The following is a 47,668-nucleotide window of genomic DNA, read 5'->3' as shown; positions in this document are numbered from 1 at the left end:
CGACCTCGTCGGGGTATGGGTGCACTCGGACAGCAAGAACGGCAAGGACGCCGGCGAGCTCGCGGGCATCGACCCGCTCGGCGTCGCCGCCACCCAGGACGAGTCGGCGATCCTCGGCGGCGACGCGGACTGCGTCGTCTACGCGGCTCCGGCGCCGCCACGAATGAAGGAAGCGATCGGCGACCTGTGCCGAATCCTGTCCGCCGGAAAGAATGTCGTCACGACCGCGATACCGGGACTGGTCTACCCGCGCGGGTCGATGCCCGCGAGCTCGCCGGCGTCCTTGCCGTTCTTGCTGTCCGAGTGCACCCATACCCCGACGAGGTCGAGGTTGGGCCGGTCGGCGATGGTCCGGATCGCGTACTTGCCCACCCCGCCGGTGGCCCACACCGCGACCTTGTACGTGTCGTTCACGATTTCGGCTTCCTTCTCCAGTGCGGGCTCTTGATGGCCTCGACGGCGTCGGTGACGTAGCGGTCGAGCGGGCGCGGTTTCTTGTTGGACTGGCGGACCCACTGTTGGAACGCGAAATCGCCCGCGGCGAAGCCGAGTTGGACCAGCAGGCCCGGCCGGATGTCGGCGTCGGGATTGGCCCCCATGCGCTCGCCGATCAGCTTCGTCGCCCGCTCCTTGTCCGCCGGTGTGTGCAGCGTGACCTTGTCGAGCAGATGAGGGGCCACCAGCAACGCCTCGCGCCACTGGTCGCAGTCGGCCGGATCGAACGACCGGGTGCGGAGGACGATCGCGTTGACCAACGCGACGTCGGGTGATTCGGAGGCGGGCCGCTCCTCGAGCATGCTGACGATCGCGGCGCCGCCATGGCGCAGCGGGGCGAGCAGCAGCTCCTCCTTGGTCGGCACGTGCCGGAAGAAGGTGCGCGGGGAAACGCCTGCGGCCGAGGCGATTTCCTCCGTCGTCACGGCGTCGTAGCCGCGCTCGATGAACAGCCGGAACGCAGCGCGCCGGATGTCGGCGCGGATCTGGGCGCGCTGTCGTTCCCGCAACGACTGGCTCACCGGAAGCTGCCGATCCCGCCGTCGACTTGGATCGTCTGGCCGGTGATGAACGTCGCGTCGGTGGAAAGCAGGAACGCCACCAGCGCGCCCACGTCGGTGCGGACGTCGCCGATGCGCTTCATCGGCACCCGCGCGACGGCCTTGGCATAGTCGTTGGGCGCGAACTGTTTCCACGCTTTGACGCCGTCGGACTCGGCGAACGGGCAGATGACGTTGACGCGAATGTTGTCGCGCCCCCACTCCAGGGCGGCAACCTTCGAGAGCCCGCGGATGCCTTCCTTGGCGGCGGCGTAACCGCCCCACTTGGGTTCGCCGCCGGTGCCGGTGCCCGAGCCGAGGTTGACGATCGAGCCGCCGCCCGCCTCGACCATCAGCGGGTAGACGGCCTGCATGAGCAGGAACGTGGCCCGGGGCCCGACGTCGTATCCGAGCGCCAGGTCCTCGGTGGTGATGTCGACGAATCGTTTGGGCTCGTTGGTGGCGATGGCGTTGTTGACCAGGCCGTGCACGGTGCCGAACGCTTCGACCGCGGCCGCCACGATCCGCGGCGCGCTGGCCGGGTCGCGCAGGTCGGCGACCAGTTGTTCGGCGCGCCCGATCTGCTTGAGCTCGGTGGTCGTCGCGTTCAGGACCTCGTCCTGGATGTCGACCAGCAGCACCGACGCGCCGCGTTCCAGCAGCGCCGCGGCGATGCCCTTGCCGACGCCCTGCGCGGCGCCGGTGACGATCGCGGCGTGGCCCCGCATCGAGTCGGGGTGCGAGTAGCTCATCGTTCCGGCCCCAGCTGCAGCGGTACGCCGCGGTGCATCTCGTAGGTGCTGCGCGCGCCGTCGGGCAGCTCGATGAACTCGACCGGTGTCCCGTCGGGGTCCTTGACGAAGAACATTCGTACCCCGCCGATTTCGAACGGCTCCTGGTCGGGCGGGTAGCCGGCGGCGGCGATGCGGCGGTGGGCGTCGTCGAGATCGGGCACCCGCAGCGACACGTTGTGGATGCCGGTGATGCCCCGGCGCTGCTTCTCGTCGGGTTTGGCGCCGAGCGAAAGCAGCTCGACCATCAGCCCGCCCAGCAGGCCGCCGACCACCCGACCCTCCTGCTTTCGCTTCGCGTGCAGTGCGGCATCGAAGGGCTCGCCCGAGATCAGCGTTTCGAAGACGACGTCCATGCCGAGCGTGTCGCGGTAGAACGCCAGCGCGCGGTCCATGTCGGTCACCCCGACGACCAGGTGACAGAACGACACGTCGTTCAGCGCGGTCACGGCTTTTCCGCGAGATCGGGTGCGGGACGCCCGGCGAACAGCGGCAGCTCGAGGTAGGTCTTGATGCCCGGCTCAGCGGCGCAGACGTCGGGGATGGCGTTGACGCAGTGGTTGGCCGTGGCCACCACGCCCGGATTCTTTACCAGCCCTTCGGCGATCGTCTCCGGTTGCAGCCCCTTGAAGGTGAGGCTGACGCTGGGGTCGCCGGTGATCTCGACCTCGAAGCGTTCGCCGCTCCCGCCGAAATTCCAGGCCGGTTCCAGGTTTTCCTCGCCCATCAGCCAGTTGACCGCGGCGGTGATGACAGGCTCGCCGTCGACGAGGGCCTGCCAGCGGAACCGGCGCGCTGCCACCTTTCCCGTGGTGATCGGGAAGGGGGCGTAGTCGATGTCGGAGGTCGCCACCGCGACGTCCTGGATGGTCCTGATGTTCGGCTCGATGCGAAATCCCATGTGGTCAGCCACCATTCGCACCGACTGTTTGAAGCCCGCCTCGAGCAGGCTGGCCATGGGTCCCTGCATCGCTTCCTCGGGCGTGCCGCCGAATCCCATGATGTGGCGCACGACGTCCGGGGCGTTGTAGGTGCGGATGTCGGAGAACTCCTCGGCGCGCACGTGGGTGACCGCCGAGGAGAGCGAGGACAGCATCAACGGGAATCGCTCGGTGATGCCGCCGGGGTGGATCCCCGAACCATGAAGCGTCACACCGTTTTCGAGCGCTGCGTCGGCGATCGCCTGGTGGCGCGGATTGCTCAGGTCGGGGTAGACCCAGCCGACCGGGGTGACCACGTTCTTGCCGGACCGCAGGATCGCCAGGACCTCGTCGTCGTTGGGGACCAGCGGGCTGTACACGACGCAATCCGCGTCGAGGCCGAGCACGTCGTCGACGTTGGTGCTCGCCGCGACACCCAGGGGCGAAGACCCGATGATCTCGCCCACGTCGACGCCGTCCTTGCCGGCGCTGTGCACCCAGCAGCCGACGAGTTCGAGCTGCGGATGATTCAGCACGCATGCGATGGCGGCCTTGCCGACGCCCCCGGTCGCCCATTGGATGACCCGAATGCTCACCTGTGACCTCCCGAGTGCTTTACACGCCGACGACTGAAATGGCACAGTATGACCCGCTGACAGTCACTGTCAATGAAGCAGGGAAGGCGGGCGATGGGCGTACTCGACGGCAAGGTCGCGATCGTCACCGGCACCAGCCGCGGCGTCGGTGTCGGCATCGCGCACGAATTGCTGCGCGCCGGCGCCACGGTCGTCGGCTGCTCGCGCTCGCCCCTGGACACCATCCCGGGCATCGAAGCCGAGTGGACGACTCGCGCATCCCAGAAGGTTTGCGACCAAGGCGATTACCGCTCGATCGACTCATTTGTCGCCGACGTCGTGGCCGCCCACGGGCGCATCGACCTCCTGGTGAACAACGCCGGCGGCACCGTGCCGGCACCGCATGCCGAAAGCATTCCCCCACTCGTCGCGCGCATTCAGGGCGCACCGGACAGCGACGACGACTACGAGCGCACGGCGCTGTTTCACTCCTTCGCGGTGCAGATGAACCTCATCAGCCCGCTGTGGTTCGCGATCCGCGCGTACCGGCAGATGCGCACCCAGGACGGCGTGGGCTGCATCATCAACATCTCCAGCGGTGCGGGACACCCGGCCGGATCGCCGACCCTGGTCTCCTACGGCGCCGCCAAGAGCGGGCTGAACCATCTCACCCGGTCGCTGGCCGAGGAGTGGGGGCCGAAGGTTCGGGTCAACTGCGTCGCCCTGGGCCCGACGATGACCGAGAACTTCCGGTCGTTCGTGTTGCCCAAGGACGACCCGACCGGGGAAAAGTACTTCGCCGCAGTGCCGTTGCGCCGCGCTGGGGCACCCGCCGAGGTGGGTCGCGTCTGCGTGTTCCTGGCCGGCGGCGACGCGGATTTTGTCAACGGAACCACCATCGAATGCGACGGCGGCATGCTGCCCGGCGTCCTCTACGACGCAGGCCTGAAGACAATCACCGATCTGCTGTAGGAATCGCCACTTCGACCGGCGTCGATCTGCTACTTTCCGGACACGCCGACGGTTCGGCGAAGCCTGGGGAGGCACCGTGCATCGGACATTCGCCGCCGCAATGGGGGCCGCACTGGGATTCGTCGTGGTCGGGTGCGTCGGGGCGCCCCGGGCCGCCGCCGACAATCCGGTCTGCAGCCAGACATGGTGTTCCTTTTTGTCCCCGTCACGCAACATCGGCTGCGAGATCGACTATCAGCGCGGCCGCGACATACCCGACGAAGCGTATTGCCAGACGACGTCGCCGCCACAGTCCGTACATCTGTCCCCCGACGGGACGTTCAAGAGCTGCACGGGAGAATCCTGTCTCGGCAACGCAGGGGAAGGCACGCCCACCCTGCCCTATGGCCAAACCGCGTGGCTCGGCCCGTTCGGCTGTCGGTCGGAGGCAAGCGGCATCACCTGCAAGGTGACGTCAGGTCGCGGCTTTTCCATCTCCAACGCGGGGATTACGCCCGTCGGGTGACGCTCGTCCCGGCTCACCGCCCTATTCGACGTCGCAGGAACGGGCTCGGATGCCGGCGAGCAGCATGTCGATCGCCCGGTCGAAGTCTGCCGCCATGGTTGAGCGCTGACTTGTCTCGGCCAGTGCGGCCATGTGGGGGTGGTCGGTACGGGCCAGATGCCCGATCCGTTGAGCCAGCTCGGTATTGACCTGGTCCCGGCCGCCCGCGAGCCCGGTCGTCGGCAGCGGGCCGGCCAATTCCACTTGGGTAGCGCCCATCACGAGGCTGAGCACGCCCCGGAAGGCCGCGAGTCGATCGAGGTCGCCCAGGCCCGCGCGGCTGAGTGCTTCGATAAGGCGTTCGGCGGGAAGGTAACCCGCGGCCGAGACCGTGCGACGGGTGAGGACCAGCGGCGCCGCGTTGGGGTGTTGGCGCACGGTCCGCCAGATAGCCAATGCAATGGATTTGACGTCGGCGAGCCAATCGGCCGACGGGCGGGGCAGGTCGACGTCGGCGAGCACCGCCTCCGCGACGAGCCCCTCCAACTCCTCGCGATCCTTCACATAGTTGTAGAGGGTCATCGGGCCGGTGCCCAGCGCGGCCGCGAGCGATCGCATGCTGAGGACGGCGAGCCCGTCGCGGTCGACGATCTCGATCGCCTTTGCCCTTACCTCGTCGATGGTGAATCGCGCCCGCATGCCGAGCCTCCTCCGCCAACAGTTGACACGTACGACGTACGTATTGTACAAAACGTACGTCGTACGTATTCCCGGAAGGATCGCACATGGCGGCTATCGCCGACACCGAACGGGTGTCCTTCGCCTCGGACGGCGCCCGCTGCGCGGGCTGGCTGACCTTGCCCGCGGGTTCCGGCCCCCATCCCGGCGTTGTGCTCGCCCATGGCCTGGGCGCCACCCACGGCATGCTGATGGCGCAATACGAACAGCACTTCGCCGCGTCCGGGATCGCCACCTTGGCCTTCGACTACCGGTACACCGGCGAATCCGACGGCGAACCCCGCCAGCAGTTCGGCATGCGTCGCCATCGCCGCGACGTCGAGGCGGCGCTGGCCCACCTGCGCAACCACGACGGCATCGACCCGGCGCGGGCGGGCCTGTGGGGCACCAGCCTGGGCGCGCTGCACGTGCTGCAGGTGGCCGCGGGGCGCGCCGACGTCGCCGCCGTGGTTGTGCAGTGTCCGATCGTGCACGGGCCGGCAACGTTGCGCCGGAACGGCTTTCGGCCCGTGGTGGCGCTGGCGCCGGCGATCGCAGGCGACGCCCTCCGCCGCGCATTCGGAAGCGGCCGGAAGTATGTCCCCATCGTCGGCAACCCCGGAAGCCGGGCCGCGGTCACCGTCGCAAGGGCGCGGGATGGGTGGTATTCGACCGTTCCGCCCGGCTGTACCTTCGATAACCGCATCGCCGCCGCGGACGTCATTGGCGTCGCGTTCGCGAGCGCGAAACGGCGGTCGGCGAAAATCGCAGCGCCGCTTCTGGTTTGCGTATCGCAGCGGGAGACCCTGATGGACCCACGCCATGCCGAGGACGTCGCGCGTACCGCGCCCCGCGGCGTGGTTCGGCACTACGACGGTGATCACTTCCAGATCTACCATTCGCCACTGCTGGGCGAACTGCTCGCCGATCAGACCGACTTCCTGCGGGAGCACTTGGGTGTCTCGGGCCGCTGATGCGTTGCGGGCCAACGACGCGAGGTTCGTGGAATTCGCCCGCGGCATCACCGACACGCAATGGGCGCAGCCGAGCCTGTGCAGCGAGTGGACGAATCACGACGTACTCGCCCATCTCGTCGTCGGCTACAGCGCGGCCACGACAGCCGTTGCCGCGAGCATACTGCGGCGCCGCGGATCGTTCGACGCGGCGAATACCGAACTGGCGCGCAACCTTGCGGCACAGCGGCAGCCCGCCGAGTTGATTGACGAGTTCGCTGCGCTGGCGCGCAGCCCTCGTGGCATCGGCCGCGTTTTCCCCAGGCGGCTACTGCTGGGTGACCACGTCATCCACGAGCTCGACATCACCTACGCGCTGGGCAAAGAATCAGCAGTACCGCCGGCCGTCGTCGCCGCTGTCCTCGATACCCAGGTGCGGGTGCCTAATCCCTTCGTCCCGGCGGCCGCACGAGCTCGCGGGCTGAACCTGCGCGCCACAGATATCGATTGGTCTCGTCGCGCCGCGGGACCAGCAGTCGAGGGACGGGCCGCCCACCTTGCAGCGGCGCTCGCGGGGCGGCGGTGGGCGCTTCAGCACCTGAGCGGCGAGGGCGTCATGGCACTGTCTGCCCGGGAATGAGCGTCTGGCATGGTGAGTCACAACCGAACTGATGCAAGGAGACTCACATGAGCAGCTCGCTGGAGCCCACACCGGAGCAGTTCGCCGCGCTGGCCGGGCGGCCGGCCGACGCTCCGGTTGTGATGGTCAACTTGTTGAAGTTCAAGACCGCGGGCGGACTCGAGTCCTACCTGCAATACGGGCAGGAGGTCGCGCCGCACCTGCAACGCGTCGGTGCGACCCTGCGCTACGCCGGCGCGGCGCCGACGGTCGTGATCGGCGACGGTGAGCGTCCTTGGTGGGACGCGATTCTCATCGTCGAATACCCGACCCCGCAGGCGTTCATCGACATGGTGACGACGCCCGAGTACGCCGAGGTGCACCAGCATCGCGCGGCGGCTCTCGAGCGTGGCGACCTGATCGCGACGTCGGCGTGGTCGGTCGCCTGACCGGGGATCGGTAAACCGCGCTCGCCACAAAGTCCTTGCTTACTGCGCAGTTGGGGGTCTAATGGGTGGATGGAACCGATGGCGCCCACCGACGGCGTATTTCTGCTTGCGGAAACGCGCGAACATCCCATGCACGTGGGGGGCCTGTCGTTGTTCAAGCCACCCGAGGGCGCCGGTCCCGAGTTCGTCCGTGAGTTCACCGACGCCCTGCTCGCCAACGACGAATTCCAGCCCACCTTCCGCAGGCATCCGGCGACGATCATGGGCGGCATCACCCCGATGGCGTGGGCCGTCGACGACGAGGTCGACGTCGACTACCACGTCCGGCGCGCGGCGCTGGCAACCCCCAGACGCGTGCGCGAACTGCTCGAGCTGGCCTCGAGGCTGCACACCAGCCTGCTCGATCGCCACCGCCCGCTGTGGGAGCTGTACATAGTCGAGGGGCTGGACGACGGCCGGTTCGCCCTGTACAGCAAGATGCATCACGCGCTGATCGACGGCATCTCCGCGATGAAGCTGATGCAGCGCACGCTCTCGGTCGACCCGGACGACCGCGAGGTCCGGGCGATGTGGAGCCTGCCGCGGCGACCGCGCCCCAAGTCGGGCGGCTCGTCCCCACTGAGCTCGCTGGTCAAGACGGCGGGATCCGTTGCGGCACTTGCCCCGTCGACGGTGAAGCTGGCCCGTGCGGCTCTCTTCGAGCAACAGTTGAGCCTGCCGATGGCGGCCCCGCACACAATGCTCAACGTCAAGATAGGGGGCGCGCGCCGCTGCGCTGCCCAGTCCTGGCCGGCCGATCGCGTCCTGGCCGTCAAGAGGGCCGCCGGGGTGAGCTTCAACGACGCCGTCTTGGCCATGTGTTCGGGCGCGCTGCGCTACTACCTGATCGAACAGAATGCGCTGCCGGACGCACCGCTGATCGCGATGGTTCCGGTGAGCCTGCGCTCGAAGGAGGAGGCCGACGCCGGCGGCAACATGGTCGGCAGCATCCTGTGCAACCTCGCCACCAACGTCGAGGACCCCGCAGAACGGATACAGGCGATCAGCGGGTCCATGCGCGGCAACAAGAAAGTCTTGGCCGAACTCCCACGAATGCAGGTGCTGGCGTTATCGGCCCTGTACATGGCACCGCTGACGCTGGCGCTTATCCCGGGCCTCATCTCGTCAACTCCACCACCGTTCAACCTCGTCATCTCGAATGTGCCGGGACTTGCCGAGCCGATGTACTACGGGGGCGCCCGACTGGACGGCAGCTACCCGTTATCGGCGCTGCCGGAGGGACAGGCGCTGAACATCACCCTGGTGAACAACGCCGGCAACCTCGATTTCGGCCTGGTCGGATGCCGTCGCAGCGTTCCGCACCTGCAGCACCTACTCGCGCACCTGGAGTCGTCGCTGAAGGACCTGGAACGCGCCGTCGGGGTCTGACCGTCCATGCCCACGCTCAGTGCGGGTCTGCTGCTGTACCGGGCGCGGGACGGCGTCGTCGAAGTCCTGATCGCGCATCCCGGCGGTCCGTTTTGGGCCCGCAAAGACGAGGGGGCCTGGTCGATACCCAAGGGGGAGTACGCCCACGGCGAGGACCCCTGGACCGTCGCGCAGCGCGAGTTTTCCGAGGAGCTCGGGCTGCCGGTGCCGCCCGGACCGCGGATCGACTTCGGCCCGTTGAAGCAGCCCAGCGGCAAGGTGGTCACCGCCTACGCCGTCGGGGCCGACATCGACGTCACCGACGCGCACAGCAACACCTTTCAGATCGAGTGGCCCAAGGGCTCGGGCAGGACGCGCGAGTTCCCCGAGGTCGACCGGGTCGGCTGGTTTGCGGTGGCGCAGGCGCGCACCAAGCTGCTCAAGGGGCAGCGCCCGTTTCTGGATCGATTGATGGCGCATCCGGCATTGGCGGGCCTAACCGAAGGGGGTTGACATGCAAATACTGCGCACACCTGATGACCGGTTCGACGGTCTGCCCGACTTCCCTTATGCCCCAAGCTATTGCGAGATCGCCGACGGGGAAGGCGGGACGCTGCGGGTCGCCTGGGTGGAGGACGGGCCGCAACGCGCCGACCCGGTTCTCATGCTGCACGGCGAGCCGTCGTGGTCGTACCTGTACCGCAAGATGATTCCGATTCTGGCTGCCGCCGGGCACCGGGTCGTCTGTCCCGACCTGGTCGGGTTCGGTCGCTCGGACAAGCCGACCCGCCCCGAGGACCACAGCTACGCGCGCCATGTCGAATGGATGCGGACCGTCGCGTTCGACGTCCTGGACCTTCGTAATGTGACCCTGGTCGGCCAGGACTGGGGCGGGCTGATCGGCTTGCGGCTGGCGGCCGAGCATCCCGAACGGTTCGCCCGCCTGGTCGTGGCCAACACCGGGCTGCCCAACGGTGAGCAACCGATGGCCGACGACTGGTGGCGCTTCCGCAGGGCCATCGCCACCGCTCCGGATCTGAACATCGGCTGGTTCGTACAGGGCGGTTGTGTCACGGAACTGAGCGCCAAGGTGCAGGCGGGTTACAACGCGCCTTTCCCGGACGACCGGTACTGCGCTGGGCCGCGCGCCATGCCCTCCTTGGTGCCGACCTCGCCGGACGATCCCGCGGCGGCGGCCAACAAGGCGGCGTGGGCCAAGCTGTCCGTGAGCCCGACGCCCATGCTGGTCGCGTTCAGCGACAGCGATCCGATCACCGGGCCCATGGCCGCGATCTTCCAGCGCGAGATGCGCGGCGCCCAGGGCATCGATCACCCGACGATCACCGGAGCCGGCCACTTTCTGCAGGAGGACGCCGGCGAGCAACTCGCCAACCACATCGTCGAGTTCTTGCGCCGCTGAGCGTCCCGGGCGGTGCGGGCAGAATGTGGGGATGACGACCGCCGCCCAAGCCGAATCGCAAGGTCTGCTGCTGCAACTGCTCGACCCGGCGAATCGCGCCGACCCGTACCGGCTCCTCGCGCAGTTTCGTGAGCGGGGACCGATCGTGCTGCCCGAGACGACCCTCGTCGTCTTTTCGGCCTACCGCGACTGCGACGAGGTGTTGCGGCATCCGGCGTCGAGCAGCAGCAACGCGAACTCGACGGTCGCAAAGCGTCAGCTCGAGGCGGGCGTGGTGCAGCCCCGGCTTTTCCCGCCGGGGTTTCTGTTTCTCGATCCGCCCGATCACACCCGGCTGCGCAAGCTGGTCGCCAAGGCGTTCTCGCCGAAAGTGGTGAACGCGCTGCAGCCCGAAATCACCGCACTGGTGGACGGACTGCTCGATCGAATTGCCGAGAAGGGCGAGTTCGACGTCGTCGAGGATTTCGCCCATCCGCTGCCCGTGGCGGTGATCTGCCGACTGCTCGGCGTGCCGCTCGACGACGAGCCGCACTTCAGCCGCGCTTCGGCGGTGCTGGCGCAGGCGCTGGACCCGTTCTCGACGATCACCGGCGTGGCGCCCGAGGTTATGAACGAGCGGATGCAGGCGGTGACGCGGCTGCGCGAATACCTGCACCAGTTGATCGAGTGGCGCCGGTCAGAGCCGGGCGACGACCTGCTCTCGGGCCTGATCGCGGTGGAGGAGTCCGGCGACCAGCTGACCGAGGAGGAAATCGTCTCTACGTGCAACCTGCTGCTGATCGCCGGGCACGAGACCACGGTGAACCTGATCGGGAACGCCATCCTGGCCATGTTGCGCAACCGCGTTCACTGGTCGGCGCTGGGCGCCGACGCGGGTCGGGCGCCGGCGATCGTGGAGGAGACGCTGCGCTACGACCCGCCGGTGCAACTGGCCGGGCGAGTCGCCCTGGCGGACATGACGATCGGAGACGTCGACGTGCCGGCGGGCGACATCATGATGGTCCTGCTGGCCGCGGCCCAGCGTGATCCCGCCGAGTTCGACCGGCCCGACACGTTCGACCCGGATCGAGGAACCGTGCGGCACTTGGGTTTCGGCCGCGGGATTCACTACTGCCTGGGTGCGCCTCTGGCACGGCTGGAGGCCGGCACGGCCCTGTCGGCGATAACCGCGCGCTTCCCGGACGCCCGGCTGGCCGGCGAGCCGCAATACAAGGCGAACGTCACCCTGCGCGGTTTGTCGGAACTGACCGTCGCCCTTTAGCGGGTCGCCCCGTCCGCGGCGCTCGGACGTTGAGTGTGAATCGTGGGCGTCGCGTAAACCGTCATCGCACACCGAAAGCCTGAATGCCCATTAGCGGCGAACGTTCACATGATGCGCTGGCGGTAGGTCTCGTCGTGAATCCCGCTGTGCGCGAAGGGCTGTGCGGGCAAGGCGGGGGATTCGCCTTGGCCCGTTGACGGGTGATTTCCCGCTCCGTGCGGTGTCAGGTGGCGTGCCGTGAGGCAGATGACCATGATTGCCTGGGTGGCCCAGCAGTACCACGTCATGGACTTGCTTCTTGTCCTAGCATGCCATCACAGTACGAAAGCGGCGTTGCGGCAACGCTGCCCGCGATGATCGACTTGCTACAACCTGCTCACTGGCAACCGTCGGGGCTGGTGAGATCAGCCGCGTTCCCATGGCGCGGTCTCGTCCATCTTCTTGTAGTACTTCGCCAGGTGGCTCTTGACGCGGTCGACGTCCGCCTTGGGCAGATCGATGCCGCCGCGCGCGCCATCCATGATCGCGCCGGCGATCATCACTCCCCGCGGGATCGCTTTGAATTCGCCGCCGATCACGTCGGTGAACAGCAACTTGTATGCGGTGAAGTTGTCCTTCTTGTCGCTGTCGTACCAGATGTGGGCGTCCCGGTATTTCTGGTTCGGCTTGTCCTCGGCACCGGCCCACTTGCGGACGCGCTTGTCGGCGGCGTCCCCGTCCCACTTGCGGTCGCGATCGGCCAACGGGAAGTCCTTAAACGCTGTTACTGACATTCTTTTCGCGTGCCCGCTTCCGGGCCGGGATAAACGCCGCTCAGGCCTCGGGTTCGGTGCCTTCTCCGCCATCGCCGGCCGGGCTCGCTGCGCGCACGGAAATCGAAACCGGGATTGGTGTGGCCAACTCGATTTTTCCGTGCGGGTCGTAATAGGCGCCGATTGTGTACTCGCCCTCCGACTCGACGGAGATGACGAGGTCTTGCGTAAAGCAGCGGTACTTGGATGGCTTTTCGCCGTCGTCCGGCCAGTGCCATTTTCCCTCGAGGCTGCCGCGCGGCGTCCCATCGGGATCCTTGCACACCACATGTAGTTCCGGGTCGTAGTCACCGCCACACCGAGCGTGCACCACCAGGACGACCGGAACCTTTGCCGTCAACGGGATTTGGGCGACCTGAAAGCCCGTCGTCGGTATGCGGGTGGCATAGATCGCGCCGGTCTCGTCGAGCGTGGCGGTACCGGCCACGAACAGCGCGGCGATATTAAGCATCACGACAGCTTAGTGGGTGTCCGGCAGCCGAATTGAGGGATTTCCATTCGACGCGGCAGTCGCAAGAATTTCACAAGTGGGCGGCGCTAGGTTACGGCCCAGAGCGGCGAAAGGAACCCCAATGGATAGCACCCGCATCCTGAAATCGATCCTTGCCGGCGCGCTGCTTTCCGGTGCGATGGCGGCGGGCGGACTTGCGCTGGGAGCGGGCGCCGCTCACGCCGACGGCCCACACCGCTGGTGCCCCGGCGATCCCAAGAACATGCCCTACGTGGTCAACAGCCTGATCGACTGGGATTGGAACGTCTGCCACACCTGGTACCCCACCAACTACGGGATGGGGAACGTGACCAGCCAGGGCCGGCCTATGTCGATCTGGGACGGAGACAACCCTCCGCCGGAGGCGATCGCGCCGCGCGTATGCCCGCCGATCGCATTCATGTGTCCGTAGCCGCGAAATTGGGACCGGTAGCGACGGCGGCGATGTCGACTTCATTCAGTACAGCGGCCCACCCGGGCCTCGATCGGAAAGGACAACGATGAACAACGTTCGTTCCATGACAGGGCGAATCGCGCGGCTGGCGACCACCGCGGTGGTGGCCGGCGGTCTCGGTGTTGCCGGTTTGGGCCTGACCGCCGCTACGGCGCACGCAGATGGCGGCCCACACCGCTGGTGCCCGGGGGAACCGCTGCCGCCGACCGGCAACCACGTCACCAACCCGGTGATCTGGGATAACAACATCTGCCACACCTACTACTACGTGTACTTCGGGCAGGGGAATGTCGCCCAGAACATCTGGGACGGTGACAATCCGCCGCCGCCGCCCCCGCCGGCGCCACCGGCCCTGATCAACAAGGACAACTGCCAGCAGATCCTCGGGATGTTCTGCCCGCACGCGTGACGGGCGGTGCCCCTAGTTGGGGCCCAGCCCGGGCACGATGTCGCCGAGGCTGAAGGTGACCGGCTGTTCGAGTTGCTCGTAGGTGCACGAGCGTGGATCGCGGTCGGGGCGCCACCGGCTGAACTGGGCGGTGTGACGGAACCGCGGGCCTTCCATGTGGTCGTAGCGGACCTCGACAACCCGCTCGGGTCGTAGCGGCACGAACGAGAGGTCCTTGCCGGCGTTCCAGCGCGAGAATTCGTTCTTGCGCGGGGTCCGTTCGCCGGCCTCGTGCGCGGCCCAGTTCCATGGGTGGCCCTCGAAAGTGGTTACCAGCGGCTGCAATTCGGTGAACAGCCGCCGCCGTTCGGCCATCGGGAAGGCGCCGATCACGCCGACCGATGCCAGCTGGCCGTCGTCGGTGTAGAGCCCGAGCAGCAGCGAGCCGATCGCGTCACCGCCCGACTTGTGCACCCGGTAGCCGGCGACCACGCAGTCGGCGGTCCGCTCGTGTTTGACCTTGAACATGACGCGCTTGTCCGGCTGATAGGTGACGGCCAGCGGCTTGGCGATGACGCCGTCGAGGCCGGCGCCCTCGAACTCCTCGAACCATCGCTGCGCGATCTCCATGTCCGTGGTCGCCGGCGTGACGTGGATCGACGGCCCGGACTCGCCCAGGGCGTCGACGAGGGCCGCGCGGCGCTCGCTGAACGGGCGCGCGGTGTAGTCGTCGTCGCCCAGGGCCAGCAGGTCGAACGCGATGAAGGAGGCGGGCGTCTTCTCGGCGAGCATCCGCACCCGCGAGTCGGCCGGGTGGATCCGCTGCTGCAGCGCCTCGAAGTCCAGGCCGTGGGCGGTGGCGACGACGATCTCGCCGTCGATCACGCAGCGCTCCGGTAGCTCGGCCCGCACGGCCGCGACGAGCTCGGGGAAATAGCGGGTCATTGGGCGCTCGTTGCGGCTGCCCAGCTCGACTTCGTCGCGGTCGCGGAAGCAGATGGACCGGAATCCGTCCCATTTGGGTTCATAGGACGCGTCCGGCGGCATCGACTTCACCGGCTTGGCGAGCATCGGCGACACCGGCGGCATGACGGGTAGGTCCATTGGCTCATTGTGCTGGAATCAGGATGTGGCGGCTGCAGCGGAAGAAATCGACGTCGACGGCATCGCGGTGCGGGTGACGAACCCCGACAAGGTGTATTTCCCAGCCCTGGGGTCGCAGGGCAGCAAGCGTCGGCTCGTCGAGTACTACCGGGCGGTGGCCGGCGGGCCGATGCTGACCGCGCTGCGCGACCGGCCCACCCATCTGCAGCGCTTCCCGGACGGCATCGACGGCGAGGAGATCTACCAGAAGCGGGTGCCGCAGCACCATCCCGACTACCTGGAGACCTGCCGGGTGACGTTCCCGTCGGGGCGCACCGCCGACGCGCTGAAGGTGACCCACCCGTCGGCGATCGTGTGGGCGGCGCAGATGGGTACGGTCACGCTGCACCCCTGGCAGGTGCGCTGCCCGGACACGGATCATCCCGACGAGTTGCGGATCGACCTGGATCCGCAGCCCGGCACCGGGTTTGGGGAAGCACGGGCGGTGGCCGTCGACGTGTTGCGCCCGCTGCTCGACGAACTCGGGCTGGTCGGATATGCGAAGACGTCCGGCGGCCGCGGGGTGCACGTTTTCTTGCGCATCGCCACCGACTGGGACTTCGTCGAGGTCCGCCGCGCGGGCATCGCGCTCGCCCGCGAGGTGGAACGCCGGGCGGCTGACCTGGTGACCACCTCGTGGTGGAAGGAGGAACGCGGCGAGCGGATCTTCATCGACTTCAACCAGAACGCCCGCGACCGCACCATGGCGTCGCCGTATTCGGTGCGGCGCACGCCGATCGCGACCGTGTCGACGCCGCTGAGCTGGGACGAGCTGGCCGGCGCCGACCCCGACGACTACACCATGGCGACGGTGCCCGACCTGGTGACAAGCCGGGACGACCCGTGGGCCGCCATGGACGACGTGGCCCAGTCGATCGCGCCGCTGTTGGAGATGGCCGCGGCCGACGAGGAGCGCGGGCTGGGCGACATGCCGTACCCGCCGAACTACCCCAAGATGCCGGGCGAGCCGAAACGCGTTCAGCCCAGCCGGGATACCGATCTGACTAGGAAAAACAAGCCGAAGTGAGTAGTCAGCCTGCTAGGGGCTTCTCCGTGCCTCTTGGTTGATTGCCGCTGCCGCAAATCACGTCGATGTCACCAAATGGGTGATCGCCGCCAGTAAGAAAGGCGCGTACTGCGCGCCCAGCATGGCGGGGTGCTTGCTGCGTTAGATGTGCCAATGCTGGGTAATGACGACGGTTTTGCGTGCTCGTGGTCAGGCTTGTACGAGCAGGCTGATCGCCAGCCGGTCCACGGCTTGGTCGATCCGGTCTTGGCTTTGTAGCTCTATGGCGACGAACGCGCGGGTCAGCTGGTAGTCGATCCGGTCGGGCGTGGCGTGGATGTTCATTTCAAAGCTCCGATCTTTCGCGTCCCTCGTTGAAATGAACGGTTTATGCTTTCGAATTGATCTCCGCCCAACCGGCATTCACTAGAGATCATGATCACAACGCTCCGTTGTGCCGTCGGTGAGCGCCCCGACGTGCTGGCGTGGTTGGGCCACGTCTGTTGGCGGCGAAGGTTCTTCGGCCGGGTTGCCAGCTGTCTTCAAGCTCGCGCGAAGCGGGCGAAAAATCCGGCCGACAACACCCTGCTCAACGCCACCAACCGAGGTACGTTTCTGCGTAGGCAACCCGAAAGATGCCGGGCGAGCCGAAACGCGTTCAGCCGAGCCGGGATACGGGTTGCAAGAGCGAGGGCTAGCCGCCCGCACCGCCGTTGCCGCCGGTGGCCTTGCCGAGGCCGGAACCCGCGACCGTGGCGCCGCCGCCACCACCACCGCCGCCGCTGCCGGCGGTGCCACCGCCGGTGCCGCCGGTGCCGATGTTGCCGCCGCCGCCGATGCCTCCGCTGCCGTTGCCGCCGGCGCTGCCGGGGTTGCCGCCGGCGCCGCCGGCCCCGTGGCCGAAGCCGGCGACGTCGCCGCCGGCGCCGCCATGGCCGCCGGTGCCACCGGTAAAGGCGAGGCCACCGCCTCCTCCGCCACCGCCGCCGGCGTCGACGGTACCCATGCCGCCGAAGTAGCTGGCGTTGCCGCCGCCACCCCCGTTGGCGCCGCCGCCGGCGTTGGCGCCTGTAGCCCCGGTGACGTCGACACCGCCACCGACCTGACTCGCGGCGCCACCGCCGCCTGCGCCGCCGAAACCGCCTATGCCGCCCGCGGTGCCGCCGCCCTGGCCACCGCCCCCGCCGAAGGCTTGCAGGCCACCGCCGCCGACGATCTGGGCGCCGCCACCGGATCCCCCGGTGCCGCCTACGCCGGAGGATGAGGTGAGGACCCCGCCGCCGGGGCCCCCGCTGCCACCGCCGCCGCCGATGGCGAAAGCATTAACGGCGCTGGTGAGGGTGGTGACGGCGCCGCCCCCGCTTCCACCGCTGCCGCCGTTGCCGCCGGTGGCGCCCGCGCCGCCGCCACCCCCGTTGCCGCCGTTGCCGCCGATGATGCCGCCGTCGACGCCGGTGGTAAGGGTGGCGTTGCCACCGTGGCCGCCGTCGCCGCCCGCGCCTCCGGTGCCCGCGGTGGCGCCGTTGCTACCCAGACCGGCGGCGCCGCCGTGACCGCCGTTGCCGCCGTTGCCGGCGATACCCGTGCTGGAAATGTCGGCGCCGACACCGCCCTGGCCGCCCTGGCCGCCGGTGCCGCCGACGCCACCGCTGCCGTTGGCGCCGGCATGGCCTAACGCCCCGGCCAGGCCGCCGGCCCCGCCAGCGCCGCCGGTGCCGCCCTGGCCGCCGTCGGTGCCGTTGCCGCCGTTGAGATTGCCGGCGGTGCCGTCGATACCGTGCCCACCGGTCCCGCCCGTCCCGCCGATGCCGCCGACACCGCCGGCGCCGCCGTTACCGAAGATCAGGCCGCCGGTGCCGCCGGCCCCGCCGGCTCCACCGTTGCCCCCGGTGCCGCCGGTGGTGCTGGTGGTCGCATTGCCCGGGGTGCCGGTGGTGCCCGCGCCACCCGCTCCGCCGTGGCCGCCGTTGCCGAAGAACCAGGCGTTGCCGCCGCGGCCGCCGGGCTGCCCCGCTGAGCCGGACCCGCCGTTGCCGCCGTCGCCCCACAGGAGTCCGCCCGGCCCACCGGGTAGCCCGCTCCCCGGCGCGCCGTCGGTGCCCTTGCCGATCAACGGCGTCCCCAACAACAGCTCGGTGGGCGTGTTGATCACGCCCCGCACGTCTTGCCAAAGGGTCTGCAGCGGTGAGGCGTTGGCGGCTTCGGCGGCCGCGTAGGCACCTCCGGCCGCGTCCAACGCCTGCACGAACTGGGCGTGAAACGCGGCCGCCTCAGCGCTCGCCTGTTGGAAGGCCTGTGCGTGCCCGGAAAACAGCGACGCCACCGCCGCCGAGACCTCGTCCGCGCCCGCGGCCAATAGCCCCGTCGTTTGGCTCGCCGCCGCCGCATTCGCCGCGGTCACCGCCGAACCCAAATTGGACAAACCGGAAGCCGCTGACGTTAAGAACTCGGGGGCCGCCACCAGATAGGACATCGCTGCTCCTGCCACGAGCCCCCGGCGAAAGGGATTCTATCGTCACTACGGCGCCGATAGGGGGTTTAACCAAACGTTCACGCCGTCGGTCGCTAGTTCGCCACCCGGTCGTTCTTCACCGCCTTCTCAGCCTCGGCGAAGTCGAACACCGCCTGCGCCATGTCGACGCCGTTGGCCGGCTTGTCGCTGCCCGCGACGCCGTGCGGCTTCGGCGCGAACATGCTGGTGACCATCTGATAGATCGGGCCCAGGGCGCCGACCACCTCCGCCAACCCCGCGCCGCCGTTGAGGATGTTCAGGTTCGCGTTCTGCAGACCGAGGCCCTGGGCCAACTCGCGGGCGATGGCCGGCATGACCTCGACCCGCTTGGCCTCGATCTGGGCGTTGTTGTTGGCGGCCAGCGCCTCGGCCTTCTTCAGGGCGCCGGCGGCCTCGGCCAGCTCGTAGGCCTCCTTGGCCGCGGCGTCGGCTTCACCTTCGGCGCGGCGGGCGGCGGCGTTCGCCTCACCCGCGGCGCGCGTGGCCTCGGCCTTGAAGGCGGCGGCATCACGCTGGGCCTCGGCGTCGAGTTTGACCTTGGACGCGGCGGCCTGGGCCTGCTTCACCTCGCGCGTGGCGGCGGCGTCGGCCTCGAACCCGGCGCGCTTGGCGGCGGCCTCCGCCGCGCTGGTCTGGGCGTCGGCCTCGATGCGCACCCGTCGGGCCTGGGCCTCGGCGGGCTTGATCTGCTCGGCGATCAGCTCGCGCTCACGCAGCGCGGCGTTGGTGTCCGCCACCGCCTGCCGGCGCTCCAGCACCTGGCGCTCCACGTCGGCCTCGGCCAACTGGCCCGCCGCGTTGGCCTCGGCGTTGGCCTTGTCGACCTCGGCCTTGATCGCGGCCTGCTTGAGCTGGGTCTCGCGGATCTGGTCGTTCTTCTTGCGCTCCGCCTCCTGGCGCGCCTGGGCCGATTCCTGATCGGCGCGCGCGGCGGCGATGGCCGCCTCCTTGGCGGCCTCGGCGAGGTGCGGCGCGGCGAGGTTGTCCAGATAGCCGGAGCCGGCGTCGTCGAAGTGCTCGATCTGCAGCGAGTCCACCGTCAGCCCGAGCTTGCTCATCTCGAACTGCGACTGCTTGAGGATCTCCTCGGCCAACGCGTCACGGTTGCGGTGGATGTCGACAACCTTCATGGCCCCGACGATGGAGCGCAGGTGCCCGGCGAAGATGTTGCGGGTCATGTCCTCCATCTCGCCCTTGCGCTGCTCACCCAGGAAGCGCTGAGCCGCGGCGTTGACGGAGGGAATGTCGCCCTGGACCTTGAAAGCCACGACGGCCTTCAGGTTGAGCAGGATTCCCTCGGTGCTGCGGCAGGTCTCCTCGATCTCCACCTTGTGCAAGTCGAGACCCAGAAATCGCACCTTGCGGAAGCCGGGCATCACCCAGGCGCCGTGGCCGATGACCACCTTGAACTGCGCGCCTTCGGTCTTTTGCTTGCCACCCGAAATCAGCATGGCCTGATCGGGACTCGGCACTCGGTAACCGAGCATTTCGTGTTCTCCTTTTTCGCGGTTTCGTTGTCTGCCTTCGCCTTTGGCGAAGTGGTCTAGGCCCAGGCCGGTCGCGACGGCCGAGTGCCCCGATTCTGCGGCGCGGCCCTTGCGAAATCCTTGCGAATCCGCCAGCTCAAACGTGTTTTTCGGCGCAACCTAGCGGTTATTCCGATTTCAACAATCCATCGACCGCAGAACGCACGATCAACTGGAGGTCGCAAATGGGCATCGGAATATCGGTTCAGGGGTTGACCAAGTCATTCGGCCCGGCCCGCGTCTGGGAAGACGTCACGATGGACATCCCGCCGGGTGAGGTCAGCGGGCTGATCGGCCCGTCGGGCACCGGCAAGTCGGTGTTTTTGAAGTCGCTGATCGGGTTGCTGCGCCCGGAGCGCGGCTCGATCGTCGTCGACGGTGTCGACATCATGCAGGCCACGGCCAAGGAGCTGTACGAGATCCGCAGGCTGTTCGGCGTCATGTTCCAGGACGGCGCGCTGTTCGGATCGATGAACCTGTACGACAACACCGCGTTCCCGCTGCGCGAGCACACGAACAAGACCGAACGCGAGATCCGGGACATCGTCATGGAGAAGCTCGAGCTGGTGGGTCTGCAAGGCGACGAGAAGAAGTACCCCGGCGAGATCTCGGGCGGGATGAAAAAACGTGCCGGCCTGGCCCGCTCGCTGGTCCTCGACCCGGAGATCATTCTCTGCGACGAGCCCGACTCCGGACTTGACCCGGTCCGCACCGCCTACCTGTGCCAGCTGCTCATCGACATCAACGCGCAGACCGACGCCACGATCCTGATCGTCACCCACAACATCAACGTCGCGCGCACCGTGCCCGACAACATCGGCATGCTGTTCCGCCACAAGCTGGTGATGTTCGGCCCGCGGGAGGTCCTGCTGACCAGCGACGAGCCGGTGGTGGGGCAGTTCCTCAACGGCCGGCGTATCGGCCCGATCGGCATGTCCGAGGAAAAGGACGAGGCGACGATGGCCGAAGAGCAGGCCATGGTCGACGCCGGTCAGCACGCGGGCGGTGTGGAGGACATCGAGGGCGTGCCGCCACAGGTGACCGCCACCCCTGGCATGCCGGTGCGCAAGGCCGTCGAGCGTCGCCGCGCGCGGGTGCGCGAGATCCTGCACACCCTTCCCCCGAAGGCGCAACGGGCCATACTCGACGACCTCGAGAGCGACGCCGCACCGGTTGGCGCACAGCGGCGCTGAGGATCCCGACGACTAGGCGGGCGAGGGCTGTGGCCGTGCTACCCGGCCGACCAGCACGCCGATGAGCGCCGCCGCCAATCCGGCGACCGTCGCCGGCGCCGACGACGCCGACAGCATGAAGTAGCCGAAAGCGGCGCCGCCGCACAGCAATACGATGCGCGGCGGCGTCCAGGCGGTCGCCGAGGGCAGCCGGTAGGACAGACCGATGCCGAGCAGCAGGGCCAGGACGTGGCCGACGGCGGTGAAGTCGGCTCCCATGGCCACCGTCACGGCGATGCCGAGCCACCACCCCATCCACGCCGGCTGCCAGCGCGACGGAATCGATGCTGTCAGCGCGCCGAGGACACAAACCGCACCGTAGCTGACTCCGACGTCGCTCGCCCGCGCGATGGAGAAGGGCAGCCAGCCGGCCTCCACGGCGACGACCAGGCCGGCGGCGACGAGGAGCGTGGCGCCGATATGACCGACCGCGAACGCGACGATCAAACCCCTGCTGCGCCAGATCAATTCGCCCAAAGCCAGCAGGCAGACGAGTCCGGGCAGGCATGCGCAGATGTCGCCGTCGCCGTCGTCGACGAAGGCGCTGCCGATGAGCGTGCTGAGGCGGCCGTGGGCCAGATTGTGCAGGTTGGTGCTCATGCGACTCACCGCGACCTCGCGGGCGTGCGGACCGAGGGCTGTCAACAGGAGCGACACGGCGACCAGGACGACTGCGTACGCCGCCGTGATGCGCACCGACGCCGCTCGGGACAGCGTCTCCGTCGTCCAACGCCGGGCGTTGTCGCGAACGGCGATGGCCGGCACGGTCATTCGTCCTCGTCCGAGTGGCCCGACCAGCCGCGGTCGCGGGCGAGCAGGTCCGCGGTCGTTTCGCGGCGGACGAGTTCACGCGCCCGGCCCCCGGCGACCGCGACCAGCGGCGGGCGCCCCACCACGCTGCAGCTCGACCCCATCGAGTAGTGGTAGGCGCCGGTGCAGGCCACCGCCAGCAGGTCGCCGGGATGGATGTCGGCGGGCAGCTCGACGTCGCGGGCGATCTCGTCCCCGGCCTCGCAGTGCCGGCCGACGACCGTGACGGGCGCGGGGGCCGTCGACGCGTGCCGATTGGCCAGTGCGACCGTGTATTTCGCCCCGGCGGGCGCCATCCGCGGGTTGTCGCTCATGCCGCCGTCCACCGCGACGAAGGTGTGCCCATCTGGCCGGCGCTTGACGGCGACCACCCGATACAGCGTGATCCCGGCGCGCGCCGCGATCGCGCGGCCCGGCCCGATCAGAATCCGCGGCCGCGGGTAATCGTATTGGGCACAGGTGGATTGGAGCGCGGCGTCGATGACCGTACCGAATGCCCGCGGATTGAAGACGGGTTCGCCGGTCCGGTACGGAACTGCGTGTCCGCCGCCGAGGCTGAGTTCGGTCAGCACGACATGATGGCGATCGCGAACCTCGGCCATCAAGGCCAGAATCTGCCGGATCGCCGCGTCGTACAGCGCGGCGTCGGCCAGCTGTGAACCCAGTTGGCAGTGCAGCCCGACCAGGTCGAGCCACGGCTCGCCGAGGAGGCGCTCGACGGCGCCGGCCGCGTGGCCGCCCGCGAGGGCGAAGCCGAACTTCTGGTCGCCGGCGTCAACGTCGGGCATCACCCGGATCAGCACCCGTTGGCGACGGCGCACCCGCCCGGCCAGCAGCGAGATCTCGTTCGGGGTGTCGATCACGATTCGGCCCACACCGGCCGCCACGGCGTCGTCGAGTTCGCCCGCGCTCTTGGCGGTGCCGTTGAGGACGATGTTCGACGGCGGCACCTCCCCGGTCAGGGCGGTGGCCAGCTCGCCGCCCGAGCAGACCTCCACGCCCGCGCCCTCCTCGGCGGCCCACCCCGCGACGGCCGCACTGAGCAGCGCCCTGCCCGCGTAGATCAGCTCGACGCCGGGCAGCGCCGCGCGGTAACCCCGGATACGGGCTCGAAAGTCCTCTTCGTCGACCACGTAGGCCGGCGTGCCGAACTCGGCGGCCAGGTCGGGGGCCGCCACCCCGCCGATGCACAACCGGCCCGTTTCGTCGACCGAGCTGCTCAGCGGCCAGATCGCCCGGTCGAGGTGCGGTCTCACCTCGCGCCGCTGCGACGAAAGCAGCTCGGACAGGGTCATGCTTCCACGGTGCAGGCGTAAAGCGGGGTCTGCCGCGTTCTTAACGAAGCTTTCACACGCGTGTGATTAATCTTCACGGATTCGGTACGGCCACCGCCTCAACCGGCTTACTCAGGCGAAGTAGTCCGACGGAACGAACGGAACGTCGTCCGGCGCATCATGACGGGCGGCCAACAGCGCCCGCGCGGCGTCCCCGATCGGAATACGCAGCGGTAGCTGCGGTTTCTCGGCGGCGGCGACCACCTCGGCGGCGACCTGCTCCGGTGTGATGATCCCGGCGCGCGCGCCGCCGCCCGCCAGGATCACCGCATACGGGTCGTCCGGCAGCCTGTAGGTGGTCACGTCGTCGAGCGCGCCGGAGCTCACGGCGCCGGGTTCGAGCAGGGCGGTCTGTACCCCGAACGGTGCGACCTCGATGGCAAGCGCCTCGACCAAGGCCTCCAGTGCCCACTTCGTCGACGCGTAGGCGGCGCCGGGTGGCAGCACGAGACGGCCCATGATGCTGGACATGAACAGCAGTTTCCCGTCGCCACGGGCCCGCATCTGTGGCAAGACCGCCTGGGCGACGCGGATGGCGCCCACGGTGTTGAGGTTGAGCAGTCGCTGCAGTTCGGCCAGCGGTGTGGCCTCCACGGACGCGTAGATGATGTCGGCGGCGTTCGAGACCAGGATGTCGACCTCGCCGGCGGCCGCGACCGCCGCCGTCACGCTGGCATCGTCGGTGACGTCGAGCGCCAGCCGCTCGCTGACGTCGAGGTCCGCGAGCGCGCGGGGGTCGCGGGCCGTGGCCAGGACGCGATGCCCGCGACGGGCGAACTCGACGGCCAAGGCGCGGCCGATGCCGCGGCTGGCTCCGGTGATCAAAACGGACGACATGGCATGTGCTCCTAATCAGTTGGGATGCGTTGCGGCGAAGCGGGGAAGGTTCTGGCGGACGAAGTCGGCGAAGGGCTTGGGCGGACGACGGAGCATCGTTGTCAGGGCGTGCGGGTCGGGTCCGATGGGAGGCTCGGTTCGTTGCGACACGGCCGCGCCGACGGATGAAATATGTTGTGCCATAGCACTATTGATGGGCGATCCGGGTTCGTACTCGGCGGCGCTCTCCAATTGGCTTCGCCACTCGGCCGCGGAGATGTGCTCATAGCGCACGGAACGGCCGGTTTCGGCGGCGATGATGCGTGCTATCTCCGCGTGGGTGATGACCTCGGCCGGCGGCGGATAACTGATCTGCGGCGCCGACGGTCGCGGTGCCAGGAGATGAGCAACAGTGATTTCGGCAGCGTCCTCGCCGCTGATCCACGGCGCCGGGGCCGCGCCGAAGCTGTTGGCGATCAGGCCTTCCCGGCTGAGGGTGTCCCCATGCAGGAGCAGGACGTTTTCGTGAAACAGGGCGGCGAACCGCAGCACCGTGGGGTTCAGACCGGCCCAACCGAACAGCTCCTCGGCGACGGCTTGGGCCTGACCCAGTCGGCTCGGGCTGTCGACCGACGACACGACCATCGACATCACCACCAGGTGCGCTGCGGACCCGGCGTCGACCAGAGCCGACGAAAGGTTGGCTGCGGCCGAAATAACGCCTGCGGCAATGGGATAGGTGAAGTAGACGGCGCGCACGCCTTGTACGGCGCCGACCAGTGACGCCCGGTCGTGTAGGTCACCGACGACGGTCATGGCGCCACGACGCCGCAGTTCGGCCGCTCGGTCGTCATCCGTGCGGACCAAAGCGCGCACCGGGTGGCCGCGGCGCAGCAGGCAGTCCAGCACGGTCGAGCCGGTGCCGGCGTGCCGGCCGGTCGCGCCTACGACCAGAATCGGGGGCGCCTCTGACGGGGGTTGCGGCATCGGGGCCTCCTCAGGCGGCGGGTAGTCCGTTGGTGCTGAGAGTCTTTGTGTCAGTGGGTAAATCGAAGATCAAGAGCGTGCTGGTCGCGGTCGCCACCAGCTTTCCCGACGCGTCGGTCACTTCCGCCTCGGCGAATCCGATCCGCGACCCCGCCTTCACCACGGTGCCGACCGCGCGCAGCGTCCCGCCGGCCACGGTGACCGCCCTGAGGTAATTGACCTTGATTTCGACCGAGGTGTAGCCGACGCCTTCGGGCAGGGTGGTGTGCATCGCGCACGCGGCCGCGGTGTCCAACAGGGTGCATACGGCGCCGCCGTGCACCACACCCAGCGGGTTGTACATGGACGCATCCGGTGTGCAGGAAAACTCGATGCGACCGCTTCGCACATCCTCGAGGCGCGTCCGCAGCAGCTCGGCCATGGGCGGGGGCGGCAGCTGCCCGTCGGCGATCGCCTGCCAGTACGCGAGGCCGGACATCGACGCGGCGGCGGCCTGCGTGGCGACGGGGTCACGCCAGGTGACCACCCGCGACTGCTCCACTCCCCAGCCCACAGTGGTTGTCATGCACCCGGCCTTTCGAAAACTGATCGGTTTACTTACTCGACCTAACTTAGCTCCGCTTTTAGTGCTTGTAAACCGATCGGTGTAAGATGAAAGTGTGAACGATGCCACACCTCAGACGCGTTCGGCGGGCGGCCGTGGGGCCCGCGAGCGCATCGAACGCGCCGCGGCGCGGCTCTTCTATCGCAATGGCATCCATGCGACCGGCGTCGAACTCATCGCCCAAGAGGCGAACGTCTCGAAGCGCACGCTCTACCAGCATTTCGCCAGCAAGAACGACCTCGTGGACAACTACCTGCGCGGCTTCGAGGACCGCGGCGGCTCGCCCAACGAGCTGCGGCTGGAGGACGCCAGCTTGTCACCGCGGGAGCGCCTGTTGGCGATCTTCGAGATGTCGCCCCGGGAAGTATTGCGAGGCTGTCCCTTTCACAATGCGGCCGTGGAATCCGCCGGGTCGCTGCCGAGCACGGACGAGATCGTGCGGGCGCACAAGCAGGCGTTCACCCGCCGCCTCATCGCCGTTGCGCAGCAGGCGGGTGCCGCCGATCCTCACCTGCTCGGACAGCAGCTGGCCGTCCTGTTCGAGGGCGCCACCGCGCTGGCCACCTCGCTGAACGACACCGCGCCCGTCGTCCACGCCCGGGGCGCCGCGGCCATGCTGATCGACGCGGCCCTGCGCCCTTGACGGGCCCGTCTCGCTGCTGCTAGACATGGCGTGCGCCCAATTTTGGGCGATCGCCCAAATACCGGGAGCGAGGTGGCAATGGGCCGGATGGAGGGCAAGGTCGCGTTCGTGACCGGCGCCGCGCGCGGGCAGGGACGCAGTCACGCGGTGCGGCTCGCGCGGGAGGGCGCCGACATCATCGCCGTCGACATCTGCCGCAAGTTCGAGGCGTCGCCGGCCGACGGCGCGACGCCCGAAGACCTCGACGAGACCGCGGGGTTGGTGAAGGACGCCGGCGGCCGCGTCGTCACCGCCGTGGTCGACGTGCGCGACTTCGACGCGCTGCGGGCCGGCGTCGACGGCGGGGTCGAACAGCTGGGGCGCCTGGACGTCATCGTCGCGAACGCCGGCATCGGCACCACGGCGGGCAAGCTGCACAAGACCGACGAGGCGCTGTGGCAGGAGATGATCGACGTCAACCTCAGCGGGGTGTGGAAGACGGTGAAGGCCGGCGTCCCTCACATTCTCGATGGCGGCCGAGGCGGCTCGATCGTCCTGACGTCGTCGGTGGCGGGCAACAAGGCCTACCCGCACGTCGGCCACTACGTGGCGGCCAAGCACGGTGTGATCGGGCTGATGCGTTCCTTCGCAGTCGAATTGGGCCAGCGGATGATCAGGGTCAACGCCGTCCTCCCGACGCACGTGAATTCGCCGCTGCTGATGAACGAGGCCACCTATCGCGCCTTCCGGCCGGAGCTGGAGAACCCGGGACCCGACGACCTGGCGCCGGTGTGCCAGAGCTTCCACTACCTGCCGATCCCCTGGGTGACCCCCGAAGACATCAGCAACGCCGTGTTGTTTTTGGCCTCCGACGAAGCGCGCTACATCACCGGCGTCGCGCTGCCGGTGGATGCCGGCAGCTGCCTGAAGTGAGGAAGGACCGATGACCGTCGCCAACGACACCGATGTCTACTACGACCCCTACGACACCGGCATCATCGCCGACCCGTACCCGACCTACGCGCGGCTGCGCGAAGAGGCGCCGATCTACTACAACGAGCGGTACGACTTCTGGGCGATATCAAGGCATTCCGACGTCGAACGGGCGCTGGCCAACTGGGAAACCTTCTCCAACAGGAGAAGTGACATCCTCGAGCTGATCCAGTCGAAATTCGACATGCCCGGCGGCGTCATGATGTTCCAGGATCCGCCCGAACACACCAGGCTGCGCGGCCTGATGTCGCGGGTGTTCACCCCGCGCCGGATGGCCGAGCTCGAAGACCAGATCCGGCGGTACTGCGTGCGGTGCCTGGACCCGCTCGTCGGGTCCGGCGGATTCGACATCATCGCCGAACTCGCGTCGATGATGCCGATGCGGGTGATCGGCATGCTGCTGGGAATCCCCGAGTCCGAGCAGGTTTCGGTCCGCGACGCCAACGACGCCAACCTGCGCACCAAGCCTGGCACCCCGATGAAAGTGGCCGACGCCGACTCGATCGCCGACGGGCGGATCTACGCCGATTATGTCGAATGGCGGTCCAAGAACCCGTCGGACGACCTGATGACGGTGCTGCTCAACGTCGAGTTCGACGACGAGCACGGGGTGCACCGCAAGCTGACCCGCAAGGAGGTGCTGCATTACACCCAGGTGGTCGCCGGCGCCGGTAACGAGACCACCGGCCGGCTGATCGGCTGGCTGGCCAAGGTCCTCGCCGAGCACCCCGACCAGCGCCGGGAGGTCTACCACGATCGCTCGCTGCTGACCCGAACCGTCGACGAGACGCTGCGCTACGAGCCCACCGGGCCCCACGTCGCGCGTTGGATGGCAAAGGATTTCGAGTGCTACGGCCGGACCGTGCCGGCCGGCAGCGCCATGCTCCTGCTGTTCGGCGCGGCCAACCGCGATCACCGCCGCTATGAGGATCCGGACACGTTCAACATCCGCCGCGACAACATCTCGCACATTACCTTCGGCAAGGGCGTGCACTACTGCCTCGGGGCGAACCTGGCGCGCCTGGAGGGCCGCGTCGCGCTGGACGAGATCCTCAACCGGTGGCCCGAGTGGGGCATCGACTACGACACAGCACAATTGGCGTCGACATCGACAGTGCGCGGCTGGGAGCGCCTGCGGGTCGTGCTGCCCTAGCAGGGGTCAGTCGCGTCGCCGCTTCGTCGGCATCTCGAACCGGTCCAGAAACCGGTTGACGAGCGCGATGGCCTCGTCGTGACCAACTTTGGAACCGAGCCCCTGCTCGAATATGAGCATCCGGCCGATGGAGGCGATGACGACCGCCAGGGCCGCCGGCGGGAATTCATCCGAATCGATGTCGTGCTCGCGAACGATGAAGTTCAGTGCGGTGATTTGTGCCTCGCGCCACCGCTCCTGCCACGCCGAGATCTCCGCCATGATCTCCTTGCGGTGGTTGGCAAGCCCCATGAACTCCAGCAGCAGCCGGGTGTCCTTGGGTTCGATGAGGGTTTCCCAGAACGCGTGCAGTGGGCGGTCGGAGGCGAGCGCCTTCTGCTGGCGCTCGAGGTACACGGCCGCGCCCCGGCGAAACACGTCCAGGTACAGCTCGTCCATGGTCGGGAAGTAGTAGTGCACCAGCGCGGGTTTGACGCCGGCGACGGCGGCCACCCGCCGCGAGGTGGCCGCGGCGTAACCCTCCTCGACCATGATCCGACTGGTCGCGTCGATCAGCATGTCCCGCGTCGTCGAGTCCCTGGCCATTACCGACCCTAAATTGGGCGATCGCCAAAAATCAACCGGCCGCCGTGGGAAGAGTCGGGCCACTTGACCGACTTCGCGAAAGGGTGATAGGCAATGTCGAGCCCACGTGCTGGGCGATCGCTCAGGAAGGTGGGTGGCGCGGGTGAAGACGGCGGTGGTGACCGGCGGGGCCTCCGGGATTGGCCGCGCGATCGCGGAGCGGTTGCGCGGCGACGGGTTTCGGGTGGCGGTCATCGACCTGTCGCCCACCGACGACGGGTTCGGTTACGTCGCCGACGTCACCGACCGCGCGCAGGTCGACGCGGCGCTCGGGGCCATCCGCGAGGCGCTCGGCCCGATCCTGGTCCTGGTCAACGCCGCCGGCGTGGAAGGTTTCAAGAAATTCCTCGACCTGTCCTTCGAGGCGTGGTCGAAGGTCGTCGACGTCAACCTGAACGGGGTGTTCCACACCATTCAGGCCGTGCTTCCCGACATGGTCGAGGCGGGATGGGGGCGCATCGTCAACATCTCCTCGTCGAGCGCCCATTCCGGCCAGCCCTTCATGGCCCACTATGTGGCGGCCAAGTCCGCGGTCAACGGCCTGACCAAGTCGCTTGCGCTCGAATACGGTCCGAGCGGCATCACCGTCAACGCGGTGCCGCCGGGGTTCATCGACACCCCGATGTTGCGCAGCGCCGAGAGTCGCCACCTGCTCGGCGGCACCGTCGAGGACCACATCGCGCGCACCCCGGTGCGCCGGGTGGGCCGGCCCGAGGACATCGCCGCGGCGTGCGCGTTCTTCGTGTCCGAGGAGGCCAGCTACATCACCGGCCAGATATTAGGGGTCAACGGCGGACGAAACACCTGATAAGCATGAGGTGTGGCTCCCAGCTTTCAGGACGTGATCAAGTCCAAGTACCTGCTCCTGACCACCTTCACCAAGGATGGCCGCCCCAAGCCGACGGCGATCTGGGGCGTTCCCGAGGGCGGCAAGCTCCTCGTCATCACCGACGACGGGTCGTGGAAGGTCAGGCGGATCCGCAACACGCCCCGGGTGACGCTCGCGCGCAGCACGGCGTTGGGCAAGCCGAAGGGCGCGGCGGTCGAAGGCGTCGCCCGGGTCCTGCCGAAGTCGGAGACGCGGCACGTCTACAACGCCGTGCTCAAGCGGTACTGGTATCACGCCTGGTGGTTCTACGCGCACTCGATCGTGCGCGGCGGCATCGACAAGGTGCACGTCGGCCTGGAGATCACCCCGGCTGCGTAGCGTCGCTCTTGGGGTCGATGAGGATCTTCGCGTGCGCCTCCGGGTCGCCGAGCGCGTCGAACGCGGCCTCGACTCCGGGCAGCCCGACCGTCCCGGTGATCAGCGGGGCGACGTTGACCTTGCCGTCCGCGAGCATGTGCAGCGTGTCGCGGAACTCCAGCGGGGTGTAGCCGAGCACGAACCGAAGGTCGGTCTCCTTGTTGATCGCCATCGCCGGGCGGATGTGGTCCGAACCCATGCAGACGCCGACCACTACGATGCGCGAGAACAGCGGCGCGCCCGCGATGATGCCGTCGATAATGCCTGGAACGCCGACACATTCGAAGATGACGGGGTGTTTCGGCGTCGCGGCGCCGGCGGCTTCGGCGGCCCGCCAGAAGTGCCACCAGGGCAGCCGCAGCCGTTGCAGCTTTTCGATGGTGCCGACCGCCAGATCGAACGCCTCGAGGATGCCCTGCAGGTGCTTGCCGCTCGCGTCCGTCGTGTACGGCGAGTCCTGCGCGGGATCGACGACGGTGTCGGCCCCGCAGGCCGTCGCCAGCGCGCGGCGGCCCGCCGAGAAGTCGCTTGCGATCACGGTGCGCACGCCGTGCGCCTTGAGCATGCAGATCACCGCGAGACCGATTGGCCCGCAGCCGATTACGATCGCGACGTCACCCTTGCCGACCTCGCCGCGCCGCACGGCGTGCCAGCCGACGGCCATCGGCTCGGTCAGGGCGGCGACCTCGGATGCCAGGCCGCTGGGGACGGGCAACGTCAGCGACTGCTCGACGAGGAGTTGCTCGGCGTAGGCGCCCGGCGCCATCGTCGACAGCCCGATGCCGTGCACCTCCTTGCCGCGGCGCAGCAGCGGCAGGGCGACCACCCGGGTGCCGGTCCGCGGGGCCTTGCGGGTGCCGGGCCCGTAATCGAGTACCTCGCCGCAGAATTCGTGGCCGAACACGACGTGCTGATCCGACCGCATGAACGCGTCATAGCCGGATTCGGCCATCACGTCGGCGAGTTCGTCGCAGTGGTGGCGCGCATGCAGATCGGATCCGCAGATGCCGCACCGCAGCACCTCGATCAGCAACTGGCCCTTGCCCGGCACCGGGGTCGGCTGGTCGACGACTTCGAGCTTTCCGTTGGTGCACGTGACGCTCTTCATGCTTGGGATAGTCCTCGGCCGATCGCGAAAGTGCAATGGGCGACGCGTTTCCCGAGTGGACCCGTTGGTAGTTGCACTTTCGCGGGGCCCTAGGAGCCGGCGCTACGCAGGGCCTCGAACGTGTCGGCCACGGTGTCGCGCGGGTCCCGATAGGTGATGCCGAGCTCTTGCTCGCTGGGCGAGTCGTCCGACGCCGGCATCTGCGTGTAGTACTGCATCCCCGCCGACGTGAAGGGCGTCTCGAAGGGGAGGAACCGGCCCGCGCGGTCCAGCACCGCCCCGGCCACGCGCAGCGCGGAGTCCGGGATGGGAACGGCGACCATCGTGGTCCCGGCGACCTCGCCGAGCATGGACGCGAGCTCGGCCACCGGAACCCGATGCCCGCCAGCGGTGTAGCGGCGCGGCCCGCGTCCGGGCTCCAACAGGGCGGTGTGCAGCGCGGCCAGATCGCGGACGTCGACGATCAGCCACGCCGCGCTACGCCCGGGGATCGCGTGCATCTGCACCGCGGCCTTGACGCCCTCGCCGGCTTCCCCGAACTGATCGCCGGCCGGGGGGCCGAGGACCATCCCGGGATAGGTGATGTTGACCGGCGCGCCCGCGTCCTGCAGCCCGCGCGCATAGATTTCCACCTGAGCCTTGGACGTTCCATACCCGTCCGCCCCACCGACGACCGGCAGGTCCGCGGTGAGCGTCTCCAGGCCCGGATGAAAAAGCGCGGTGAAGCTCGACACGTGAATGATCGGGTCCAGTCCCAGCTCGACGGACTGGCCGAGGACGTTCTGCGCGCCCTGCATGTTCGTCGTCAGCATCTCGTGGGTTTGGCGCGGGTCGGTCGCCACCAGGGCGGCGCTGTGCACGACGGCGTCGCAGCCGCGCAGCGCCTCGCGCACCGAAACGCGATCGGTGATGTCGCCGACGGCGAAGTCCGACACGTCGACGCCCAACTTGGCGACGGATGTCTTCAGTCGATCGGGGTTTCGCACCAGGAACCGGATGGTGTGCCCGGCGTCTGCGATGGCCTTGGCGGTCCAACCGCCGACGAATCCCGTGCCGCCCGTGACCAGAACATGCATGCTGCGATTCTGCACGGGGCTACAGATGGCTCGCGGCGTAGGTGGCCGCTTGGCTCGTCATCCCGTTCACCGAATAGGACACGTGCGCGAAGGCGTCGTTGCCGTCGCCGCAGATCCCGTCCCCGGGCGCGCACAGCTCAAGGGTCTTGGGCTGATACAGCGGACCGATGGCGATCACCGGCGCGCCGTACTTTTGCAGCCACGGACCCGACGGTGTGCCGAACAGCGTGACCGCGGCGACATGGTTGGCGACGTCCGGCGGCATGGGCTTGGGTACCGCATTGGCCGGCACGCCCGGCGGCACGGAGGCCGACGTCACGAAACCGGCGACGGCCGCGCCCTGGGAATAGCCGCCCAGGACCTCGCGGGTCTTGGGGCAGTTCGCCGCCATCGACTCGATGTGCGAACCCGCGTCACGGATGCCGTCGATGACGGTCAGCGGGAAGTCGCTGTTGCCAAAGTCGGTGCTGGCGGGGTAATTCACCGGATAAACCCCGAGCGTCCGGCCGCCGATCTGACCGCGCAACGCGTCGACGAACGACCCGCCGACGCCGCCGACGCCGGGCGGTTCACCGGAACCGCGGGCGAACACCACCTCTACGTCAGGGCACGGATCGGCCGACACGCCCGGGGCGGGGGCGCCCAACAGTGCAAAGGCGGCCGACGCGGCCGCGACTCCCAGGGATGTCGTGAATCGGCGCATGTTCGTAGACCTTCGCATTGTCGGTGTGCTTTACGTGATATTCGACGCCAGGTCCGCTCTGGATTGCCGCCCTGGCGCGAATTAACCAGCGGGCCGCCCTTCCTGTCGGCGGACCCGCTGGGTCCAGACGATCAACTACCTCTTGAAGGCGTCTTTGACCTTCTCGCCGGCATCCTTCAGGCTCGACTTGGCCCGGTCGGCCCGGCCCTCGTCCCTGGTCCGGTCATCGCCGGTGGCCCGGCCGATGGCTTCCTTCGCCCGGCCGCCGAGATCATCGATCTTGTTCTTTGCCTTGTCTGTAGCGCTCATGGGTTTGTGGCTACCCAGCCGCGGGCCATATCGAAACCGCAGGTCGCCGGGCCTGTCATGATGGACCTCGCCTGTCATGATGGACCTCGCGTGTCATTCTGGACGTTGTGGGCACCGCAGTGGTGGTGGCGATCGTGGCAACCTTGATGTTGTTGGGCATCGGCATCGTGGTCAATCAGCTTTTCCGGCTCAGGAAGTGGTTGAACGCCCCGCCGCCCGACCAACCGCCCGGGGACCATCCCGTCCGCCCCCCGGAATGAGCTGTGTTCAGCGCATTTGCCGGCTGATAGCTTGATCCCGTGATGGCATCGCGCAGGGGATCGACCCTGCTGGTGACCGACGACGGCTTGCCCCGCGGTGTGTCCGGCGCCGCCGACCCCCATTTCGCCAACGTCATCGGCATCTTCGCCCGACTGTTCTTCGGCCGCCGCTTCGGCGGCGGGGCACTGGCCGTCTACATCGACGGCGTGCCCGTCGTCGACGTCTGGACGGGGTGGTCGGACCGGGCGGGCACCGAGCGCTGGACCCCCGACACGGGTGCAATGGTGTTCTCGGCGACCAAGGGCGTCGCGTCGACCGTGATCCACCGACTGGCCGACCGCGGCCTGCTGTCCTATGACGACCCGGTCGCCGAATACTGGCCCGAATTCGCGGCCAACGGGAAGGCCGACATCACCGTCCGCGACGTGTTGCGGCACCGCTCGGGGTTGTCGCACCTGCGGGGCGTCACCAAGACCGAGCTGATGGACCACGCGCTCATGGAGGAGCGCCTGGCCGCCGCGCCCGTCGACCACCTGCGCGGCGTGCAGGCCTACCACGCGCTGACCTACGGATGGCTGCTCTCCGGTCTGGCCCGGGCGGTGACGGGCAAGGGCATGCGGGAGCTGATCCGCCAGGAAATCGCGCGCCCGCTCAACACCGACGGCCTGCACCTCGGCCGCCCGCCCGAAGGAGCGCCGACCCGGGCGGCCCAGATCCTGATACCGCAGGGAAGGCTGCGCGCCCCGGTGTTCAACTTCATCGCGCCGAAGCTGGCGGGCCTGCCGTTCTCGGGCACGCTGGGGGCGATGTACTTTCCCGGCGTCATATCGCTGATCAAGGGCGACACCGAATTCCTGGACGGCGAGGTGCCGGCGGCCAACGGCGTGGTGACCGGCCGCGGGCTGGCCAAGATGTACGCCGCGCTGGCCAACGACGGCCGGATCGACGGCAAGAAGTATCTGTCCGAGGAGTTGGCGCGCGGGCTGGCGGGGCAGCCGCAACGCAAGTGGCCCGACGCAAACATGGTGGTGCCCATGCCATTTCACCTGGGCTACCACGAGTCGCCGGTGCCGGGCCTGCTGAAGGGTTTCGGTCACGTGGGTCTGGGTGGAACCCTCGGCTGGGCCGACCCCGAGTCCGGCAGCGCCTTCGGCTTCGTGCACAACCGGCTGCTGACGCCGTTGCTCTTCGACATGGGATCGTTTGCGGGCCTTGCCGGCCCGCTGCGCAACGCCATCGAGGCCGCCCGCCATCAGGGCCCGCTGGAGGTGCCGCGGTTCGGCGCGCCCTACAAGGCCGCCCGGCGCCGGGCGGCGGTGGCGTCCGGCGGGGGTTAGCCTTTCGCCGATTACACCTTGGCGAAGCCTTTGGGAAGCGTGAGCGGCAGATCGGTGTAGGTGACGATGCCGGGCGGCGCGGCGACGACCGCCGGAATCGCGTTGATGGCGGGCAGCGCCGTCATGATGTGGCCGAGCGTCATAAAGTCCGCGATCGTCTCGGCCTGAAAATACGGAGGCGGCAGGAAGCCGACCTTGGTTGTCACCGTTGGCTGCCCGTCGATCTGGATGACCCAGCCGTCCTGGTCGATCTTCCAGTCGGGCTCGAGCGTCTGCCCCTTGCGCCACCGGACATTGAGGTCGATCAACGTCTTGTCGCCGACGACGCCCTGCCAGCTGATGTAGACGCCCGCGACGCATCCCGCCGGGATGGTCCAGGACGCCATCTCTAGATCGGCTGTGGTCTGGGCGAATTCGGCCACGCAACGGACCGCGTCGAGTTCGACGCCGAGCGCGTCCGCCACCAGGCGCACCGCCTCGCCGAAGATGGCCGTCCCCTGTCGGGCCATGTCCGCCAACTCGGGGTGGTCGATCGGCTGGCCGAAGCCCACCGGCCTCTCGGTGTCCGGCGAGTCGTAGAACGTGGTGTCTGCCGCCTCGATGACCGACACTTTGTCGATCCGGTTGCACACCATCGCCGAGACGATGGCCAGCAGCTCGGCGAAGCCCGGGCTCACCCCGGAGCCGAACATCGTCGACCCGCCCTTCTGGCAGGCGTCGACGATCCGGTCGCGGCCCTCGCCCAGGTTCGCTCCGGTGATGAACGACGCCGTCGTCACCACGTTGACGCCCGCGGACAGGATGCGGACCAGCTCGTCGACGTTGATCCACATGGGGTTGTAGACGACGCAGTCGGGTTTCAGGGCGAGCAGCTCGTCGATGTCGTTGGTGGCGGCGACGCCCAGCGGCGCAATGCCGACGAGGTCGCCGGCGTCGCGGCCGACCTTGTCCGGTGACCAGGCGTAGCAGCCCACCAGTTCGAGCATGGGGTTGTCGGCGATCGACTGCAGCGAGCTCTTGCCCACGTTTCCGGTGTTCCACTGAACGACGCGATAGTTGTTTGGCACTCGCTCAGCATAGGGAGCCGGGTCGCCGCCGCAAAGGTCAGTAGTCGGATTCGCCGGCCAGGATCTCGGCCAGGAACGCGTCGTGCGGCGGCCGGTCCAGCCGCGCCCTGGCCCACCGGCGAACCCGCTCCCGGGTTTCGCGATCCTCCGACAACCCGGTGCCGACGATCACCGACGTCGCCGACCAATCGTGGTCCCAGGCCGCCGCTTCCGTCACCGGGAGCTGCTGGCCGTCGACCAGGGGGAGGATCGCGCCGCCGTGGGCGTCCAGGGCGCCGCTGCCGCTGACGGCACCCGATCGCAGTCGCACCGCGATGCCGGTGGCCGGGTCGGGTCCGATGACGGCCGCCCGCACGACCGCGACCACCGCCGCGTCGGCCATCTGCACGGTCCAGTCGACCGTGTCCTCGCCCGCGTCGAAGATTCCGGACGGAACCGCGGCCCAGCCGATGGACGCGACTCCCCGCGCGATCGGGACGGCGCCGCGGGGAGCCGCGTCCGCGCCCGCGGCCAGCGCATAGTCGTCGCGGTGCCCGCTCGGCGCGCTGAGCTCCACGCTCGGATCATCCAGCGCCTCATACAATTCCGCCCAGCCGTCGTCCACGCCGACCTCGTCGGCGAGCCCCGCGCCGGCCCGCACCAGATCGCGTATCCGCGGATCGCCGCCGCGCAGGTGCGCGATCAGGGCGGCGGCATGCGGTGCCAGCAGCCCCACCACGTCGGAATCGAGGGTGTCGTCGGTGAAGAAGCCCTGCGCCCCGGAGGTCAGCAGCGCGACCTCGACGTCGAGCAGCGCGCGATCGAGGCCCGCGATGCCCTCGACGCGGCTGGCCGGCCACCACCGCCGCAGCCAATGCCCGATCGCGAGCCGCCGCAGCGGGTCGACCGAGCCGGGCACGATGTCGACCCCGGCGAGTTCGATGCCGTGCGGCTCATCTTGCGCACCGTCGACCGCGGTGGCGAGTGCGACGTGTCCGGCTTCGCCCAGGACCCGCCAAAGCCAGTCGGCGCGGGACAAATCGGTGAAGGTGATGCGGGCCGACCCGTCGCCGGGTGGGTCATCGATCGTCCACGACAGCACGCCGCCGCTGACCTCCAGCACCGCAGCCAGCGGCGAATCCGCGGTGGCGGGACCGGTGCTCCACAGTCCGGCATCGGCGACCAGTCTCATCCGGCCACCTGCAATTCCAGCATCGCCTTGATGCGTTGGCGGTGGTCGAGGCTCACCGACCGCGCGACGCCCTCCAGCAGGGAGCGCACCTCGTCGACGTCGTCGCACGGCTCCTGCCAGACGTCGCGCCCGTGCAGCCGCGCCCACAGCCGGCTCAGGTAGGGCTGGGCGTACGCGGCGAGGTCGTCGACCACCTGCCGCTGGCGCGGATGGATGGGGCCGCCCTCGGCGAGGTAGCGCCGGGCGTGCAGCACGTAGGCCTCCTTGCGCAGCCGGGCCTGGATCTGGGCCGCCAGCGCGTAGCGGCTGGACACCGAGGGGTCCAGCGGCGCCAGCTCGACGGCGATCTCGATGCCGGCCACCAGGGTGGCCTGCTTGTCCTCGGACAGCAGCCCCCAGGGCGCCGCGGCGCGGTCGACCTCCTCCTCGCACAGCAGCGGGATGTCGGGCAGCGCGTCGCGGTCCAGCGCGCGGCGCAGCGTGGCGCGCACCCGGTCCACTACGGTTCGATCCAGCGGGCGATCGCTGTCCGAGCCGCCCGCGATCGGGGGTTGCCGTTGCGGCTGAACCGAACTCAAGCCCAGCCCGACGATCGACCACGGCAGCTCGGCCGCCTCGACCCGGGCCAGGGCGCCCAGGTTGTACGGCGTGGCGTCGGCGATCACGGTCGACCAGACCCGTTGCCGGGCGGCCGCGGCGCGGTGGCTGTTGGCCGGCCCCAGCACCGTGCCGAGCTCCGCCAGGAACGGACCGGTGACCGTGTCGCCCGCCCGCACGTCGCGCCAGCTGCGGTCGAGCTGCGCGGCCAGGGCGGCCACGACGTCGGGGTCGGCCACGTATTGGTGCAGCACCTCGATCGCGGTGCGGTCGCGGCCCTGGTGGATGTCGGTGAGCACCGCCGCCGCCGTTTCGCTATCTTGTGGCGCCGGTGGGCCTTTCGTCACCGCGAGCTCGAAGCACACCGGGAAGTACAACTCCTGGGCGTTGCCGGTGCGAATCCGCTGCCTGCGGCGCTCGAGCTTGAGGGTGTCGAACCACGCTGCGGCGGAACGCAGTTCGCGGGCGCTCCCGACGATCAGCTCGTGCATCGCCGCGGCGGTCTCCGGTGCGACGACGGGGGCCGAATACTGCGGGTTGGATCGCAGCCGCAGCACCAGGGGGTCGATGATGCGCTTGACGGTCCGGCTCAGGGGGCCGCCGTCGTCGCTGCTGAGCACCTCGACGCCGGGTCCGATCGCGCGCCACGCCGCCTCGATCACCGACCGGCGTGGGTGGCCCGCGGCGACGACAGTCGCAACCTGCGAATCCGCGCTCATCCCGACAGGATAGGGGCTTCGCAACGATATCCGTAGCCGAAAAGTTGGGTTCGGTAGCCGTTTGGCCATTAGAGCCTGGTGGCATGAAGAAGCTGATCATGCTGCTGTTGGGGGCCATCCAGGGCCTGTTCGCGCCGCGCCGGAGCGCGGCGGGACCCACCGTCGGAGTCGGCACCGTGCGCAACGTCGGCGACGAGCGCCACGTTTTCGTCGAGGTGGTGGCCGTGTCCGGCGAGACGTTCGTCGGGAAACTGGCGTGCTGTGACGGCGACGCGGACGTGTCGATGCTGCGGCCCGGCCTGGTCGTCCTGGTGGCGTTCGATCCCGCTGCCCGCGAGGAGCTTTCGCTGCCCGACGATGTGATGGCCGTCAACGCGTCCTGGCTGGCGTCGATCTGAGTGCGCTAGCGCGCGCCGTCCACCGCGAAACTGACCATGGCGGCCCAATAGAGCGGGCTGGCGGTGATCTCCCCGTCACGCCAGCGGCGCATCTGCGCGCGCTGCCAACGGTTCACCGCACACCCGGCGTCGGCGCCCTCGTGCGCGTCGTCCACGGCGACAACGACATCGGCCATCGGGTCGGCCGCCGCGTCGGCGCCCGCGAACCGTCGATAGGCCGCGGACGTGGGCAGCGACCACAAGGTGGCGCTCACCAACTCGGCGCCGCCCAGGACCATCGCCGCCACCAGGCCGGTCGCCTCGTCGAACTGATAGTCCCCGCCCGATCCGCACGCCAGCAGGGCGACCCGCGGGGGGAGGGGCAGTTGCATGGACATCAGGTCCGACGCGGTCAGCGGGCGATGATCGCCGATGGGCTCGGCGTCCCCGGGAACCTCCGCCGTGCAGGCCAGGTGCAGCGCCGCGCGGTCGGCCTGGCCGTGTGCCGAACTGGCGTGGCCGACATACACGAGCCGGCTCGGGGATCGCGCCAGCTGCTTGGCCAGCCAGACGCGGTCGGCGTCCTGTCGGCGGAACAGCTCGACCGCGTCGTCGACCTCCGGCAGCACCGGCCGGCGGCGCATCAGCCCGGCAAAGTGTTGGGCCAATTGCGTTTCCGCCGCCGGCCTGCCGAGCACCGAGCCGAGGTCGGAGTCCGGGCGCTGCCCGGGCACCCGGGGATCGAGGACCAGCACCGGCGGCCCGTCCCGGCGGGCCTCCCAGCCGGCCGGCGCCCGCGGCGAGTGGACGATGTTGGGCGGTACCGCCATCAGCACGTCGACCAGTTCCATCAGCCGATGCCCGTCGGTGCGGGCGCCGATATCGTCGAGCTGCCAAGGGATCTGGGCGGCCACCCGGCCGCTGGAGGTGATGGCGTCCTGGCGGGCGCGCACGAGCTCTTCCTTGCTCGGCCCCGATTTCGGCACGGCCAGCAGGCCCCACGGGACGCGGGCCAACCGGGCGCTGGGCGAGACGAACAACACCGCGCGCGGGGTGGCCACGCACTCCGTCAGCAGCTGCCAACCGGGCGCGCCGATGAGCAGCACCCCGAGGATGTAGGCCAGCGTCAGCTCGGTGTCCGGCGCCGCGAAGGGACCCGTCGTCAGGGCCCGCTCGATGGCGTCGCGGCGGCTTTCGGTGCCGTTGGGCTCCGGTAGGGCACCGGCCAGTTCCTGCAGGGCGGCCAGCAGGATCGGATCCTCGATCACCGAGTTGACGGTTTTGGCCGGCTGCCCGACGATCCGCAAGCTCCCGTAGGTGACGATCCCGACGTCGGCGAAGCGCAGGACCAGAGTCGGCCGGCCCGTATCACTCATGGCCAGGTGGACCAGGCGGGTTCACCGGCGGTGACCTCGCGGCCGTAGCGCTGCAACGCCAGTTCGCGGTAGTGGCTCAGGATCGGCGCGGCATCCGGCTGCATCTGCAGCGGCGGCAGCGGGCCCAACCGCGTGAGCGAACGGCCACCCCGCGCCGGCGGGCCCGCCGCGGCCAGCGCTTCGCCGTCCTCGATGAGCACCGACGGGGTGGCCATGGACGCCCACTCGCCGATCTTGGCGCGCTCCGGCTCCATGTCGAAAGTCCCTCGGGCGCTGTGGTATTCGACCAGCTCACTGATCAGCTCGGTGTTCTCCCACTCCCACGCGACGGCGAAGGCGCCGGCCAGGATCGGCGCCGAAACGCTGGTCGCCCAGCGCGATCTCGCATCGGCGTCGGCGATCGAATACCGCACCGAGTCGACCGCGAGCGCGGCCGGCACCTTGAGCTCGGCGGCCTGTTCCAGCTTGCTCATGCCGCGCCAGTATTCCGGGGTGCCGATCTCGCCCTTGAGGATGCCCAGCCCCTCGGCCTGCCGCGCCTCGGTTTCCTCCAGCGTCTCGTCGGGATCGCCCGAGCTGTCGAAACCGAGGTCCGCCAACGCATCCGCGCGCCACACGGTGCCTAGGTGGTTGTCGAGCTGGGCGTATTGCAGCCAACTGCTGCGCGGCGAGGAGTCGAGCAGCTCCCGCGCCTGGGCGATCAGCTCGACCGCGTCGGCAAACTTGCTCCAGAAGATGGCGATCCAGCTGCGTTGCAACAGAATACGGTGCAGGTACAGCGGCTTCCCGAGTTCGCGCCAGTGCCGCTCGGCGTGCTCCCAGCACTCGTCGGCCGCCTGCAGGGCGCCAGATCCCAACCGGGTGAATCCCATGTACAGCCAGCAGCGAGCCACGTCGTGGGCCCGGTCATAGCGCGCGATGACCGGGTAGGCCTCCGAGACAAGTTTCTCGGTGCCGTCGTGGTCGGCCGACAACCAGCAGGCCACCGCGCGCTCCAATTGTGTTCTGGCCGTTGCCAGTTCCCAGCCGTTCGCTTGCGCCCGGGCCCCCGCGCGGCGCAGCCAGGGTTCCGCCTCGGCCAGCCGACCGGTCTCGACGCAGAACCTGCCGTACTCGGTGGCCGCGGCCACCCGCAGATAGTCGCCGAATGGGCTGTCACTGCTCAGGCGGTCCGGATCCTGCAGCGCGGCCAGCACCTGCTCCCACAACGGAACCGACTGCACGTGCAGGTCGTCGTCGCAGAGGGCGCTCGCGCACAGCATTTGGGCGTGGGTGACGAGGTAGTCGTGCTCGTCGGCGAGGTCGGCAAGATCGCTCTCGGGGCCGGTGTCCGACAGCGCCGCCAGCGCCGCCGCGGCGCCCTCGTGATCGCCTACGGCCGCGGCCAGGCCCGTTTCCAGAAACTGCGCCCGCCGCGAGTACCGCGCGATCATGTGCGCCACCTCGGCATCGGACATCCGCACCTGTTCGGCGGCCTCCGGCATGTCGCCGGCGGCGATCCCGGAATAGATGGCCAGGCAGTCGCGGATGCGCCGGATAGACTCGCGCACTCCGTCATTCGCCCCGCGCGCCAGGTAGATCTCACCGAGCTGCGCGAGGGCTTCGAGCATCAGATCGTCCCGGTCTTCCCGCTCGATCCGCGGCACCAGCGACAGCAGCAGATCCCGCGCCCGGGTTTCGTCGGCGGCGAACGCCAACCGTCGCGCGTTCTCCAAGTCGCCGGGGATCGACACGGCTGCATCATAAGTCCGACGCCGTGAACGTGGCGAGAAACCGAAGCGGCGGGCGTGTGAGTGAGGGTCCGCCCGCCGCCTCGGCGTTCGGTCGATCAACCGCAGGTCACCTTGATGCTGAAGTCCTTGGTGATCATCCCGGCCATCGGGTTCTTCATGTCGGCGCCCTGAGCCTGGCCGGTGATGGTGTACGTCTTGCCGTCCACCGCCACGTTGGCCGAGCCGACCTTGGCGCCCATGCCGTTGCTGACCGACAAGGCGTTGCCGTCGACAAAGAGCGCCAGCGACTCAACCGCCGGGGGGTTCGCGTCGGTCATCACCACGGCCAGCGCCTGCTGGGGGCCACTGGTGGTGCCGCTGCCGATGTCGATCTTGCCGCCGGTCCTGACGCAGGTCACCGCGGACGGGTTCAGGCCGGGCAGGTCGGTGCCGCCGACCTTGACCTGCGCGTTGGTGCCGGTGCCGGTGGAGGCACTGGGCGCCGCGCTCGACGCGGGGCTGGCTGACTGGCCCCCGCTCGAGCAGCCCACCAGCGCAGAGGCGACGCCGAGGGTTCCAATCGCTCCCACGAGAAGACGTTTCACTGCAGTTCCTTCCTTCATGCGCCGCCCGAGTGGCGTCGTCATGGGCGCAAGTACAGACGGGCCGCCTCGCTACCGATCCCAATTTCGGCGGTCACCCGGTAGGCTGCCTCGACACGCCCACGAAGGGAGACGCGCAATGGCGAGCGTGAAGTGGCTGGAACAGCCTGAGGCGCACGACTTCCCGGCGGCCGCCGACTACCTCGCCTTGCTCGCGGAGCCGGGCACCGCCAACGAGTTGGCCGAAAAGCTGAAGTCCGGAGTCGTCAGCCACAAGAAGGCCAAGGACATCCTGCGGGCGGCGCAGCTGAGGCTGCTTCCCGACGACAACCCGCACGTCGCCGCGGACCTGTCCAAGATCAAGAAAGGGCAGGCGTTGTCACCGATTCTGCTGGTCCGCGGCGACTTCACGGCGGGTGTCCCACTGCAGATCGCCGACGGCTACCACCGGGTGTGCGCGAGCTATCACACCGACGAGAACACCGACATCCCCGTCGTCATCGTGTCATCGTGATCGAGATCGAAGACGCCGGCGCGGTCCGGCTCCTGACCATTTCCTCCGGGCGCGTCAACGCCCTCGACGTCGAGTTGCTCAGGGAGCTGACGGACGCCCTGGGCGAGCTGCAGCACGCCGGTGCGCCCGCGCTGGTGGTCACCGGCGCCGGTCGCGCGTTCAGCGCCGGGGTCGAACTCAACCGCGTGGTGGACGGCGGTGCTTCCTACACCGACCGGCTGATCCCGGCGCTGTCCGAGGCGTTCGAGGCGTTGTTCTGTTACCCGGGCCCGACGGTGGCCGCGATCAACGGGGCCGCCATCGCCGGCGGGTGCGTGCTGGCCTGCGCCTGCGACCGCCGGCTGATCGGCCCGGAAGCCCAGATCGGGGCGACCGAGGTCCGGGTCGGAGTGGCGTTTCCGGTCGCCGCGCTCGAGGTGCTGCGCTACGCGTGCGGGGACCGTGCCGAGGAGGTGGCGCTCGGCGGCGGTGTGTACCGGGGCGAGGAAGCCGTCGCCAACCGGCTGGCCCACCGCGTCGTGGCCGACGATCTCGTCGGGGCGGCGGTGGCGGAGGCCGCCGACCTGGGCGGCGTCCCGACCGACGCCTACCGGCATACGAAGGCGCAGCTGCGGGCCCCGACCCTGGCCCGGATGCGTGAGGGCGCCCTGGTGGACAGCGAGGTGCGCCAGCTGTGGGGCTCGGGCGAGACGCAGCGGCGCATCGCCGCCTACGTCGAGAGCCTTCGGCGCCGCTGAATTACTCGTCGAGCGCGACGCCGCCGCGGGTGCGCCTGCGCCGCATCCGGTGTGAGCCCTTGCCGGTCGGCCGGCGGTTCTGCAATCCGCCCCGCGGCTCGTCGGCAGGTTTTTCGGCTTCGTCGGCTTCTTCGGCGGCCGGTTCGGCTTCCGTCTCGGCCTCGGCGCTGGCCTCGACAGGCTCTTCGGCCTTGTCCGGTTCGTCGGTTTCTGCGGGCTCTTCGGACTCTTCGGTGGCTTCGGCTTCGGTGGCTTCGGCCTCGTCCGCCTTCTTGCGGCGCAGGCCCCGCTTCTTGGGCTGCTTGGCCTTCTTCGGCTTGATCGGTTTCGGCGGAGGCGGCGGCAGCTCGGCGATAAACGACAGGTAGAACGCGAAGATCCCGATCACGCCGATCGCGGCGGCGGCCCCGTAGACCGCGAACAGCCACCGCCCGGCGTGGTCCAGGCTGAGCCAGATCTCGCTAATCGCCGTGCCGATGATGAGCACGCCGGAAAGCACGTGGGCCACGATCGACCAGAGCCTGATCGACAGGGCCAGCTGGGGTGTTCCCAATTCCGGCTTCCGGGTCCGCAACTGGGTGAACACCACCGGCAGGGCGGCCAGGGCCACCAGTGCACCCGTCACGATCCGAAGCGTCGTCCCCAGCGAATGCGTGGTGTCGCCCATCAGTTCAGGCCAGCGGGGCAGCACGAAAAAGAAGTAGAGGACGCCGGCAGCGATCGAAAACGACGCGTGCCACGGTATGGCGACCTTGCGCCCCATACGCCTCCTCATGCTGGTGCGGGGCCGTGTCGGCCCGGTACGCCAGCCTAAAGGCCGTTCAGAACGATTCCAAACAACCCCGTGCGTGGTCGCGCCTCAACCGAGGCCGACCGGTGGCGGAGGATGCGGGATTTGAACCCGCGAGGGCTGTTAACCCAACCCGCGTTCCAGGCGAGCGCCATAGGCCACTAGGCGAATCCTCCGTGGGCCATGGTAACCGAGCGGCGCGCGGTCGCTGCCGGTTGTCGTGGGCTTGGGTATTAGACTCGCCGGAGGACCCCGCGCGGCGTCTATCCTGTGAACTCCCCCAGGGCCGGAAGGCAGCAAGGGTCAATGGGCTCTGTCGGGTGCGCGGGGTCCCCTATGTCCGATGTGTGGCGGACCTCGAATCCAACGTTCGACAGCGAAAGGGCCCATGGTGTCTTTCGATTCCCTCAGCCCTGACGAGCTGGCCGCGGTGCACGCGCGCAACCAGCGGGACTACGCGGAGCTGCAGGCCAAGAAGCTCGCCCTGGACCTGACGCGCGGCAAACCATCCGCCGAGCAGCTCGACCTGTCCAACCCGCTGCTGAGCCTGCCCGGCGACGACTACCGCGACGCCGAGGGCACCGACACCCGTAACTACGGCGGCCTGCACGGCCTGCCCGAACTGCGGGCCATCTTCGGCGAGCTGCTCGGCATCCCGGTGCAGAACCTGATCGCGGGCAACAACTCCAGCCTGGAGCTGATGCACGACCTGGTCGCCTTCTCGATGCTGTACGGCGGGGTCGACTCGCCGCGGCCCTGGAAGGACGAGCCGGCCGTCAAATTCCTGTGCCCCGTGCCGGGCTACGACCGCCACTTCGCCATCACCGAGACCATGGGCATCGACATGATCCCGGTCCCGATGCTGCACGACGGGCCGGACGTCGACCTCATCGAGGAGCTGGTCGCCGTCGACCCCGCGATCAAGGGGATGTGGGCGGTGCCCGTGTTCGGCAACCCGACCGGCATCACCTATTCCTGGGAGACGGTTCGCCGGCTGGTGCAGATGCGCACGGCGGCGCCCGACTTCCGGCTGTTCTGGGACAACGCGTACGCGGTGCACACCCTCACGCACGACTTCATCCGCCAGGTCGACGTGCTGGGCCTGGCGGCGACGGCCGGCAACCCGAACCGGCCGTACGTCTTCGCGTCCACCTCGAAGATCACCTTCGCCGGCGCCGGGGTCAGCTTCCTGGGCGGCTCGCTGGGCAACATCGCCTGGTACCTGCAGTACGCGGGCAAGAAGTCGATCGGCCCGGACAAGGTCAACCAGCTGCGGCACCTGCGCTTCTTCGGCGACGCCGACGGCGTGCGCCTGCAGATGCACCGCCACCAGCAGATCCTGGCGCCCAAGTTCGCGCTGACGCTCGAGATCCTGGACCAGCGGCTGAGCGACTCGAAGATCGCCTCCTGGACCGACCCCAAGGGCGGCTATTTCATCAGCCTCGACGTGCTGCCCGGCACGGCGCGGCGGACCGTCGCCCTGGCCAAGGACGCGGGCATCGCGGTGACCGAGGCGGGCGCGTCGTTCCCGTACCGCAAGGATCCCGAGGACAAGAACATCCGGATCGCGCCGACGTTCCCGTCGCTGCCGGACCTGCGCGACGCGGTCGACGGGCTGGCGACGTGCGCGCTGCTGGCGGCCTCCGAGTCCCTGCTGGCGTCCTCTCCGTCGAGTGTGAGCTGACGGCTTTCCCTGTGCGCCCAGGGCGGAAAAGCCGACGAATTCCCGCCGCACGTTCACACCGAAAGCCGCCCATGCACACTCGACGCCGCCCGGGCTTCAGTCAGCCCGCGCCGGTAGCCTGCTGACCGTGGCCCTCTACCGCAAATACCGACCGGCAACCTTCGCCGAAGTAGTGGGGCAGGAGCACGTCACCGAGCCGCTGTCCATCGCCCTGGAGGCCGGCCGAATCAACCACGCCTACTTGTTTTCCGGGCCGCGCGGCTGCGGGAAGACGTCGTCGGCGCGCATCCTGGCCCGGTCGTTGAACTGTGCGCAGGGCCCGACGGCCACCCCGTGCGGGGTGTGCGAGTCCTGCGTTGCGCTGGCACCCAACGCGCCGGGCAGCATCGACGTGGTGGAGCTCGACGCCGCCAGCCACGGCGGTGTGGACGACACGCGCGAGCTGCGCGACCGCGCGTTCTACGCCCCCGCGCAGTCGCGCTACCGGGTGTTCATCGTCGACGAGGCGCACATGGTGACGACGGCCGGGTTCAACGCGCTGCTCAAGATCGTGGAGGAACCGCCGGAGCACCTCATCTTCATCTTCGCCACCACCGAGCCGGAGAAGGTGCTGCCGACGATCCGGTCGCGCACCCACCACTACCCGTTCCGGCTGCTGCCGCCGAAGACCATGCGGGCGCTGGTCGGGCGGATCTGCGAGCAGGAGGGCGTCGTCGTCGACGACGCGGTGTATCCGCTGGTGATCCGCGCCGGCGGGGGTTCGCCGCGCGACACGCTGTCGGTGCTCGATCAGTTGCTGGCCGGAGCCGAGGGAAATCACGTGACGTATCAGCGGGCGCTGGGCCTGCTGGGCGCCACCGACGTCGCCCTGATCGACGACGCCGTCGACGCGCTGGCCGCCGCGGATGCCGCCGCGTTGTTCGGCGCCGTCGAATCGGTGATCGACGCCGGGCACGACCCGCGCCGCTTCGCCACCGACCTGCTGGAGCGCTTCCGCGATCTCATTGTGCTGCAAGCGGTTCCGGATGCCGTGAGCCGCGGCGTGGTGGACGCGCCCGAGGACGTGCTGGACCGGATGCGCGAGCAGGCGGCGCGCATCGGCCCGGCGACGCTGACCCGCTACGCCGAGGTCGTGCAGGCCGGGCTGGGCGAGATGCGCGGCGCGACGGCGCCG

54 protein-coding genes, 1 tRNA gene, 1 other RNA gene and 1 pseudogene are annotated in these 47,668 nt (G+C 68.9%); 26 read left to right on the top strand and 31 right to left on the bottom strand.

The features are described 5' to 3' along the window. Positions 1 to 246: 246 nt before the first annotated feature. The 5 genes and pseudogenes from A9X00_RS30825 to A9X00_RS17435 form a co-directional block, all read right to left on the bottom strand. Positions 247 to 414 (bottom strand): annotated as a pseudogene (locus A9X00_RS30825) (dihydrodipicolinate reductase); the annotation flags it as partial. Next, positions 411 to 1,016, bottom strand: coding sequence for a TetR/AcrR family transcriptional regulator (locus tag A9X00_RS17450; RefSeq protein WP_067155910.1), 606 nt, complete (start codon positions 1,014 to 1,016; stop codon positions 411 to 413). The pseudogene A9X00_RS30825 and the gene A9X00_RS17450, both read right to left, overlap by 4 nt. Continuing rightward, positions 1,013 to 1,786 carry an SDR family NAD(P)-dependent oxidoreductase gene (locus A9X00_RS17445; protein ID WP_067155907.1) on the bottom strand — a complete coding sequence of 258 codons (774 nt, stop codon included), beginning with the start codon at positions 1,784 to 1,786 and terminating at the stop codon, positions 1,013 to 1,015. The genes A9X00_RS17450 and A9X00_RS17445 overlap by 4 nt, the downstream gene beginning before the upstream one ends. Beyond that, positions 1,783 to 2,274: a VOC family protein gene (locus A9X00_RS30015; protein ID WP_255363082.1), complete on the bottom strand. Its 492-nt coding sequence runs from the start codon at positions 2,272 to 2,274 to the stop codon at positions 1,783 to 1,785. Before A9X00_RS30015 ends, A9X00_RS17445 begins: the two co-directional genes overlap by 4 nt. Beyond that, complete coding sequence (locus A9X00_RS17435) at positions 2,271 to 3,341, bottom strand: dihydrodipicolinate reductase (protein WP_067155904.1); 1,071 nt, start codon at positions 3,339 to 3,341, stop codon at positions 2,271 to 2,273. The genes A9X00_RS30015 and A9X00_RS17435 overlap by 4 nt, the downstream gene beginning before the upstream one ends. 93 nt (positions 3,342 to 3,434) lie before the next feature. On the opposite strand from A9X00_RS17435, the gene A9X00_RS17430 reads away from it, so the two are divergent. Both A9X00_RS17430 and A9X00_RS17425 read left to right on the top strand, forming a co-directional pair. Then, complete coding sequence (locus A9X00_RS17430) at positions 3,435 to 4,292, top strand: SDR family NAD(P)-dependent oxidoreductase (RefSeq protein WP_067155901.1); 858 nt, start codon at positions 3,435 to 3,437, stop codon at positions 4,290 to 4,292. Between the two features lie 76 nt (positions 4,293 to 4,368). After that, positions 4,369 to 4,797: a hypothetical protein gene (locus A9X00_RS17425; RefSeq protein ID WP_232006865.1), complete on the top strand. Its 429-nt coding sequence runs from the start codon at positions 4,369 to 4,371 to the stop codon at positions 4,795 to 4,797. A 21-nt stretch (positions 4,798 to 4,818) separates the two neighbouring features. Here A9X00_RS17425 and A9X00_RS17420 read toward each other — a convergent pair whose 3' ends face one another. Then, on the bottom strand, positions 4,819 to 5,475 hold the full coding sequence (locus A9X00_RS17420) for a TetR/AcrR family transcriptional regulator (protein WP_067155898.1): 657 nt from the start codon (positions 5,473 to 5,475) through the stop codon (positions 4,819 to 4,821). Positions 5,476 to 5,561: 86 nt separating this feature from the next. Between A9X00_RS17420 and A9X00_RS17415 the strand changes: the two genes are divergently transcribed. The 7 genes from A9X00_RS17415 to A9X00_RS17385 all read left to right on the top strand — a co-directional run bounded on the left by A9X00_RS17415 (position 5,562) and on the right by A9X00_RS17385 (position 11,602). Further along, positions 5,562 to 6,467: an alpha/beta hydrolase gene (locus A9X00_RS17415; RefSeq protein WP_067155895.1), complete on the top strand. Its 906-nt coding sequence runs from the start codon at positions 5,562 to 5,564 to the stop codon at positions 6,465 to 6,467. A 28-nt stretch (positions 6,468 to 6,495) separates the two neighbouring features. Next, complete coding sequence (locus tag A9X00_RS17410; RefSeq protein WP_232006862.1) at positions 6,496 to 7,086, top strand: maleylpyruvate isomerase family mycothiol-dependent enzyme; 591 nt, start codon at positions 6,496 to 6,498, stop codon at positions 7,084 to 7,086. 47 nt (positions 7,087 to 7,133) lie between these two features. Then, entirely contained in the window at positions 7,134 to 7,514 is a 381-nt protein-coding gene (locus A9X00_RS17405) for a DUF1330 domain-containing protein (RefSeq protein ID WP_067155887.1), read from the top strand. A 69-nt stretch (positions 7,515 to 7,583) separates the two neighbouring features. Then, on the top strand, positions 7,584 to 8,942 hold the full coding sequence (locus A9X00_RS17400; protein WP_067155884.1) for a wax ester/triacylglycerol synthase family O-acyltransferase: 1,359 nt from the start codon (positions 7,584 to 7,586) through the stop codon (positions 8,940 to 8,942). A gap of 6 nt (positions 8,943 to 8,948) precedes the next feature. Next, a complete protein-coding gene (locus A9X00_RS17395) occupies positions 8,949 to 9,434 on the top strand; it encodes an NUDIX domain-containing protein (RefSeq protein WP_067155882.1) in 486 nt (161 codons plus the stop codon). A 1-nt stretch (position 9,435) separates the two neighbouring features. Then, positions 9,436 to 10,341 carry a haloalkane dehalogenase gene (locus tag A9X00_RS17390; protein WP_067155879.1) on the top strand — a complete coding sequence of 302 codons (906 nt, stop codon included), beginning with the start codon at positions 9,436 to 9,438 and terminating at the stop codon, positions 10,339 to 10,341. A gap of 31 nt (positions 10,342 to 10,372) precedes the next feature. Continuing rightward, entirely contained in the window at positions 10,373 to 11,602 is a 1,230-nt protein-coding gene (locus A9X00_RS17385; protein WP_067155876.1) for a cytochrome P450, read from the top strand. A 104-nt stretch (positions 11,603 to 11,706) separates the two neighbouring features. Here A9X00_RS17385 and A9X00_RS30820 read toward each other — a convergent pair whose 3' ends face one another. From A9X00_RS30820 to A9X00_RS17375, 3 genes are all read right to left on the bottom strand, one after another. Next, entirely contained in the window at positions 11,707 to 11,889 is a 183-nt protein-coding gene (locus A9X00_RS30820; RefSeq protein ID WP_156772148.1) for a hypothetical protein, read from the bottom strand. Between the two features lie 117 nt (positions 11,890 to 12,006). Then, entirely contained in the window at positions 12,007 to 12,375 is a 369-nt protein-coding gene (locus tag A9X00_RS17380; RefSeq protein ID WP_067155873.1) for a hypothetical protein, read from the bottom strand. A 40-nt stretch (positions 12,376 to 12,415) separates the two neighbouring features. Then, on the bottom strand, positions 12,416 to 12,865 hold the full coding sequence (locus tag A9X00_RS17375) for a hypothetical protein (protein ID WP_232006861.1): 450 nt from the start codon (positions 12,863 to 12,865) through the stop codon (positions 12,416 to 12,418). Between the two features lie 121 nt (positions 12,866 to 12,986). Here A9X00_RS17375 and A9X00_RS17370 point away from each other — a divergent pair, with 121 nt between their 5' ends. After that, entirely contained in the window at positions 12,987 to 13,316 is a 330-nt protein-coding gene (locus A9X00_RS17370; RefSeq protein WP_067155870.1) for a hypothetical protein, read from the top strand. Between the two features lie 106 nt (positions 13,317 to 13,422). Then, on the top strand, positions 13,423 to 13,767 hold the full coding sequence (locus tag A9X00_RS17365; protein ID WP_232006860.1) for a hypothetical protein: 345 nt from the start codon (positions 13,423 to 13,425) through the stop codon (positions 13,765 to 13,767). A 12-nt stretch (positions 13,768 to 13,779) separates the two neighbouring features. On the opposite strand, the gene A9X00_RS17360 is transcribed toward A9X00_RS17365, so the two are convergent. Further along, the gene (locus A9X00_RS17360; protein WP_067155863.1) at positions 13,780 to 14,850 is read right to left on the bottom strand and encodes an ATP-dependent DNA ligase; all 1,071 of its coding nucleotides are present in this window, start codon (positions 14,848 to 14,850) and stop codon (positions 13,780 to 13,782) included. Between the two features lie 25 nt (positions 14,851 to 14,875). Here A9X00_RS17360 and ligD point away from each other — a divergent pair, with 25 nt between their 5' ends. Beyond that, positions 14,876 to 15,916, top strand: coding sequence for a non-homologous end-joining DNA ligase (ligD, locus tag A9X00_RS17355; RefSeq protein ID WP_156772147.1), 1,041 nt, complete (start codon positions 14,876 to 14,878; stop codon positions 15,914 to 15,916). 189 nt (positions 15,917 to 16,105) lie between these two features. Here ligD and A9X00_RS32365 read toward each other — a convergent pair whose 3' ends face one another. The 3 genes from A9X00_RS32365 to A9X00_RS17345 all read right to left on the bottom strand — a co-directional run bounded on the left by A9X00_RS32365 (position 16,106) and on the right by A9X00_RS17345 (position 19,894). After that, positions 16,106 to 16,240 carry a hypothetical protein gene (locus A9X00_RS32365; protein ID WP_255363081.1) on the bottom strand — a complete coding sequence of 45 codons (135 nt, stop codon included), beginning with the start codon at positions 16,238 to 16,240 and terminating at the stop codon, positions 16,106 to 16,108. A gap of 349 nt (positions 16,241 to 16,589) precedes the next feature. After that, entirely contained in the window at positions 16,590 to 18,368 is a 1,779-nt protein-coding gene (locus A9X00_RS32530; RefSeq protein WP_067155858.1) for a PE family protein, read from the bottom strand. Between the two features lie 92 nt (positions 18,369 to 18,460). Then, positions 18,461 to 19,894 carry a flotillin family protein gene (locus A9X00_RS17345; RefSeq protein ID WP_067155855.1) on the bottom strand — a complete coding sequence of 478 codons (1,434 nt, stop codon included), beginning with the start codon at positions 19,892 to 19,894 and terminating at the stop codon, positions 18,461 to 18,463. Between the two features lie 224 nt (positions 19,895 to 20,118). On the opposite strand from A9X00_RS17345, the gene A9X00_RS17340 reads away from it, so the two are divergent. Beyond that, positions 20,119 to 21,126 carry an ABC transporter ATP-binding protein gene (locus A9X00_RS17340; protein ID WP_067155852.1) on the top strand — a complete coding sequence of 336 codons (1,008 nt, stop codon included), beginning with the start codon at positions 20,119 to 20,121 and terminating at the stop codon, positions 21,124 to 21,126. 12 nt (positions 21,127 to 21,138) lie between these two features. Here the strand turns inward: A9X00_RS17340 and A9X00_RS17335 are convergent, their stop codons facing one another. The 5 genes from A9X00_RS17335 to A9X00_RS17315 form a co-directional block, all read right to left on the bottom strand. Beyond that, a complete protein-coding gene (locus A9X00_RS17335) occupies positions 21,139 to 21,936 on the bottom strand; it encodes a rhomboid-like protein (protein WP_067155849.1) in 798 nt (265 codons plus the stop codon). After that, complete coding sequence (gene lysA / locus A9X00_RS17330; protein WP_067155846.1) at positions 21,933 to 23,270, bottom strand: diaminopimelate decarboxylase; 1,338 nt, start codon at positions 23,268 to 23,270, stop codon at positions 21,933 to 21,935. The genes A9X00_RS17335 and lysA overlap by 4 nt, the downstream gene beginning before the upstream one ends. A 111-nt stretch (positions 23,271 to 23,381) precedes the next feature. After that, positions 23,382 to 24,146: an SDR family NAD(P)-dependent oxidoreductase gene (locus tag A9X00_RS17325; protein ID WP_067155843.1), complete on the bottom strand. Its 765-nt coding sequence runs from the start codon at positions 24,144 to 24,146 to the stop codon at positions 23,382 to 23,384. 15 nt (positions 24,147 to 24,161) lie between these two features. Next, entirely contained in the window at positions 24,162 to 25,112 is a 951-nt protein-coding gene (locus A9X00_RS17320) for an NmrA family NAD(P)-binding protein (RefSeq protein ID WP_067155840.1), read from the bottom strand. 10 nt (positions 25,113 to 25,122) lie between these two features. Then, positions 25,123 to 25,677, bottom strand: a complete 555-nt coding sequence (locus tag A9X00_RS17315; protein ID WP_067155837.1) for a PaaI family thioesterase — start codon at positions 25,675 to 25,677, stop codon at positions 25,123 to 25,125. Between the two features lie 94 nt (positions 25,678 to 25,771). Between A9X00_RS17315 and A9X00_RS17310 the strand changes: the two genes are divergently transcribed. From A9X00_RS17310 to A9X00_RS17300, 3 genes are all read left to right on the top strand, one after another. Next, positions 25,772 to 26,359, top strand: coding sequence for a TetR/AcrR family transcriptional regulator (locus A9X00_RS17310; RefSeq protein ID WP_067155835.1), 588 nt, complete (start codon positions 25,772 to 25,774; stop codon positions 26,357 to 26,359). Positions 26,360 to 26,437: 78 nt separating this feature from the next. Further along, positions 26,438 to 27,271 carry a mycofactocin-coupled SDR family oxidoreductase gene (locus tag A9X00_RS17305; RefSeq protein ID WP_067155833.1) on the top strand — a complete coding sequence of 278 codons (834 nt, stop codon included), beginning with the start codon at positions 26,438 to 26,440 and terminating at the stop codon, positions 27,269 to 27,271. 10 nt (positions 27,272 to 27,281) lie between these two features. Then, on the top strand, positions 27,282 to 28,484 hold the full coding sequence (locus A9X00_RS17300; protein WP_067155830.1) for a cytochrome P450: 1,203 nt from the start codon (positions 27,282 to 27,284) through the stop codon (positions 28,482 to 28,484). A gap of 6 nt (positions 28,485 to 28,490) precedes the next feature. Here A9X00_RS17300 and A9X00_RS17295 read toward each other — a convergent pair whose 3' ends face one another. Continuing rightward, positions 28,491 to 29,069 carry a TetR/AcrR family transcriptional regulator gene (locus A9X00_RS17295; RefSeq protein ID WP_232006858.1) on the bottom strand — a complete coding sequence of 193 codons (579 nt, stop codon included), beginning with the start codon at positions 29,067 to 29,069 and terminating at the stop codon, positions 28,491 to 28,493. A gap of 142 nt (positions 29,070 to 29,211) precedes the next feature. On the opposite strand from A9X00_RS17295, the gene A9X00_RS17290 reads away from it, so the two are divergent. Beyond that, entirely contained in the window at positions 29,212 to 29,916 is a 705-nt protein-coding gene (locus tag A9X00_RS17290; protein ID WP_067155913.1) for an SDR family NAD(P)-dependent oxidoreductase, read from the top strand. Positions 29,917 to 29,928: 12 nt separating this feature from the next. Next, the gene (locus A9X00_RS17285) at positions 29,929 to 30,315 is read left to right on the top strand and encodes a PPOX class F420-dependent oxidoreductase (protein WP_067155827.1); all 387 of its coding nucleotides are present in this window, start codon (positions 29,929 to 29,931) and stop codon (positions 30,313 to 30,315) included. On the opposite strand, the gene A9X00_RS17280 is transcribed toward A9X00_RS17285, so the two are convergent. The 4 genes from A9X00_RS17280 to A9X00_RS17265 form a co-directional block, all read right to left on the bottom strand. Further along, the gene (locus tag A9X00_RS17280) at positions 30,299 to 31,462 is read right to left on the bottom strand and encodes a zinc-binding dehydrogenase (protein ID WP_067155824.1); all 1,164 of its coding nucleotides are present in this window, start codon (positions 31,460 to 31,462) and stop codon (positions 30,299 to 30,301) included. The two genes, A9X00_RS17285 and A9X00_RS17280, sit on opposite strands and share 17 nt — an antisense overlap. An 89-nt stretch (positions 31,463 to 31,551) precedes the next feature. Continuing rightward, positions 31,552 to 32,538, bottom strand: a complete 987-nt coding sequence (locus tag A9X00_RS17275; protein ID WP_067155821.1) for an SDR family NAD(P)-dependent oxidoreductase — start codon at positions 32,536 to 32,538, stop codon at positions 31,552 to 31,554. Between the two features lie 19 nt (positions 32,539 to 32,557). Further along, the gene (locus tag A9X00_RS17270) at positions 32,558 to 33,259 is read right to left on the bottom strand and encodes a cutinase family protein (RefSeq protein ID WP_067155818.1); all 702 of its coding nucleotides are present in this window, start codon (positions 33,257 to 33,259) and stop codon (positions 32,558 to 32,560) included. A 117-nt stretch (positions 33,260 to 33,376) separates the two neighbouring features. Further along, positions 33,377 to 33,550: a CsbD family protein gene (locus A9X00_RS17265; RefSeq protein WP_067155815.1), complete on the bottom strand. Its 174-nt coding sequence runs from the start codon at positions 33,548 to 33,550 to the stop codon at positions 33,377 to 33,379. A gap of 107 nt (positions 33,551 to 33,657) precedes the next feature. Between A9X00_RS17265 and A9X00_RS31390 the strand changes: the two genes are divergently transcribed. Further along, positions 33,658 to 33,810, top strand: coding sequence for a hypothetical protein (locus A9X00_RS31390; protein ID WP_197515195.1), 153 nt, complete (start codon positions 33,658 to 33,660; stop codon positions 33,808 to 33,810). Positions 33,811 to 33,852: 42 nt separating this feature from the next. Continuing rightward, positions 33,853 to 35,148: a serine hydrolase domain-containing protein gene (locus tag A9X00_RS17260; protein WP_067155812.1), complete on the top strand. Its 1,296-nt coding sequence runs from the start codon at positions 33,853 to 33,855 to the stop codon at positions 35,146 to 35,148. Between the two features lie 11 nt (positions 35,149 to 35,159). On the opposite strand, the gene A9X00_RS17255 is transcribed toward A9X00_RS17260, so the two are convergent. The 3 genes from A9X00_RS17255 to A9X00_RS17245 are packed head-to-tail and all read right to left on the bottom strand — an operon-like array spanning position 35,160 to position 38,702. Then, positions 35,160 to 36,215 carry a dihydrodipicolinate reductase gene (locus A9X00_RS17255; protein ID WP_067155810.1) on the bottom strand — a complete coding sequence of 352 codons (1,056 nt, stop codon included), beginning with the start codon at positions 36,213 to 36,215 and terminating at the stop codon, positions 35,160 to 35,162. Between the two features lie 37 nt (positions 36,216 to 36,252). Next, a complete protein-coding gene (locus A9X00_RS17250; RefSeq protein WP_067155807.1) occupies positions 36,253 to 37,386 on the bottom strand; it encodes a hypothetical protein in 1,134 nt (377 codons plus the stop codon). Continuing rightward, on the bottom strand, positions 37,383 to 38,702 hold the full coding sequence (locus A9X00_RS17245; RefSeq protein ID WP_067155804.1) for a hypothetical protein: 1,320 nt from the start codon (positions 38,700 to 38,702) through the stop codon (positions 37,383 to 37,385). Before A9X00_RS17245 ends, A9X00_RS17250 begins: the two co-directional genes overlap by 4 nt. 98 nt (positions 38,703 to 38,800) lie before the next feature. Here A9X00_RS17245 and A9X00_RS17240 point away from each other — a divergent pair, with 98 nt between their 5' ends. Then, the gene (locus A9X00_RS17240) at positions 38,801 to 39,100 is read left to right on the top strand and encodes a hypothetical protein (protein WP_232006867.1); all 300 of its coding nucleotides are present in this window, start codon (positions 38,801 to 38,803) and stop codon (positions 39,098 to 39,100) included. 5 nt (positions 39,101 to 39,105) lie between these two features. On the opposite strand, the gene A9X00_RS17235 is transcribed toward A9X00_RS17240, so the two are convergent. The 3 genes from A9X00_RS17235 to A9X00_RS17225 all read right to left on the bottom strand — a co-directional run bounded on the left by A9X00_RS17235 (position 39,106) and on the right by A9X00_RS17225 (position 42,790). Then, positions 39,106 to 40,455 carry a CHAT domain-containing protein gene (locus tag A9X00_RS17235; protein ID WP_067155798.1) on the bottom strand — a complete coding sequence of 450 codons (1,350 nt, stop codon included), beginning with the start codon at positions 40,453 to 40,455 and terminating at the stop codon, positions 39,106 to 39,108. Further along, positions 40,452 to 42,188, bottom strand: coding sequence for a hypothetical protein (locus A9X00_RS17230; protein ID WP_067155795.1), 1,737 nt, complete (start codon positions 42,186 to 42,188; stop codon positions 40,452 to 40,454). Before A9X00_RS17230 ends, A9X00_RS17235 begins: the two co-directional genes overlap by 4 nt. A gap of 95 nt (positions 42,189 to 42,283) precedes the next feature. Then, positions 42,284 to 42,790 (bottom strand): lipoprotein LpqH, encoded by a 507-nt coding sequence (locus A9X00_RS17225; RefSeq protein WP_197515197.1) that lies wholly within the window; start codon positions 42,788 to 42,790, stop codon positions 42,284 to 42,286. Positions 42,791 to 42,908: 118 nt separating this feature from the next. Here A9X00_RS17225 and A9X00_RS17220 point away from each other — a divergent pair, with 118 nt between their 5' ends. Beyond that, complete coding sequence (locus A9X00_RS17220; RefSeq protein ID WP_067155790.1) at positions 42,909 to 43,283, top strand: hypothetical protein; 375 nt, start codon at positions 42,909 to 42,911, stop codon at positions 43,281 to 43,283. Then, positions 43,280 to 44,020, top strand: coding sequence for an enoyl-CoA hydratase/isomerase family protein (locus A9X00_RS17215; protein WP_067155787.1), 741 nt, complete (start codon positions 43,280 to 43,282; stop codon positions 44,018 to 44,020). The genes A9X00_RS17220 and A9X00_RS17215 overlap by 4 nt, the downstream gene beginning before the upstream one ends. Position 44,021: 1 nt before the next feature. Here A9X00_RS17215 and A9X00_RS17210 read toward each other — a convergent pair whose 3' ends face one another. Together A9X00_RS17210 and A9X00_RS17205 are read right to left on the bottom strand one after the other, a co-directional pair. Next, positions 44,022 to 44,783 carry a hypothetical protein gene (locus tag A9X00_RS17210; protein WP_067155784.1) on the bottom strand — a complete coding sequence of 254 codons (762 nt, stop codon included), beginning with the start codon at positions 44,781 to 44,783 and terminating at the stop codon, positions 44,022 to 44,024. Positions 44,784 to 44,897: 114 nt separating this feature from the next. Then, positions 44,898 to 44,986: transfer RNA gene (locus tag A9X00_RS17205), tRNA-Ser, on the bottom strand. Positions 44,987 to 45,053: 67 nt separating this feature from the next. Here A9X00_RS17205 and ffs point away from each other — a divergent pair. The 3 genes from ffs to A9X00_RS17190 form a co-directional block, all read left to right on the top strand. After that, an RNA gene (gene ffs, locus A9X00_RS17200) (signal recognition particle sRNA small type) lies at positions 45,054 to 45,150 on the top strand. A 51-nt stretch (positions 45,151 to 45,201) separates the two neighbouring features. Further along, a complete protein-coding gene (locus A9X00_RS17195; protein ID WP_156772144.1) occupies positions 45,202 to 46,494 on the top strand; it encodes an aminotransferase class I/II-fold pyridoxal phosphate-dependent enzyme in 1,293 nt (430 codons plus the stop codon). 127 nt (positions 46,495 to 46,621) lie between these two features. Then, the coding region (locus tag A9X00_RS17190) for a DNA polymerase III subunits gamma/tau (RefSeq protein ID WP_156772143.1) at positions 46,622 to 47,668 on the top strand (1,047 nt) is incomplete at its 3' end.

Origin of the sequence: Mycobacterium sp. 1245805.9, from assembly GCF_001672915.1 — a bacterium.
GTDB lineage: Bacteria > Actinomycetota > Actinomycetes > Mycobacteriales > Mycobacteriaceae > Mycobacterium.
Note: the sequence above shows the minus strand (reverse complement) of the source record. Positions and strands in the feature narration are given on the sequence as shown.

Excerpts from the sequence above, each read along its gene's own strand:
- A9X00_RS17445 (WP_067155907.1), bottom strand. The coding sequence starts at position 1,786 with ATGAGCTACTCGCACCCCGACTCGATGCGGGGCCACGCCGCGATCGTC.
- A9X00_RS17430 (WP_067155901.1), top strand. The coding sequence starts at position 3,435 with ATGGGCGTACTCGACGGCAAGGTCGCGATCGTCACCGGCACCAGCCGC.
- A9X00_RS17420 (WP_067155898.1), bottom strand. The coding sequence starts at position 5,475 with ATGCGGGCGCGATTCACCATCGACGAGGTAAGGGCAAAGGCGATCGAG.
- A9X00_RS17415 (WP_067155895.1), top strand. The coding sequence starts at position 5,562 with ATGGCGGCTATCGCCGACACCGAACGGGTGTCCTTCGCCTCGGACGGC.
- A9X00_RS17405 (WP_067155887.1), top strand. The coding sequence starts at position 7,134 with ATGAGCAGCTCGCTGGAGCCCACACCGGAGCAGTTCGCCGCGCTGGCC.
- A9X00_RS17400 (WP_067155884.1), top strand. The coding sequence starts at position 7,584 with ATGGAACCGATGGCGCCCACCGACGGCGTATTTCTGCTTGCGGAAACG.
- A9X00_RS17395 (WP_067155882.1), top strand. The coding sequence starts at position 8,949 with ATGCCCACGCTCAGTGCGGGTCTGCTGCTGTACCGGGCGCGGGACGGC.
- A9X00_RS17390 (WP_067155879.1), top strand. The coding sequence starts at position 9,436 with ATGCAAATACTGCGCACACCTGATGACCGGTTCGACGGTCTGCCCGAC.
- A9X00_RS17385 (WP_067155876.1), top strand. The coding sequence starts at position 10,373 with ATGACGACCGCCGCCCAAGCCGAATCGCAAGGTCTGCTGCTGCAACTG.
- A9X00_RS30820 (WP_156772148.1), bottom strand. The coding sequence starts at position 11,889 with ATGACGTGGTACTGCTGGGCCACCCAGGCAATCATGGTCATCTGCCTC.
- A9X00_RS17380 (WP_067155873.1), bottom strand. The coding sequence starts at position 12,375 with ATGTCAGTAACAGCGTTTAAGGACTTCCCGTTGGCCGATCGCGACCGC.
- A9X00_RS17375 (WP_232006861.1), bottom strand. The coding sequence starts at position 12,865 with ATGCTTAATATCGCCGCGCTGTTCGTGGCCGGTACCGCCACGCTCGAC.
- A9X00_RS17370 (WP_067155870.1), top strand. The coding sequence starts at position 12,987 with ATGGATAGCACCCGCATCCTGAAATCGATCCTTGCCGGCGCGCTGCTT.
- A9X00_RS17365 (WP_232006860.1), top strand. The coding sequence starts at position 13,423 with ATGACAGGGCGAATCGCGCGGCTGGCGACCACCGCGGTGGTGGCCGGC.
- A9X00_RS17360 (WP_067155863.1), bottom strand. The coding sequence starts at position 14,850 with ATGGACCTACCCGTCATGCCGCCGGTGTCGCCGATGCTCGCCAAGCCG.
- A9X00_RS32365 (WP_255363081.1), bottom strand. The coding sequence starts at position 16,240 with ATGAACATCCACGCCACGCCCGACCGGATCGACTACCAGCTGACCCGC.
- A9X00_RS32530 (WP_067155858.1), bottom strand. The coding sequence starts at position 18,368 with ATGTCCTATCTGGTGGCGGCCCCCGAGTTCTTAACGTCAGCGGCTTCC.
- A9X00_RS17345 (WP_067155855.1), bottom strand. The coding sequence starts at position 19,894 with ATGCTCGGTTACCGAGTGCCGAGTCCCGATCAGGCCATGCTGATTTCG.
- A9X00_RS17340 (WP_067155852.1), top strand. The coding sequence starts at position 20,119 with ATGGGCATCGGAATATCGGTTCAGGGGTTGACCAAGTCATTCGGCCCG.
- A9X00_RS17335 (WP_067155849.1), bottom strand. The coding sequence starts at position 21,936 with ATGACCGTGCCGGCCATCGCCGTTCGCGACAACGCCCGGCGTTGGACG.
- lysA (WP_067155846.1), bottom strand. The coding sequence starts at position 23,270 with ATGACCCTGTCCGAGCTGCTTTCGTCGCAGCGGCGCGAGGTGAGACCG.
- A9X00_RS17325 (WP_067155843.1), bottom strand. The coding sequence starts at position 24,146 with ATGTCGTCCGTTTTGATCACCGGAGCCAGCCGCGGCATCGGCCGCGCC.
- A9X00_RS17320 (WP_067155840.1), bottom strand. The coding sequence starts at position 25,112 with ATGCCGCAACCCCCGTCAGAGGCGCCCCCGATTCTGGTCGTAGGCGCG.
- A9X00_RS17315 (WP_067155837.1), bottom strand. The coding sequence starts at position 25,677 with ATGACAACCACTGTGGGCTGGGGAGTGGAGCAGTCGCGGGTGGTCACC.
- A9X00_RS17305 (WP_067155833.1), top strand. The coding sequence starts at position 26,438 with ATGGGCCGGATGGAGGGCAAGGTCGCGTTCGTGACCGGCGCCGCGCGC.
- A9X00_RS17300 (WP_067155830.1), top strand. The coding sequence starts at position 27,282 with ATGACCGTCGCCAACGACACCGATGTCTACTACGACCCCTACGACACC.
- A9X00_RS17295 (WP_232006858.1), bottom strand. The coding sequence starts at position 29,069 with ATGGCCAGGGACTCGACGACGCGGGACATGCTGATCGACGCGACCAGT.
- A9X00_RS17280 (WP_067155824.1), bottom strand. The coding sequence starts at position 31,462 with ATGAAGAGCGTCACGTGCACCAACGGAAAGCTCGAAGTCGTCGACCAG.
- A9X00_RS17275 (WP_067155821.1), bottom strand. The coding sequence starts at position 32,538 with ATGCATGTTCTGGTCACGGGCGGCACGGGATTCGTCGGCGGTTGGACC.
- A9X00_RS17270 (WP_067155818.1), bottom strand. The coding sequence starts at position 33,259 with ATGCGAAGGTCTACGAACATGCGCCGATTCACGACATCCCTGGGAGTC.
- A9X00_RS17265 (WP_067155815.1), bottom strand. The coding sequence starts at position 33,550 with ATGAGCGCTACAGACAAGGCAAAGAACAAGATCGATGATCTCGGCGGC.
- A9X00_RS17260 (WP_067155812.1), top strand. The coding sequence starts at position 33,853 with ATGGCATCGCGCAGGGGATCGACCCTGCTGGTGACCGACGACGGCTTG.
- A9X00_RS17250 (WP_067155807.1), bottom strand. The coding sequence starts at position 37,386 with ATGAGACTGGTCGCCGATGCCGGACTGTGGAGCACCGGTCCCGCCACC.
- A9X00_RS17245 (WP_067155804.1), bottom strand. The coding sequence starts at position 38,702 with ATGAGCGCGGATTCGCAGGTTGCGACTGTCGTCGCCGCGGGCCACCCA.
- A9X00_RS17240 (WP_232006867.1), top strand. The coding sequence starts at position 38,801 with ATGCTGCTGTTGGGGGCCATCCAGGGCCTGTTCGCGCCGCGCCGGAGC.
- A9X00_RS17235 (WP_067155798.1), bottom strand. The coding sequence starts at position 40,455 with ATGAGTGATACGGGCCGGCCGACTCTGGTCCTGCGCTTCGCCGACGTC.
- A9X00_RS17225 (WP_197515197.1), bottom strand. The coding sequence starts at position 42,790 with ATGAAGGAAGGAACTGCAGTGAAACGTCTTCTCGTGGGAGCGATTGGA.
- A9X00_RS17220 (WP_067155790.1), top strand. The coding sequence starts at position 42,909 with ATGGCGAGCGTGAAGTGGCTGGAACAGCCTGAGGCGCACGACTTCCCG.
- A9X00_RS17210 (WP_067155784.1), bottom strand. The coding sequence starts at position 44,783 with ATGGGGCGCAAGGTCGCCATACCGTGGCACGCGTCGTTTTCGATCGCT.